This is a genomic window from Burkholderia sp. MSMB1826 (genome assembly GCF_001526325.1).
GTDB lineage: Bacteria > Pseudomonadota > Gammaproteobacteria > Burkholderiales > Burkholderiaceae > Burkholderia.
The window spans coordinates 1-56,933 of sequence record NZ_LOYN01000021.1 but is presented as its reverse complement, the minus strand read 5'-3'; the positions used below and the strand labels follow the sequence as shown (position 1 = coordinate 56,933).

Here is a 56,933-nt window from a genome sequence, read left to right as displayed (position 1 = left end):
TCGAGCAGGGCGCGGCGCTCGTGCTCGCCTACGGCACGTCGCTGCACGCATTGCAGCAGCGCGCGCGCCTGCAGGCGGGCGAGACGCTGCTCGTGCTGGGCGCGGCCGGCGGCGTCGGGATCGCCGCGATCGAAATCGCGAAAGCGCTCGGCGCACGCGTGATCGCGGCCGCGTCGAGCGCGGACAAACTCGCGCTGTGCCGCGAAGCGGGCGCCGACGAGACGATCGACTATGCGACCGAGGACCTGCGCCGCCGCGTCGACGAGCTGACCGGCGGGCGCGGCGCCGACGTCGTCTACGATCCGGTGGGCGGCGCGAGCAGCGAAGCGGCGCTGCGCGCGACCGCGTGGCGCGGCCGGTTCCTCGTGGTCGGCTTCGCGGCCGGCGAGATCCCGAAGATCGCGCTGAACCTCGCGCTGCTGAAGGAGCGCGACATTCTCGGCGTGTTCTGGGGTGATGCGGTGCGGCGCGATCCGGCGCAGCATGCCGCGAACATGCGGCTGCTCGCCGAATGGTTCGCGGCCGGCAAGGTGCGGCCCGCGATCACCGAGCGCGTGTCGCTGGCCGGCGCGGCCGACGCGATCGCGCGGATGGCGAACCGGCAGGTGAAGGGAAAGGTGGTGATTTTCCCGGACGCGTGATCCGGTTTCGCCGCGCGGCGATTCAACGCGGGCCGTGCGGCGGGTGTTTCACGAAAGCGGGCGCGGTGCGACCCGCGGTGAAGGCGTCGTGACCCGGCAGTCGGGCGCACGATGCCGCGCGGTGCCGAAACGAATGCCGCCCGTCCTTCGCCGGTGCCTTCAATCCTTCGGCAGGCGCAGCGTGTCGAGCGCATGCTGCGAAAACTCGACCCAGAACCGCTCGTTCGCGATGCCGGCCTGCAGCACCAGATGCTGCAGGCGCTTCGTGCGTGAAGCGCCGGCGGTCGAATCGCCCGCCGCCGGATCGCCGGCCGCCGAGAAATCACGCGCCTCGATCTGCAGATACACGTCCAGCTTTTCCTGATGAAGCGCGATGCGCCGCCGGATCTCATTCTCGAGGCCGGCCGGCCCGAGCACGGCTTCCGCGCGCAGGCGCACCATCAGCGCCTCGCGCAGCGGCGTCGGATCTTCCGGTTCGGCGATCCAGCGCCGCAATTCCTTCTTGCCGGCCGGCAGGATCCGGTACGCGCGCTTGCGGCCGCGGCCGGACTCGGCAGGCAGCGATTCGATCCAGCCCATTTCCTCGAGGCGCCCGAGTTCGCGATAGATCTGCTGGTGCGTCGCCTGCCAGAAATAGCCGATCGAGCGATCGAAACGGTCGGCGAGCTCGGACCCCGAACCGGGGCGTTCGGCGAGGGCGGTGAGAAGCGCGTGAGGCAGGGACATGTCGGATCGAAGGAGGCTGCGCAATGAACCGCATCTTGCCATATCGAGGCTGCAGCACAAACGGCAACGCACGTTTATGCAACATGTTGCATAAACGGAATCGACGGGCTACCATCCGTGCAACTTGTTGCATAAAAATGGAGACGCCCGATGACATCCCGTTACCCGCATTTGACGACCCCGCTCGAGCTCGGTTTCACGTCGCTCAGGAATCGTGTGTTGATGGGGTCGATGCATGTCGGTCTCGAGGAAGCGCCGAACGGCTTCGAGCGGATGGCCGCGTTCTATGCGGAGCGGGCGCGAGGCGAGGCCGGCCTGATCGTCACGGGCGGCTTCGCGCCGAACGAGCGCGGCCGTCCGGCGCCGGGCGGCGCGGTGCTGACGACCGAAGCGCAAGCCGAACGCCATCGCGTCGTGACGCGCGCGGTGCATGCGGAAGGCGGCAGGATCGCGTTGCAGATCCTGCATTTCGGCCGCTACGCGTATCACCCGGCGCTCGCGGCGCCGAGCGCGCTGAAGGCGCCGATCAACCCGTTCACGCCGCATGCGTTGAGCAGCGACGAGGTCGACGAGACGATCGCCGATTTCGTGCGCTGCGCGGCGCTCGCGCAGTACGCGGGCTACGACGGCGTCGAGATCATGGGATCCGAGGGCTACCTGATCAACGAATTCATCGCAGCACGCACGAACCATCGCGACGATGCGTGGGGCGGCGCGTACGACAACCGCATCCGCTTCGCGGTCGAGATCGTGCGGCGCGTACGCGAGCGCGTCGGCGCGAACTTCATCGTCATCTACCGGCTGTCGATGCTCGATCTCGTCGAAGGCGGCTCGACGCTCGACGAGGTGATCCGGCTCGCGCAGGCGATCGAGGCGGCCGGCGCGACGATCCTCAATACCGGCATCGGCTGGCACGAGGCGCGCATCCCGACCATCGCGGCCAAGGTGCCGCGCGCCGCCTACGCGTGGGTGACGCGGCAACTGATGGGCAAGGTCGGCATTCCGCTCGTCGCGACCAACCGGATCAATACGCCGGAAGTCGCCGAGCAACTGCTCGCCGACGGCTATTGCGACATGGTGTCGATGGCGCGACCGTTCCTCGCCGATGCCGAATTCGTCCGCAAGGCGCGGGAAGGGCGCGCGGACGAAATCAACACGTGCATCGGCTGCAACCAGGCGTGCCTCGACCATACGTTCAGCGGCAGGATCACGTCGTGCCTCGTGAATCCGCGTGCGTGCCATGAAACCGAGCTCGTGATCCGACCCGCGCCGCGGCCCAAGCGGATCGCGGTGGTCGGCGCCGGGCCGGCGGGCCTCGGCTTCGCGGTCACGGCGGCCGAACGCGGTCACGCGGTCACGCTGTACGAAGCCGGCGCCGAGATCGGCGGCCAGTTCAACCTCGCGAAGAAGGTGCCCGGCAAGGAGGAGTTCGACGAAACGCTGCGCTATTTCCGCCGGCAGATCGAATTGCGCGGCATCGCGCTGCACGTCGATACGCGTGCGACCGCCGAGATGCTGTTGCAGGGCGAATTCGACGAAGTGGTGATCGCGACGGGCATCGTGCCGCGCACGCCGCCGATCGACGGCGTCGAGCATCCGAAGACGCTCGGCTATCTCGACGTGCTGCGAGACGACAAGGCCGTCGGCCGCCGCGTCGCGATCGTCGGCGCGGGCGGCATCGGCTTCGACGTCGCCGAGTATCTCGTCCATCGCGACGGCGCCGAGCGGCCCGACGCAGACCGGTTCTTCGGCGAATGGGGCGTCGACAGGTCGTATGCGAATGCCGGCGGGCTTGCCCGCGCGCGGCCCGAGCCGGCGGCGCGGCATGTGCATCTGCTGCAACGCAAGGCGTCGAAGGTCGGCGACGGGCTCGGCAAGACCACCGGATGGATTCACCGCACGGCGCTGAAGGCGCGCGGCGTCGGGATGTCGTCGGCGGTCACGTACCGGCGCATCGACGACGACGGCTTGCACGTGACGATCGACGGCGTCGAGCAGACGCTGCCGGTGGACAACGTGGTGATCTGCGCGGGGCAGGAGCCGTCGCGCGAGCTGGCCGAGCAACTGCAGGCCGCCGGATGCCGCGTGCATCTGATCGGCGGCGCATGCGAGGCCGCCGAACTCGATGCGAAGCGTGCGATTCATCAGGGTACGACGCTGGCCGCGACCCTTTGATGCCGATTCGTTTTACGTTCCGTCCAACCTCGATGCTGGAGACTTCGATGACATCCTCCCCGCTGCATCTTCATCCCGCCGTCGCGAAATCGCTCGAAACATGGCATGCCATGGTCGAGCGCAAGGATTTCGGCGCGCTCGAATCGATCGTCCATCCGGACGCCGTGTTCCGTTCGCCGATGGCGTTCAAGCCGTACGGGCCGGCGCCTGCGCTGCTGATGGCGTTGCGCACGGTGATCACGATCCTCGAGAACTTCACGTATCACCGCCAGTTCGCGACCGACGACGGCACGAGCGTCGTGCTGGAGTTCGGTGCGACCGTCGGCGACAAGGCGTTGAGGGGAATCGACATGATTCGCTTCGACGACGACGGCCGGATCGTCGAGTTCGAGGTCATGATCCGGCCGTTCAATGCGCTGCAGGCGCTCGGCGCGGAAATGGGCGCGCGGCTCGGGCAGCAGTTGCCGGCGTTCAAGACCGGCGGTTGAGCGGCGCGGCGGTGGCCGCGCAGGCTTTCGAAGGCAGTCTTCACCGCGGTACGCGCTACGGTGCGTTCGTGATCGGTTGCGCCGGCAACTTTCTTCGTCACGCCGTGCCGGATCATGCGGCACCCTGCGCGCGATTCAGCACGAAGTCGTAGTCGAGCGTGTAGAACGGCGTGTCCATGTAACGAAGAACCGTTTCTGCAGCAGTTCGCGAACGATACGCAGGCCGAAGTGAAGCGCGGAGCACGCGGCTTTCGCGGGCAAACGGTCGCGATCGGTCCGCCGTTGCGCGACATAGGGGCCGGCGTCGAGCGCGGTCGTGTAGTACCCGCACGAGTACGCGATGCGCAACCGACCGCAGGGCGAGAACCCAAGCTGTCAAAATCCTGACGGATCAAGTTGATATATTGTATCATCTGATGTTTTCGTCGCCGGCCGGCCGGGTTGTCCGGGGCGGCCGCGTGCGACGACAGCTACGAAGATCGATACGACGTGACGAGAACCGGACACACCGCGGCGCACGTGGAGCGGCGCCATGCCGCGACGCGCCGGCACACGGGCGCCTCGCGCGCACGCGCGGCACGCAGTTGCACGACCTTGCTGGGCTGCGCGATGGCCGCCACCGGCGCGTTGGCCGCCGAAGCCGCCGCAGTGGCGCCGGACGACCGGCATGCGCTGCCGGCGATCAGCGTCACCGCGTCGTCCGCGCCGTCCGACCCGCTGACGCAACCGCTCGAAACGGGCTCGCGGCTCGGGCTTGCCAGCCTCGACACGCCCGCAAGCGTCGAAACCGTCACGGCCGATACGATCGCAGCACGCGGCGATCGCACGGTGCTCGACGCGCTCACGCGCACGGCCGGCTTTTCGAGCGCGATCGCGCCGGGCACCGGCGGCACCGCGTCGAGCGTGCGCGGCTTCAGCGGGCAGGAGTCGGTGATGATGCTGCTCGACGGCGTCCGGTTGATGCCGGCGGCCGGCACGATCACGTTTCCGTTCGACACGTGGTCGGTCGCGCGCATCGAGGTGCTGCGCGGCCCGGCATCGGTACTGTACGGCGAAGGGGCGATCGGCGGTGTCGTCAACGTGGTGCCGAAGCGGCCGCAGCGCACGCGCGAGACGACGCTGCAGGCGGGCGTCGGCCCCGACGGCGCGAAGCGCTTCGCGTTCGATACGACGGGCGCGCTCGGCCCGCGGCTGTCGTACCGCTTCTACGCGAGCGATGCGCGCGCGAACGGTCTCGCCGAGCGGGCCGATACGCATACGACGGCCGTCGGCGGCGCGCTGACGCTCGACGTGAGCCCGCAGCTTGCGCTGACGCTCGACTACGACTACGGAAGGCAGATGCCCGCGACGTACTATGGCGTGCCGGCGCCGAACGGCGTGCTCGATCCGTCGCTGCGCAAGCTGAACTACACGGTCGGCGACGCGACGATATCGTACTACGACCAGTGGACGCGCCTGTCGGCCCGCTACCGGCCGGCGGTCGGCGTGACGATCGACAACCAGCTTTACTATCTGACGTCCAACCGCCATTGGCGCAACGCCGAATCGTACGTGCTCGACCCGGCGTCCGGGCGCGTCACGCGTGGCGACTATCTCGACATCGGGCACCATCAGCGGCAGATCGGCGACCGGCTGAGCGCGCGCGTCGACGGGATGCTGTTCGGTCGCGCAAACCGCTTCGTCGTCGGCACGGAATTCAGCCAGATTACGTTCAGCGGTACCAACAATTCACCGTACGGTGGCGAAACGACCGTGCCGGCGCACGGCTTCGATCCCGGCGTCTTCACGAGTCCCGACCCGACCGTGCCGCAGTTCAGCACGCGCGCGCGGCAGGCGGCGGTATTCGCGGAGAACCGGCTCGAAGTGCTGCCGCGGCTCGCGTGGGTGAGCGGCCTGCGCTACGACCACATCGCGTTCAGCCGCGAACAGGCGGCAACCGGCGCGGGCTTCGACAAGCGGTTCGCGAACGTCGGCTGGCGTACCGGTTTCGTGTTCGACATCGCGCCGACGTTCAGCGCGTATGCGCAGTACACGACGGGTGCGGAGGGCGTCGGCTCGCTCGTGACGCTGTCCGCTTCGCAGATGCATTACCGGCTCGCGACCGGCGAGCAGTGGGAAGCCGGGCTCAAGCAGACGCTGCTCGACGGTCGCGCGTACTGGACGGTCGCGGTGTACGACATCACGAAGCGCAATCTGCTCAGCACCGATCCGTTCAATCCGGCGCTGCGCCAGCAGGTCGGCCGGCAGTCGTCGCGCGGCGTCGAGCTGACCGGCGGCGCGCGGCTGCCGCACGGCTGGACGATCGATGCGAACGTCGCGCTGCTGCATGCGCGCTACGACGCATTCAACCAGACCGTCGGCGGCGCGACGGTGTCGCGGGCCGGCAACGTGCCGTCCGGCGTGCCGCAGCAGACCGCGAACCTGTGGCTCGGCTGGGCGTTCGCCGAGCGCTGGCACGCGAATGCGGGCGTGCGTTACGTCGGTGCGACCTACGGCGACGACGCGAATCGCGTGCAGGTGCCGTCGTACACCGTGTTCGATGCGTCGCTGCGCTGGCAGCCGACGTCGCGCACCGAGCTCGCGCTGTATCTGCGCAATCTCGCGAACCGCACGTACGCGGTGACGACGTCGAATGGCGGCGAGCAATGGCTGCTCGGTCCGTCGCGCTCGGCGGAGCTCGTCGCGACGATGCGCTTCTGAAGCGGCACGACATGCGCCCCGTCACTCACATGCTCGACATCGAACGCGTGCGCTGGTCTCCCGGCGGCGCGGTCGACGTACTCGATTCGGTGACGCTGACGGTCGCCGAAGGCGAGTTCGTCGGGCTGGTCGGCCCGAACGGCAGCGGCAAGACGAGCCTGCTGCGCTGCGTGTTCCGCTACGCGCGGCCCGACGCGGGCCGCGTCGCGCTCGACGCGCAGGACGTGTGGCGCATGCGGCCGCGCGCGCTCGCGCAGCGCATCGCGGTGCTGCAGCAGGAAACGCCGGACGACTTCGGGCTGACGGTCGACGAACTGGTCGGCATGGGCCGCACGCCGCACAAGCGGCCGTTCGATGCGGAGTCGGCCGACGATCGGCGGATCGTCGAAGCGTCGCTGCACGATGTCGGTCTCGTCGAGCGCCGCGCACAGCGCTTCGCGTCGCTGTCGGGCGGCGAGAAGCAGCGCGCGCTGCTGGCCCGCGCGCTCGCGCAGCAGCCCGACCTGCTGTTGCTCGACGAGCCGACCAACCATCTCGACCTGCGTCACCAGCTCGAACTGCTCGCGCGCGTGCGCCGCCTCGGCATCGCGACGCTCGCGACGATTCACGACCTCAATCTCGCGGCCGCGTATTGCGACCGGCTCCATGTACTCGCGCACGGCCGCGTCGTCGCGTCCGGCGTGCCGGACGAGGTGTTGACCGCAGCGCTGCTGCGCGACGTGTTCGGCGTCGCCGCGCTCGTCGATCGCCATCCCGTCACGGGCCGCCCGCGCATCACGCCGCTTCACCCGGAATGACCGCCATGCCGTTTCCTGTTCCGTCCTTCGTCTCCCGCCGGTTCGTCGCCGCTGCCGTGCTCGGCTGCGCGGCCGTTCACGCGGCGGCCTATCCCGTCACCGTACGCAGTTGCGATCGCGACGTGACGTTCGAGCGCGCGCCGACGCGCGCGGTGAGCAACGACGTGAACCTCACCGAGATGATGCTCGTGCTCGGCCTGAAGGGCCGGCTCGTCGGCTATACGGGCATCGGCGGCTGGAAGACGGGCACCGCGCGCGTGCGCGACGCATTGCGCGGCGTGCCCGAACTGGCGAGCCAGTATCCGTCGCTGGAAGTGCTGGCCGCCGCGCGTACCGATTTCTATCTCGCGGGCTGGAACTACGGAATGCATGTCGGCGGGGCGGTGACGCCGGCGACGCTCGCGCCGTTCGGCATCCGCACGTACGAACTGACCGAATCGTGTTCGCACGTGATGAAGCAGTCGGCCGCATCGTTCGACGACGTGTTCCGCGACCTGAACAATCTCGGCCGGATCTTCGGCGTCGAGGCGCGTGCCGCGCAAGTCGTCGCCGCGATGCGCGCGCGGCTCGCGGCGGTGTCGCGCACGATCGGTCGCCCGGCGCCGCTGCGCGTGTTCGTCTACGACAGCGGCACCGACAAGCCGATGACGGCGGGCGGGCTCGCGATGCCGACCGCGTTGCTCGCGGCGGCGGGCGCGCGCAACGTGATGGCCGACGTGCCGCGCAGCTGGACGCAGGTGAGTTGGGAAAGCGTGGTCGCGCGCGACCCGCAGGTGATCGTGATCGTCGACTATTCGGCGATCACGGCCGCGCAGAAGCAGCAGTTCCTGACGAGCCAGCCGGCGCTCGCACGCGTGGCCGCGATTCGCGACCGGCGTTTCGTCGTGATTCCGTACGATGCCGCGACGCCGGGCCCCGAGAACGTCGCAGCCGTCGAGACGCTCGCCCGCGCGCTGTATCCGGCCGCATTTGCCGGAGCGGCACGGTGAGCGTGCGCGGGCAGGTGGCGCGGCCCGGCATGCGGGTGGTGCTGCCGGGGCTGGCCGTACTGCTGATCGTGTCGATCGTCGTGTCGGCCGCGTTCGGCCCCGCGCCGATCGCGATGCCGGCCGCGGTGCGGATCGTCGCCGCGCACGTCGCGTCGGCGTTCGGCGGCGCCGACGCGTTCGCGGCGGGCGCGGGCGACGACAGCATCGTCTGGCTGATCCGGATGCCGCGTGCGCTGCTGGCCGCGATCGTCGGCGCGACGCTGGCGGCGGTCGGCGTCGCGTTGCAGGCGGCGACCGCGAACCGCCTGGCCGATCCGCACCTGCTCGGCGTGAGCGCGGGCGCGATGCTCGGCGCGATCGCGGTCACGGTGGTGGCCGGCGCGGCGTTCGGCCCGTTCACGCTGTCGGCCGCCGCTTTCGCGGGCGCGCTCGGGGCCACCGCCTGCGTGGTCGCGCTCGCTTACCGGGGCGGCCGGCTCGAATCGGACCGGCTGCTGCTCGCGGGCGTATCGGTGTCGTTCATGATGGCCGCGTTCGGCAACCTGCTGCTGTACCTCGGCGATCAACGGGCCGCGTCGTCGGTGCTGTTCTGGATGCTCGGCGGGGTCGGGCTCGCGCGCTGGGACTTGCTGCCGGTGCCGGCCGTGTGCGCGGTGCTCGCCGGCGGCGCGCTCCATGCGCGTCGGCGCGAACTGAACGCGCTGATGTCGGGCGATGTCGCCGCCGCGTCGCTCGGCGTGCCGAGCGCGCGGATGCGGCGCGAAGTGTTCGTCGTCGCGTCGTTCGCGACGGGCGCGATGGTCGCGGTGAGCGGCGCGATCGGCTTCGTCGGGCTCGTGACACCGCATCTGTGCCGTCGCGTCGTCGGGGCCGAGCACGGCCGGCTGCTGCCGGTCGCCGCGCTGGCCGGCGCGATCCTGCTCGTGTGGGCCGATGTCGCCGCGCGCACGCTCGCGGCGCCCGAGGATCTGCCGATCGGCATCGTGACCGCGCTGTTCGGCAGCCTGTTCTTCGTCGCGCTGCTGCGGCGGCGCTGAACGCGGGCGCTGTCAGGCGAGGGCGGGCCGAGTTCCGTGGTTCGTCTTCATCGAAACGGGATGACCGTGCCCGTGCCGTGGCGGCCGCGCCTATCGGCGTGCGGGTTCGCAACGTCGAACAGGCTGTCCGGCAGCGCCCGCACGGGCAACGTGATCACGAAGCGTGCGCCGCCGAGCGGCGAATCCTCGAGCCGCACGTCGCCGCCGTGCACCTGCGCGACGCGTCGCACGATCGCAAGCCCGAGCCCGAAGCCGCCGGTCTGCCGGTCGCGGCTCGAGTCGAGCCGCTGGAACGGTTCGAACACGCGGGCGCGCTCGGCGGCCGGGATGCCCGGCCCGTCGTCGTCGACGCTCAGCACGAGCGCACCGGACCGATCTCGCGTGGCGGCCAGCACGACCTTGCGCGACGCATAGCGGGCGCCGTTGCGGATCAGGTTCAGCAGGGCACGGGCGACGAGCTTCGGATCGCAGACGTGGGTCGCGGGCGCGTCGAGCGTCGACACGTCGAGCGCGATGCCGCGATCGGCGATGTCGTCCGCGACGTTGCCGGCGACGCTGTCGAGCAGCGCGTCGACGACGACCTCCATCGGCGCGAGTTCGCTCGCGCCCTGTTCGAGCCGGCCGATCGTCAGCAATTCGGTGACGAGCTCGTCGAGTTCGCGCACGTCGCGCCGCAGCGCGTCGCGGCGCTCGCGCATCCGGCCGGTTTCGTCGGGATCGGCGAGCAGCGCGAGCCCGAATTCGAGCCGGGCGAGCGGCGTTTTCAGTTCATGCGAGATGCCGTGCATCATTTCGCGCTGTTGCTTGATCGACGCCTCGATGCGCGCGGCCATGTCGTTGAACTGCTGCGACAGCTCGTAGATGTTCGACTTGCCCGACAGCTTCACGCGCGTCGACAGCATCCCGGCGCCGAATGCGCGCGCGGCGTCCTGCAGCCGGCGAATGTCGCGCCAGTGATGGTGAATCCACAGCACCACCGCGAACAGCGTCGCGAGCGCGAGCAGCATGTACGCATAGATGCGGATGTCGAGATCCGCCGCCTCGATGGGCCGCGCATGCAGCACCGAGCCGTCCGCGAGCGGCATGTAGTAGTCCTTGCCGTCGTAGCTGATCGCGATCCTGCCGGCATCGAGATCGCGCAGCGGCGCGCCGCTCAGTCGCGCACGCGCGTCGGCCATCGACATGAACCCGAACCCTTCGCGGCCGTGCAGCGCCAATTCGCGCAACGCGAGCTCGCGCTGCGCGCCCGGATGGCGCTCGAGGTAATCGTTCAGCACGAACGCGTAGGTCGTCAGCGAGTCGCGCTGCGCCTGCGCGACGCGCTCGTAGAAGATCCGGTCGAACGACAGCTGGATGAAGACGATCGACGCGCCGACGCACAGGATCACGACGAGGTACAACCGGAGCAACGGGCGCAGCATTTACTCGTCCCACGCAGAAGGGCTGAACAGGTAGCCGCGGCCCCAGATCGTCTTGATCTTGTGCGGCTCCGATGATGCATCCTCGAAGCGGCGGCGCAGCTTCGAGATGCCGGAATCGACCGAGCGGTCGAGCCCGTCGAATTCGATGCCGCGCAACTGCTTGAGGATGTCGTCGCGGCTCAGCACGGTGCCGGCCGCGCGCGCGAGGATCAGCAGCAGGTTGAATTCGGCGGTCTTCAACTCGACCGGCTCGCCGCGCCACGTGACGGTGCGGTTCGGCGGCGAGATCGTCAGTTCGCCGAATACGAGCGCGTCGGGCGCGACGGCGCTCGCTTCCGCCGCGGCCGGCTGCGCGCGGCGCAACAGCGCACGGGCGCGCGCGACGAGCACGCGCGGCTCGATCGGTTTCGTCACGTAGTCGTCGGCGCCGGTCTCGAGCCCGGCGACCTGGTCGTACACGTCCGCGCGCGCGGTCAGGATCAGCACGGGGACGTTGGTGAACGCGCGGATGCGCCGGCAGACTTCCATGCCGTCGAGATTCGGCAGCATCAGGTCGAGTATCACGAGGGCCGGCTGGTGCTCGCGCACCGCAGCGACGGCGAGGTCGCCGCGCCGCACGACCGTCACCGCGAATTCATAGCCGTCGAGGTATTCGCGGACGAGCTGCGCGAGGCGATCGTCGTCCTCGATCAGCAGCACACGGTATTTGAGCGGAACTTCGTTCATGGTCTCCTCAGGATGCACGCGCCATCTCGTTCCCGGCAGACCGATGCGCGGCGGCACGCGAATTCTATCCGGCGGACCGGCTGCCGGGGCAGCGGGGCGACAATCTCGAACAATCGAACACAATTGCGCACAGATTCTCCGCACATTCAGGACAGTCTCGGCGCAGGGCGGCCCCTAGACTGCGGGCTTCGTCACTCGGATCTCGATATTGTGCGCCCATCCCTTCGCCGCTACCGCTATTGCATGCCGCTCGCCGGCCTGACCCTCGCCGCCGCCGCCCACGCGGAAAACCAGTATTCGTTGTCGCTCGGCGGCGGATTCGCACCGCGCTATCAGGGCAGCAACCAGTATCGCGGCGTCGTCGCGCCGTCGTTTTCCGCCACGTTCGGCAACGGCTTCTTCGTCGACGGCACGCAGGGCGCCGGCTACCGGCTGGACCTGCCGCACGGTGCGTTCGTGTCGGCGGCGGTGAGCTACGACGCGGGCCGCGCGGACGAGAACCGCTTCGACCTGCCGGGCTCCGACTACCTGAAGGGGATGGGCCGGATTCCCGGCTCGGTGCTCGTCGGCGTGCGCGCCGGCGTGTCGCTCTTCGATGCGGCGGAACTGAGCATCACGGTCGATACGCCCGTGACTCACACGTCGCGCGGCGTGTCGGGGCACGTCGATCTTGCGGTGCCGGTACTCAAGACGTCGCAGCACGAGATCGTCGTGACGGGCACCGTGCATGCGGGCTCGGGACGCTACCTGCAGACCTTCTACGGCGTGACCGACGCGCAGTCGATGACGAGCCGGTTCCGGCCGTATTCGGTGAGCGGCGGGATCGACAGCGCGGCGATGGCGGTGGCGTGGAACTGGACGCTGTCGCGGCACTGGTCGGTGCTCGCGACCGGCGGCGTGACGCGCCTGCTCGGCCGTGCCGGCGACAGCCCGATCGTGCAGTCGCGCAACAACTACTACGGCATCGCGGGCGTGACGTACAAGTTCTGAGCGCATTGCCGACGCGGGCCGGTGCACGCCGGCGCGCCCGGTGCGTCGGCGTCGCGCCGTCGTTGCGAGTCGCGTGCGGTAACATGCGGGCGGGTTCGGCGTCAGGCCGGCCCTGCGACGCCGGTGCGCCGAGGCGGCTCGGCCGGGTCGCGAAAGGCCGCCGTTCGCCGGCCGGCTCCATCGGGAAACGGCCGGCAGCGTGCGGAACCGATCACGCATGCGATGCCCGGTCGTGCGCGAATGCCGCACACGGACCGTCGGGCCGCGACAGGGAGAAACCGATGAAGAACACGATCGCGATGCTCGTTGCACTCGTTGCGAGCGCAACCGTTGCAGGATGTGCGGACATGGACACGAAGCACCCCAACGCCACCGCCGGCGGCGCGGCCAGACCCCCTCTGGAGCCGGGTGCCGCGCAGGTATGCAAGGCGAATGCCGCGCCGGACGATGCGCTGGTCGGCAAGACCGAGACCGATGCGACCGCGTTGCTCGACGGCTGCCTGTGGCGCGTGCTCGAGCGTGACGGGAAGTCGCTGCCGGGCACGATGGATTACCGGGAGGAGCGCCGCAATCTCGGCATTCGCGACGGGAAAGTGATCTGGGTGCGGCGCGGGTGAGGCATTCGGCGTCAGTGTGGCGTGCTCCCGTGCGTGCCGTGACCCGACACGCGTTGCCCGGCGTCGCCGTGCATGCCGGGCCGCCGATGAGGATGAGGGCGCGGGCGCTCGCATGGGTGCTGACGGTGCCGTGCGTGCTTGCCGGATGCGGGCCGCACGACGGCGATGCATCGGCCGACGCGCGTACGGTGTGCATTACCGGATACAACGAGTACACCCGCAAGCTTCACGAATTCTGGCTCGACAACGAGCATCGGTCGGGATGCTTCGGCAATCCGTCGGCACGGGACGCGGGCGAGGCATTCGGCGGCGGTGGCGGGTTCGCGTGCGGCTGCAAGGTCACGCCGGGGCGGAAGGTGAAGCTGTACTGGGCATTCGCGCAGCCGCTGGACGAGATCGAGCGCGGCGTCCCGGCGGAGCACCAGACGATCGACGTGACGATTCCACAGCCGGAATCGTCGACGTCGCGTTATCTGCGCGTGTATTTCCGGAAGAACGGCACGGCCGAACTGCAATGGGTGGACGACATGAACGCGCCCGAACTGCGGCCGACCGCGGATCGATGAGCGCGGCGACGGGCGTGCGATCGGACGCGCGTTACTTCGAGAGGTACCACAGCGCGTCCGCGCTGACGCGCGACGGCTGAGCGGCCGCGGCCGGGGCTTGAGCCGGCGCGGGCGGCGGCGTGTTCGACGTGATGGCCGTCGGCAGCGTGGCGGGAATATTCGCGGTCGAAGGCGAGGCCGCCGCCGTCCCCGACGTCGACGGCGTATTCACGTACCATAGCGCATCGGCCGAGGCGGTGCGTTTCGCCGTCGTATTGGGCGCCGCGTTCGCCGCCGTACTGGCCGACTTCTTCGATGCCGAGGCCGATGCGCCGGCGGTCGCCGTATTCGCCGTATTCGCCGTCCCGGCCTGCGCGGTCATGCCTGCGGCCGCCGCCCCCCGCTGCGCGCGCGCTTCGAACGGCCCGAGCTGGAAGATCAACGTTTGCGCGGGACGCGTCAGAACGGCATACGGGAATTGCAGCTCCCACGACATCAGCACGCGTCCCGACGACGTTTCGGTGAAGATCGCCGGCACGTGCTTCATGTCGCTGAACTGCACGTAGATCCGCGCGCCGTCGTCGAACACCTGGGTCGGCTTGGCCTGATCGGCGCCGGTGACCGTCCATCCGAAGTTGTACGTACCGGCCGGGCCGGCGGGGCCGCCCTGCGTCGGCGGAGGCGGCGCGGCCGGCGAGATCGTACGGGCACGCGTGACGGGCGGCGCCGACACGCTCAGGCTCGCGAACGGGTTGTACGTCTGCGCCTGTTGCGGCGGCGTGAAGGAGGGGGGAAGGATGGGCATGGGAGTATCCGGCGAATCCGGCATGGTCCGGATTGCATCATAGACCTTGCGCGCGTACGCGAGGCGCTTGTCGGGCGACGCGGAGTTGTACGCGCCGATCGCGTTCCAGTTGGGGCCGAGCTGGCGGATGTTCTGCGACAGGATCCACGCGCCGACGTACGCGTTCGTGCACGCATCGAACAGGCTTTCCCGCGTGATGCCTTCGCGCGCGAGCGTCGGCAGCCACGTGCTGTTGATCTGCATCAGCCCGATGTCGACCGTGCCGTTGGTATTCGTGTTCACCGCGTTCGGATTCATCCCCGATTCGACCTGCGCGATGCCGCGCATCAGGCTGACGCTCACGTGCTGGAACGCGGCCGCGTCGTCCAGGCAATCGGCGCGCGCGACGCCGCAGAGCGCGCACGAGAGCGCGATCGTCGAGGCGATTGTCAGCGTGTCGCGGCTGAGCGGGCGAGTGATATGACGCGGCATGGCAGGATGGGGCGGAATCCGGCCGCCCGGTGCAAGGAAATTACGCAGACGCGAAGTGTGCCATAGCAAGCGGGCAAATGGCTCGCGTCAAACTTTCCTTTGCATTTGCGCGCGCATGCGCCGCGCATTTTTATCGCGCCGGATCACGGGGCGAGCCGATGGCCGGTCGGTAAAAATGGCCGGCATTTGCGCGCATACAATTGCAACGGCAGCGATCATATCCTGACGTATTACGTCAGTTGCGCGATTAAACGGTGATGGCCTGAGCGAAAAGGGATAATCGCGTCGCCGCCGATGGCGGGCGAAAGCAAGCGACATGAAAACGGCGGCCGAAGCCGCCGTCTGCGCAATCCGAAGACGGGCGGCCACACCGCGTTGCGCGTTGCGCAACCACTGTAGCCGGCCGTCTCCGAGCATGCCGTCAGAAGCGGTGACGCAGGCCGAGGTTGACCATCGTCTGCGAGCTCGTGCCCGCATAACCGTACGATCCGATCGACGCCTGCGCGGCCATCGACCCGCCATTGCCGTCGCCGGTCTGGCCGCTCGCGTGCTGGTACGCGGCGGTCAGGTAGACGTCGGTGCGCTTCGACAGGCTGTAGTCGGCGCCGGCCGATACCTGGTGATAGGTCGCCGACGTGTCGCCGCCCGAGCGCGTGTAACTGTAGCCGACGCCGACGAGCAGCGCATTCGTCGCCTGGTAGTTCACGAAACCTTGCCCCGTGTTGTAGTGCTCGTTCGAGCCGAACACCGAACTTGCGTCGCGGCGGTACTGCGCGTTGCTGTAGCCGAGGCCGAACGTGAACGGGCCGGCGACGTACTGGCCCGCGATGCGGGCGATGCCGAGCGAGTGCGCGCTGGCATAGCCGCTGTTGATCGGGCCGTCGAACGTGCCGTCCGACGAACTGGTCCAGCCGTTGCGCAAGCCGTTCGACGCGGGGCTGTTGGTCGCGTGGAAGTAGCCGCCCGCGACGCTGAACGGCCCGTTGTTGTACGACACGGCGGCCGAGTACGACTGCGCGGCGCCGGTGCTGCCGGCGATGCCGCCGAACGAATACATCGCCGAGAACTGCAGGCCCGCATAGACGGCCGACGTGTACTTCACCGCGTTGTCGACGCGGAAGCTGTTGTCGTAGTTGTCGACGTCGCCCGGCGTCGCGAACACGCTGCCGAGGTAGTTGTCGGCGGTGATGCCCTGCACGAGATCGACGAGCGGATCGTACTGGCGGCCGAACGTGAGCGTGCCGTAGCGGTCGCTCGTCAGGCCGACGAACGCTTGCCGGCCGAAGAGGCGGCCGCCCTGGCCCTGCCGGCCGTTGCTCGGGTCGAAGCCGTTCTCCAACTGGAACAGCGCCTTCAGCCCGCCGCCGAGATCCTCGGTGCCTTTCACGCCCCAGCGGCTGCCGGCCAGGTTGCCCGCGCTGCTGTTGCCGAGCATCCATGCGTTGTCCTTGCCTTGCGCATGGTTCACATAGGTGATCGACGTGTCGATCACGCCATACAGCGTGACGCTCGACTGCGCATGCGCGACGGGCATCGCCGCGAACGACGCGAGCGAAATCAGCGAGAGGGTCGTGCGTTTCATTGTCATCTCCTTGCGCATCGGTGTGGGTTCGTGATCCGGAATGGCAGGAGACTACAGAGCCGTAATAAAACGGCAAAAATGAAATTCTCCGTTGTGGTCTGATGCCGACAGGCGCATTCCCGGAAATTCATTTTTGAGGGATTTGGATTATTGAACACTATGCATCAATGGATTGCCGTTTCGCGATTTTTCCATTGCGTTTTGCGCGGGGCGTGATAATACGGCGCGATATTCGGGTGAATTCCGGCAATCGCAATATTGTTATCGATCCGTCAAATCATTATTTAACGAATCGAATTGGCCGACGTGGAACGAATGTGATAACCGCGCGCGATTCGCATCCGACGGCGGTATCGACTTCGCCATCCGTCGCTGCGTCAGCGTCGCTCGCGTACCGAAACCGCGGTCACCATCTCGCTTTTGTATATAATAATCATTCTCATTTACAGAATGGTTGACGCCTGCGCACCCCGGAACCCGGCCATGTCCGCTGACAAGCTGTCCCTCCATCGAGAAATCGACGCCCTCTATGCCGGCCACCACGCGTGGCTGCGCGGCTGGCTGAGCCGGAAGCTCGGTTGCGCGCACCGCGCGGCCGATCTCGCGCACGACACGTTCGTGCGTCTGCTCGCACGCGACGAGCCGATCTGCGCCGCCGAGCCGCGCGCGTTCCTGACGACGGTCGCCCAGCGTGTGCTGAGCAACCACTGGCGGCGTGAGCAGATCGAGCGCGCGTATCTCGACGTGCTCGCGCAGCGCCCGGAAGCCGTTGCGCCGTCGCCGGAAGAACGGGCCGTCGTCGTCGAGACGCTGCTCGACATCGACCGGCTGCTCGACGGCTTGCCGCTCGCGGCGAAGCGCGCGTTCCTGCTCGCGCAGCTCGACGGGCTCACGCAGACCGACATCGCGCGCGAACTCGGCGTGTCGCTCGCGACGGTGAAGCGCTATCTCGTGAAGGCCGGCACGCAGTGCTTTTTCGCGATGGCGGCCTGACCGATGGCCGCCCCGGGAGCGCCGGCGGTGCCGCCGCACGTCGCACGTCGCGCGGTCGAATGGTGGGTCGACCGGCAGTCCGGCCGGACGGACGATGCGTTCGTCGCCGCGCTCGCGCGCTGGCGCGCGGAGGATCCGGCGCACGACGCGGCGTGGCGTCACATCGAAGCGATGCAGGGCCGGTTCGATCGGCTGGCGGGCGGGCTTGACGCGCAAGCCGCGCATGCGGCGTTGCTGCCGAAGCGGGCGGGCCGCCGCGCAGCCGTGAAGGCGCTGGCCGTGCTGCTGTTCGCGGGCGGCGCCGCATGGATGGCCGAGCCCGCACGGCGCGCGGCGATCTGGCCGGCCGACCTGCGCACGGCCGTCGGCGAGCGGCGCACGGTGACGCTCGCGGATCGCACGGTCGTCGTGCTCGATACCGGCACGGCGCTCGACGTGCGCTTCGACGACGCGGCGCGGCGCCTGCACTTGCTGCGCGGCACGATCATGGTCACCAGCGGTCACGACGGGCGTGTGCCTGCGCGGCCGCTCGTGGTCGCGACCGCACAGGGCGAGTTGCGGCCGCTCGGTACGCGCTTCGCGGTGCGGCAGCGCGACGGTGCGACGCGCTGCGAGGTGTTTGCCGGCGCCGTCCGGGTGCAACCGGTCGATGCGTCGGCCGGCACGCGCGTGATCGCGGCCGGAGAGGGCGCGGATTTCACGCGCGCCGCGATCGGGGCGGCGGCGCCGCTCGATCCGTACGCGTCCGCGTGGACGGGCGGCATGCTCGTCGCGTCGCGTATGCGGCTGGCCGATCTCGTCGCCGAACTCGACCGCTATCGGCGCGGCAGCCTGCGCTGCGATCCGGCCGTGGCCGATCTGCGCGTGTCGGGCACCTATCCGCTCGACGATCCCGCACGCGTGCTCGATACGCTGACGGCGACGCTGCCGATCGACGTCCACTACCTGACGCGTTACTGGGCGACCGTCGTGCCGGCCCGTTCGTGAGCGCGCCGAAAATTTTTTTTCGCCGACCTGAGCTGTTTCTCGATGTTCGCGTGACATGGGTCATGAACACAGCACTGGCCCATCGTCCACCGACTCCCCGATCATGGCTTCCATCCGTCTCACGTATCGGCGCCGTCCGGCGCCCGCCCGTCGTCTGCCGTGCGCGTCGCGCCCGGCCACGCCGGCCCCGTTTGCCCGCCGGCTGGCCGGCGCCGTCCTGCTGTCGGCACTGCTGCCGCTGCCGGCGCTGGCCGACACCGATGCCGATGCGGCGCCCGCCGCGCAGCGGGCGTCGCGTCGCGCGTTCGACATTCCGGCCGGCCCGCTCGAAGCGGTGCTGAACCGGTTCGGCCGCGACGCGGGCATCCTGCTCGCGTTCCCGGCCGACCTGACGGCCGGCCTGACGAGCGGCGGCGTGCACGGCCGGTTCGACGTCGACGGCGGGTTCGACCGCCTGCTCGCCGGCACGGGGCTCGTCGCGCTGCGCCAGCCGGGCGGCGGCTACACGCTGATGCGGGCGGACGGTTCGGCGGCCGCGCTCGTGGCGGCTGGCGCCGCGCCGGCCGCCGAGTTGCCGACGATCGACGTGCGGTCCAGCGCATTGCGCGCCGAAAGCTATCGTGCGCCGAAGGAAGCGGGCGTGCTGCGCACCGACGTGCCGCTGCTCGATACCGCGCAGGCCGTCAACATCGTGCCCGCGCAGGTGCTGCGCGACCAGCGGCCGCGCAATCTCGACGACGCGCTCGGCAACGTGAGCGGCATCACGCAGGGCAACACGCTCGCGGGCACGCAGGACACGATCATGAAGCGCGGCTTCGGCGGCAACCGCGACGGCTCGATCATGCAGAACGGCATGCCGCTCGTGCAGGGCCGGGCGTTCAACGCGGCGACCGACAGCGTCGAGGTGCTGAAGGGGCCGACGTCGCTGCTGTACGGGCTGATGGACCCGGGCGGCGTCGTCAACGTCGTCAGCAAGCAGCCGCAGCTCACGCGCTACAACGCGATCTCGCTCGGCGCGTCGACGTTCGGGCACGGCAAGAACGGCGGCAGCGCGACCTTCGACTCGACCGGGCCGGTCGGCGATTCGCGACTCGCGTACCGGCTGATCGTCGATCAGTCGAACGAGCAGTACTGGCGCAACTTCGGCGAGTACCGGCAGACCTTCGTCGCGCCGTCGCTCGCGTGGTACGGCCGCGATACGCAGGTCGTGGTGTCGTATCAGTACCGGAAGTTCCATTCGCCGTTCGATCGCGGCACCGCGCTCGATCCGCGCACCAATGCGCCGCTCGACATTCCCGCGCGGCGGCGCATCGACGAGCCGTTCAACGACATGGACGGCGAATCGCATCTCGCGCAACTGAGCGTCGATCATCAATTCAACGCGGACTGGAGCGCGCATGTCGGCTACAGCTACAACCGCGAAACTTACGACGCGAACCAGTTGCGCACGACCGGCGTCGATCCGGTGAAGGGCACGCTGACGCGCAGCAACGATGCGACGCACGGGTCGCTCAGCACCGACAGCTACGGGATCGGCTACGTGACCGGCAAGCTGACGCTCGCGGGGATGCGGCACGACGTGCAGGTCGGCTTCGATACCGAATACCGCCGCATCTATCGCAAGGACATGCTGCGCCAGGCCGTGAAGACGCCGTTCAGCTACGTCGATCCGGTGTACGGGCTGCTGCCGCCGTCGAGCACGGTGTCCGCGAGCGACAGCGACCAGACCGACACGCTGCACGATGCGTCCGCGTTCTTCCAGGATACGGTCCACCTGACCGACAAGTGGATCGTGTCGGGCGGCCTCCGCTACATTACCTACAACCAGGTCGCGGGACGCGGCCGGCCGTTCACCGCGAACACCGATCTCAGCGGCTCGAAGTGGTTGCCGCGCGCAGGTGTCGTCTACAAGTGGACCGATACGTTCTCGCTGTACGGCAGCTATTCGCAGTCGCTGAAGCCGTCGTCGTCGATCGCGCCGATGACGGGCTACGTGATCGACGGCGCGACGCCGCCCGAGGAAGCGACCGCGTGGGAAGTGGGCGGCAAGCTCGACCTGCCGGGCGGGATGACGGGCACGCTCGCGCTGTTCGACATCGACAAGAAGAACGTGCTCGTGTCGCAATACAACGACGCGACGAAGCTGACCGACTGGCGCACGTCGGGCAAGGCGCGCTCGCGCGGCATCGAGCTCGACGTGTCCGGCAAGATCGGCGAACGCGTGAACGTGATCGCGAGCTACGCGTACATCGACGCGAAGACGACCGAGGATCCGCTGTACACGGGCAACCAGCTGTGGAACGTCGCGCGTCACACCGCATCGCTCGCGGCCGTCTACGACTTCGGCACGGTGGCGGGCGGCGACGACCTGCGCATCGGCGCGGCCGCGCGCTACGTGGGCGCTCGGCCCGGCGATTCGGCGAACAGCTTCACGCTGCCGTCGTACGTGCTCGCCGATGCGTTCGCGACCTACGACACGCGGATCGGCAAGCAGAAACTGTCGTTCCAGTTCAACGTGAAGAATCTGTTCAATCGCACGTATTACCCGTCGAGCGCGAACCGCTACTTCGTCGCGATCGGCGACGCGCGGCAGGTGTCGCTGCTGACCACGCTGCAGTTCTGACCATGCAATCGCCGCGCGGCCGTTACGCCGGCGCGCGGCCTCGGAGAGGAATCCAGATGAATCTGAAGACGAAGACCGGTGCGCGCCGCCGCTTGTTGCGCACGATCGCGGGTGCGGTGCTCGCGCTGTCCGCGGGCGTCGGTGTCGGTGCCGGCGTGTCGGCACCCGCATTCGCCGCCGATGCACCGCAGCCCGTCACGCGCGTCGCGATGCTCGTGCAGTTGCACGGCCCGAACCTGAAGGTCGACGAACGCATCGGCCAGCATCTCGGCGAACGCGGCTACGCGGTGCGCCTGATCGACGAGGCGGCCGCGCCCGATGCGGCGCGCGACGCCGATCTGGTGGTGATCTCGTCGACGGTATCGTCGAAGAACGTGCGGCCCGGCTGGCGCACGCTCGACAAGCCGCTCGTGACGTGGGAAAACGACCTGCTCGACGATCTCGCGATGACGGGCAAGCGGCACGACGTCGACTTCGGCGAAACGGGCAAGGAGCGTTACCTGTGGCTCGTCAATGCGCCGCATCCGATGGCGGCCGGGCTGCCGGCCGGCGCGACGAACGCGTACGGCAAGCAGGCGCCGATGAGCTGGGGCAAGCCGGGGCTCGGCGCGATCACGATCGCGACCGTGTACGGGCAACCCGACAAGGCCGCGATCTTCGCATACGAGAAGGGCGCGACGATGGACTACGAAACGCTCGCGCCGGCGCGCCGCGTGATGTTCTTCCTCGACAACGACACGTTCACGAACCTGTCACCGGCCGGCGTCGCGCTGTTCGACGCGGCGGTGGATTGGGCGGCCGGGCGGCGCTGAGCCGCCACGCGTCGATCACGCGGCCCGCGGCGGCGGGCGCCGACGCGACGCGGCGTCGATCAGTCGCGCGAGCGTCTGCGCGGGTTCCGACATCGTGCGCCGGGCGCGATGCACGAGCCCGATGTCGCGGTGAAACGTGTGATGCCCGAGATCGATCGCGCGCACGCCGGCCGGCCAGCGGCGATACCCGGCGGTTTGCGGCACGATCGCGACGCCGACGCGGTTCTCGACCAGCTTGACGATCGCGTCGAGCTCGTCGAGTTCGCAGGTGTCGCGCACCGCGATGTGCATCTTGCGCAGAAAGCGGTCGACCTGGCGGCCGCCGAACGACCCGCGGTCGTAGCGCACGAACGGCTCGCGCGCGAGCAGCGCGGCCCAGTCCTTGCCCTTCACGCCGCGCGGCACGATCAGCCGGAACGGTTCCTGCGCGAGTGTCGTCCAGTGCAGGTCGCTCTGCAGCGCGAACGGCGGGCGGATGATCGCGGCCATGTCGATTTCGCCCGTGTCGACCCGGTTGACCAGCTCGATCGACAGCCCGGGTATCACGCGCGTCCGGCACGCGGGATGCAGGCGATGAAACTCGGCCAGCGCGGCCGGCAGCAGCGCGCTCTGCACCGAGGCGATCGCGCCGATCGTCACGCGCATCGCGGCCGGCGAGCCGGGCGCGGTCGAACTCAGGTTCTCGTACAGGCCGATCAGCGCCTGCGCCTGGTCGAGCACGTGATGGCCCCGCTCGTTGAGCCGCGCCGATCGCCCTTGCCGATCGAACAGCGCGAAGCCGAGTTCGGCTTCGAGACGCTGCATCTGCGCGCTCACGGCCGCTTGCGTGAGCCCGATACGATTGCCGGCCGCGGCAAAGGTGCCTTCGCGGGCGACGGCGACGAGGGTTTTCAGTTCGCGGATCATTCATCGATTCCGTTTATGAATCGCGAAATTATATATTGATTTAATTTTTGCTCGGCCTTGTCTACCATGGTGCCGTCCTCGCGCCACGCGAGCATTTCTTTCACGAGGCCATCATGAGTCTTTCCCCGTTTCACCTGGCGATTCCGGTCTACGACCTGCCGGCCGCGCGCGATTTCTACGGCCGCGTATTCGGGCTCGAGGAGGGCCGCTCGAGTGCACAGTGGGTCGACTTCGACTTTTACGGGCATCAGCTCGTGATCCACGAGCATCCGAAAACCGCCTCGCAGGAAGGCGCACATACGAATGCGGTCGACGGTCACGACGTGCCGGTGCCGCATTTCGGGATCGTGCTCGACTGGGCGAGCTGGGAAGCGCTGGCCGAACGCTTGCGCGCGTTCGGCGTGACTTTCGCGATCGAGCCGTACGTGCGGTTCCAGGGGCAGGTCGGCGAACAAGCGACGATGTTCCTGTTCGATCCGTGCGGCAATGCGCTCGAATTCAAGGCGTTCCGCGACATCGGCCAATTGTTCGCGAAGTAACCGGCAGCGGCGCGGCGCCGATTGAAATTGGGTGCGAGAATGCGGCCTGCGGCCCGGCCGCGCGCAGCTGCGACGGCCGGCGCCGCGCCGCACGGCATCCGTCCGTGCGCGTCGTTCTCCAAGGAACCCGTATGGACAATCACATCGCTCCGGTGGAGCTGAAGAAAGCCTACCGCCTCCTCAATCACGGCCCGACCGTGCTCGTGTCGGCCCGCCACGACGGCGTCGACAACGTGATGGCCGCCGCCTGGGCGTGCGCGCTGGATTTCCTGCCGCCGAAGCTGACCGTCGTGCTCGACAAATCCGCGAAGACGCGCGAGCTCGTCGAGCGCAGCGGCACGTTCGTGATCCAGGTGCCGACGGCCGCGCAACTGCAGCTCACGCATGCGGTCGGCAGCCACAGCCTCGCGGAGCGGCCCGACAAGCTGCGCGAAGCGGGCGTCACGCTGTTCGACGTCGCCGGTCACGACCTGCCGTTCGTCGCCGGCTGCTCGGGCTGGCTCGCGTGCCGGTTGATTCCGGAGCCGCACAATCAGCAGACCTACGATCTGTTCATCGGCGAGGTGATCGCCGCGTGGTCCGACACGCGCGTGTTCCGCGACGGCCACTGGTATTTCGAATCGGCCGACCCCGCGCTGCGCAGCCTGCACTACATCGCGGGCGGCAATTTCTATGCGATCGGCGAATCGCTGCACGTCGATCCGGACGCGCAGTAAGCGCCGGACGGACTGTCCCCGATCGGGCGCGCTTCATGCGCGCTTTTTCAGTTCGGCGAGCATGAGGTCGGCGAACGTCTGCGCGACGCGTGGCAGCGTGCGCCCGCGCTTCGCGACGAGCGCGATCGGCCGTACGAACGCGCGATCGTCGATCGGCTTCGCGACCAGGTCGGGCTCGGCGCGCACCTCGCGTGCGGTCGCGGGCAGGATCGTCACGCCGAGGCCGCCGCGCACCATCGCGACGGCCGTCATCATGTAGGTGGGCTCGCACGCGATGTCGGGCGTGCAGCCGGTCGCTTTCAACGCGGCATCGACGACGCTGCGCACGCTCGTGCCCTGCGCGGTGAGCACGAGCGGCACGCCGGCGACGTCGGCGGTGCTCACGCGGCGCTTGCGCGCGAGCGGATGATCCTTCGGGCATACGGCGACGAGCCGGTCGGCGCCCGCGTACAGCACCTCCAGCGACGCATCGAACATGTCGCCGCCGGTCAGTCCGAGATCGGCTTCCTCGTTGCGCACCAGCGCGGTGACGAGGCTCGCGACGCCGTCGCGGATCTCGAAGCCCGCGCGCGGCACGTCGCGCCGGAACGACTGGATCAGCTCCGGCAGCACGCTGGACGCGAAGGTCGGCAGGCACGCGAGCCGCACCGTGCCGCTCGTGCCTTCGCCGAGCGCGCGCGCATCGCGCAGCACGCGCTCCATGTCGTCGAGCGAACGCTGCAACAGCGGCAGTAACTCGCGCCCGGTCTGTGTGAGCGCGACGCTGCGGCTGTTACGGTCGAACAGGCGCGCGCCGACGATGTCCTCGAGCCGGCGGATCTGCACGGTCAGCGCCGGCTGTGACAGATGCAGCCGCGCGGCGGCGCGCGTGAAGTTGCCGGCGTGCGCGACGGTGACGAACGCGCGAATGTCGCGAAGATTCAGATCCATAACGCTTCGTGATTGCTGCGATCAAATCATTTCAATTGTGCTATCGCTGCGCCGACCTTACGCTCGTCTCCAACAAAAGACAAGGTAGGAGACACCGATGCTGCCGTTACTCGGGCTGGGCACGATCGTCGTGCTGCTGGCCGCGATTCTGTCGAAGCGGATGTCGCCGCTCGTCGCGCTGATCGTCGTGCCGATCGCCGCGTCGCTGCTCGGCGGCTTCGGGCTGCACACCAGCAAGTTCGTCATCGACGGGCTGAAGGGGCTCGCGCCCGTCGTCGGGATGTTCGTGTTCGCGATCCTGTATTTCGGGACGATCACCGACGCCGGCACGCTCGATCCGATCATCGACCGGATCCTCGGTGCGGTCGGCACGCGGCCGACGCGCATCGTGATGGGCACGACGCTGCTCGCGCTGCTGATCCACCTCGACGGCTCGGGCGCCGTCTGCTTTCTCGTGACGATTCCGGCCGTGCTGCCGCTATACGACCGATTGAAGATGGACCGGCGCGTGCTGGCCGCTGCCGTGTCGATGGCCGCGGGCATCAACTTCCTGCCGTGGACCGGGCCGATGATCCGCGCGTCCGCGTCGCTGCACCTGCCGGTGTCGGCGCTGTTCAATCCGCTGATCCCGGTGCAGGCGATCGGGCTCGTGTTCGTGTTCGGCGTCGCCTACTGGCTCGGGCGGCGCGAGGAGAAGCGGCTCGGCCTGTCGCGCGACGATGCGTCGATTCCATTGCCCCGACGCGAACTGACGGCCGACGAGCAGGCGCTGCGCCGGCCGCACCTGTTCTGGTTCAACCTCGTGCTGACGCTCGTCGTGCTCGGCACGATGGTCGTGATGGGCGAGAAGATTCCGCCCGCGATCATGTTCATGGTCGGGCTGTGTGTCGCGCTGATGGTGAATTACCCCGACGTCGACATGCAGCGAAAGCGCATCGACGCGCACGCGCGCGCCGCGCTGATGATGGCCGGCATCCTGCTCGCGGCCGGCGTGTTCACCGGGATCATGCAGGGCAGCGGGATGCTGAAGGCGATGGCGCAGGCGGCGGTCGGCTTCGTGCCGCCGTCGATGGCGGGCCATATCCCGGTGGCGCTCGGTCTCGCGTCGATGCCGCTCAGCATGTTGTTCGATCCCGATTCGTTCTACTTCGGCGTGCTGCCGGTGATCGCGGAGGTGGCCGGCCAGCTCGGCGTGCCGGCCGTGCAGGTCGGGCAGGCGGCGCTGCTCGGCCAGATGACGACGGGGTTCCCGGTCAGCCCGCTCACGCCCGCGACGTTCCTCGTCGTGGGCCTGTGCGGGATCGAGTTGGCCGAGCACCAGAAATTCACGTTTCCGCTGCTGTTCGGCGCGTCGATCGTGATGACGATCGCCAGCGTCGCGCTCGGCATCTTTTGATTCTTCCCGGCGACGCGTGTCGCCGGACGACGCTACGGACATGACAGCCATGCAAACTGAACGACGCGTGCGAATCGGCGCGGGCGCCGGCTACTCGGGCGACCGGATCGAGCCCGCGGTCGAACTGGCCGAACACGGGCAGCTCGACTATCTGGTGTTCGAATGCCTGGCCGAGCGCACGATCGCGATCGCGCAGCAGGCGCGCCGCAACGATCCGGCGCTCGGCTACGATCCGCTGCTCGACGCGCGGATGCAGGCGGTGCTGCCGGTCGCGGCGGCCAGGCGCGTGCGCATCGTATCGAACATGGGCGCGGCGAACCCGCGCGCGGCCGCACGACGTACCGCGCGGATCGCGCAGTCGCTCGGCATCGCGGGGCTGAAAGTCGCGGCGGTCGAAGGCGACGACGTGCTCGACGTCGTGCTGCGCGGCGCGTTCCGCTTCGAGGAATCGGGCGATGAAGTCGCCGCGTATCGCGAGCGCATCGTGTCCGCGAACGCGTATCTCGGCGCCGCGCCGATCGTCGATGCGCTCGCGGCCGGCGCGGACGTCGTGCTGACCGGCCGCGTCGCCGACCCGTCGCTGTTCGCCGCGCCGCTGATCCACGCGTTCGGCTGGCGGATGGACGACTGGGACACGCTCGGCCAGGCGACCGTCGTCGGCCATCTGCTCGAATGCGCGGGGCAGGTGACGGGCGGCTATTTCGCCGATCCCGGCTACAAGGACGTGCCGAATCTCGCGCGGCTCGGCTTTCCGATCGGCGAGGTCGCGGCCGACGGCTCGGTCGTGATCACGAAGGTGCCGCATGCGGGCGGCCGAGTGAGCGCGGCGACCTGCAAGGAACAACTGCTCTACGAGATTCACGACCCGGTGCGCTATCTGCAGCCCGACGTCGTGGCCGATTTCACGCGCGTCGCAGTCGCCGAGGAAGCGGTCGATCGCGTGCGCGTGACGGGCGGGCGCGGCGCCGCGCGGCCCGATACGCTGAAGGTGTCGGTCGCGTATGTCGACGGCTGGATCGGCGAAGGCCAGATCTCGTACGGCGGCCCGGGCGCGCTCGCGCGTGCGCGTCTTGCGCTCGACATCGTTCGCGAGCGGCTCGCGCTGACCGGCGTCGCGGCGAGCGAGCTGCGCTTCGACCTGATCGGCGTCGATGCGCTGTACGGCGACGCGACGCCGGCCGGACGCGGCAAGCCGGCCGAGGTGCGCGTGCGGGTGGCCGGCCGGGCGGCGACCGCCGCCGAAGCCGCGCGGATCGGCAACGAAGTCGAGACGCTCTATACGAACGGGCCGGCCGGCGGCGGCGGTGCGTTCAAGTCGACGCGCGAGGTGATCGCCGTGCAGTCGGTGCTGCTGCCGCGCGCGGCCGTGACGCCGTCGTTTTCATTCGTGGAGGCCTGATGCAACTGCGTGAACTCGCGCATGCGCGCACCGGCGACAAGGGCAATACGCTGAACGTGTCGGTCATCTGCCGCGATCCGCGTCATTACGACCATCTGCGCACGCATCTGGATGCGCAGACGGTCAAGGCATCACTGGCGGGCATCGTCCACGGCGACGTCGTGCGCTACGAGTTGCCGGCGCTCGGCGCGTTCAACTTCGTGCTGCGCGATGCGCTCGGCGGCGGGGTGACGCGCTCGCTCGCGCTCGATGCGCACGGCAAGTCGATCAGTTCGGCGCTGCTCGCGATCGAGGTGCCGGATCCGGCGTGACACAGGCGTAGTGCCGGGACGGGGCCGGGCGCTCACGGCATCGGGTACGCGCGGCGGCTAGGCCATCCACGTGCACTGGACGGTGAAGTTCGACGCCGCGCGCGGGCGTCAAGGCGTGCCGAAGGCGCTGCGCGGCGGATACTGAGTCGCCGTGCGCCGGAATGGGCGGCGTTACGCCGCCCACCCCTCACACGTACAGGTAGCGCACGAGGTGGAAGAACACCGGCGCGGCGAAGCAGATCGAATCGACGCGATCGAGCATGCCGCCGTGGCCGGCGATCATCGAGCCCCAGTCCTTCGTGCCGAGCGAGCGCTTGACGGCCGACAGCACGAGCCCGCCGACGAAGCCCGCGATGACGATCGCGAGCGAGATCCCGAACGCCGCGCCGAAGCTGAACGGCGTCACGCGATACAGCGAAGCGCCGCACAGCGTGGCCAGCAGGCCGCCGCCGACGAAACCCTCGATCGTCTTCGACGGCGACAACTGCGGCGCGATCTTGCGGCGTCCGAACAGTTTGCCGACCACGTACTGCAGCACGTCGCTGATCTGCACGACGAACAGGAAGAAGAACAGCAGCAGCGCGTTCTGCCCGGCGTAGCGCGGAATGTCGAGGATCAGCACGGCCGGCGCGTGGCTCAGCCCGTACACGCACACCATCAGCGCCCAGTTGATCTTCGCGTTGCGGCTCAGGAATTCGCGCGTGTCCTGCGTGAGCGCCGATACGAGCGACATCGCGAAGAACAGGTGCACGGGCACGAAGATCGAATACATCCCGTACCAGTTGATCCCGAGCAGCAGGTATTGCACGGGGATCGCGACGAAGAATGCGATGAAGAGCGTCGTATGGTCGCTCGCGGTGGTCGGCGTGAGCGTGATGAATTCGCGCAGCGTCAGGTACGACAGCAGCGCGAACACCAGGTACGTGACGTTGTTGCCGAGGCCGATCGCGACGGCCATGATCGCGATCATCGCCCACCATGCGCGGATGCGCTGGTTCAGGTTGACGATGGTCGCGCTCGTGCCGCCGCTGCGCGCGCCGAGGATCGCGCCGATCACGGTCGCGACGACGAGCACGCCCGTGACGCCCGCGACCAGTTCCCAGAAGAGGGTTCGCATGGTTGATGTCCGGAAAAGGGAGAAGGGGGCGCCGCGTTCAGCCGGCCGGCCGCTGCGGCGGCGCGAGCGCGATGACCGCGTCGCGCATGCGGGCGAGGAACGTCGGCTTGTCTTCCTGAGCGCCGAGCGCTTCGTTTGCGCCGAAATGCACCTTGCAGATCAGCGGCACGGGCCAGATCGCGCCCTTCGGCATGATGCGCTGCAGGTTCTCGAGATAGACGGGCGCGAGCGCGACGTCCGGGAACTCGGTCGCGAGATGGAACAGCCCGCTCTTGAACGGCTGCGGCAGCACGTCGGCGCCGCGCGTGCCTTCCGGGAAGATGATGATCGAGTGACCCTGGCGCAGCGCATCGCGCACCGGGTCGAGCGGGTCGCCACCCGATTCGCGATGACGGTCGATCAGCACGACGTTCAGCAGCTTCTGCGCGATGTGGCGCTTCAGGTTGCTGCTGTCCCAGTAGTCGCGCGCGGCGACCGGCCGCACGACCGCGCGCACGTCGCGCGGCAGCGCGGCGAGGATCGCGAGCGTGTCGATGTGGCTCGTATGGTTCGAGAAATAGATCTTCTGCGTCGGCGACGGCGGCGCCTGATGCCAGACGGGATACGCGCCGGCGACGAGCCGCACGATGGACAGCAGGAAGTCGCGCTGCCAGACGTTGAGGACGTTCATCGGTACACCGGCTCCTGCATGCATGCCCGGCCCGCTGCGCATGCGCGGCGGACGGAACCCCGGAATGCCGGCGCGGCAGGATGCGCGCCGGATCGCTCTCGTTTACATTTTTTCAAGTTCGTGGCTGCCTGTCGCAGGTCCGCGATGATCGGACGATTCGCCGTCGCACGCTGTTGCGTCGCGGCGAATGCGCCGGACGGCGGCGTGATAATCGGCTGTTGCACGCGTGCCCGTCTGCAGTTCGAATCGATCTCGCCGCGATCGGGCCAGCGGATTATCGCGAGTTTCGAAGAAAAACGCCAGATTGGCGCCGCACGTGCGGGCCGGCCCGCATGCTTGACGCAGCGAGGCCGCTCGGCGACGATGAGGGCCGTTCAATCCAGGCCGGCGACGGCCGTTTCGCCGCCCGGGGCATCGCGGCGGGAAACGTAGCCGGCCGCGCCGCGCGAATAATACGAATACGAAACGATGAGCCTCTACGCACTCAAACCCAAATTCCAGGACCGTCTGCGCCCGTTCGCCAATGCGCTCGCCGAACGCGGCGTCACCGCCAACCAGGTCACGCTGTTCGCGGCCGGCGGCTCGATCGTCGTCGGCGCGCTCGCGGGGCTCGGCGTGTTCGCCCGCGTGCTGTTCCTGCTGATTCCGTTGTGGCTGTTCGCGCGGATGGCGCTCAACGCGATCGACGGGATGCTCGCCCGCGAGCACGGGCAGAAGAGCACGCTCGGCGCGTACCTGAACGAGCTGGGCGACATCGTGTCCGACGTCGCGCTCGTGCTGCCGTTCCTCGCCATTCCCGCGTTCGCGCCGGCGGACGTGTGGCTGTTCGCGCTGACGGCGGTGATCGTCGAATGCGCGGGGCTGATCGGCCCGCTCGTCGGCGCGACGCGCCGCTACGACGGCCCGTTCGGCAAGAGCGACCGGGCGCTGGCTCTCGGCGCGTTCGCGCTGTGGATCGGCTTGGGCTTGCCGGTCGGCAGTGTCGCCGCATGGCTGTGGCGGCTGCTGATCGTGCTGTCGATCGTGACGGCGGTGCGGCGCGTCCAGGCGGGCATTGCCGAAGCGGGCGGCTGACGGGGCGGGCGCCGGAGGGCGGCGCTACATGATTCGAACAACGAAACGAGAGAGATCGCATGAGCACACGCACGGCCCGTGAGGCCGACTTCGTCACGCACGACGGTCAAACGCTGTTCTATCGACACTGGCCCGCGACGGGCGCACGCTGCCGCGGCGCCATCGTGCTGCTGCATCGCGGGCACGAACATTCGGCGCGGGTCGCGCACCTTGTCGACGAGCTCGACCTGCCGGATTTCGCTTTTTTCGCGTGGGACGCGCGCGGCCACGGCCGCTCGCCGGGCGCGCGCGGCTACAGTCCGAGCGCGGCTGCGTCGGTGCGCGACCTGCAGACCATCGTCGAGCATATCCGCGACACGCACGGCATCGCGATCGAGGAGATGGCCGTGGTCGGCCAGAGCGTCGGCGCGGTGCTCGCGGCGACCTGGGTGCATGACTATGCGCCGCCGATCCGCGCGCTCGTCGTCGCGTCGCCGGCGTTCCACATCAAACTCTACGTGCCGTTCGCGCGGCCGGGTCTGCGGCTGATGCACAAGCTGCGTGGGCTGTTCTACGTGAACAGCTACGTGAAGCCGAAATTCCTCACGCACGATCCGGAACGTATCGCGAGCTACGCGTCCGATCCGCTGATCACGCGGCCGATCGCGGTCAACATGCTGCTCGACCTGCACGACACCGCGCGGCGGATCGTCGCCGACGCGGCCGCGATCACCGTGCCGACGCAATTGCTGATCTCGGGCGCCGACTGGGTCGTGCATCGCGGCCCGCAGGACCGCTTCTTCGAACGGCTCGGCTCGGCGCGCAAGGAGCGCATCGTGCTGCCGGGCTTCTATCACGACACGCTCGGCGAGCGCGACCGTGCGCAGGCGCTCGCGCCGCTGCGTGCGTTCGTGCTGCGCGAGTTCGATGCGCCGAGCCCGCGCGTGTCGCTCGCGGATGCGGACCGGCGCGGCGTATTCCACGACGAATACGCGGCGCTCGGCCGGCCGCCGGCCAACGTGTTCGCCCGTGCGTACTGGGCACTCGCGCGCGCCGGCCTGAAAGCCGGCGGCGCGCTGTCGGACGGCATCGCGCTCGGGCTGCGGCTCGGCTTCGATTCGGGCTCGACGCTCGACTACGTGTACCGCAATCGCGCGCAGGGGAGATTCGGCGTCGGCGCGCTGATCGACCGCACGTATCTCGATTCGCCGGGCTGGGTCGGCATCCGCCAGCGCAAGGTGCATCTGCAGGAATTGATCGGCGCGGCGATCGGCCGCCTGCGCGGGCACGGCTCGCCGGTGCGGATCGTCGACATCGCGGCCGGCCACGGGCGCTACGTGCTCGACGCGATCGCGATGGCCGCCGAGCGCGACGGCGCGGCGCCCGACGACATCACGCTGCGCGACTACAGCCCGCCGAACGTCGAGGCCGGGCGCGTGCTGATCGCGCAGCGCGGTCTCGAGCCGATCGCGCGCTTCGAGCGCGGCGACGCATTCGACGAGGCGTCGCTCGTGACGCTCGAGCCGCGGCCGACGCTGGCGATCGTGTCGGGCCTGTACGAGCTGTTCGGCGAGAACGCGCTGATCGAGCGCTCGCTGCGCGGGCTCGCGCAGGCCGTGCCGCCGGGCGGCTATCTCGTCTATACGGGGCAGCCGTGGCATCCGCAGCTCGAATTCATCGCGCGCGTGCTGAACAATCACCGCGGCGAGTCGACCTGGGTGATGCGCCGCCGTTCGCAGGCCGAAATGGACGAGCTCGTCGCGCGGGCGGGCTTCCGCAAGCTCGACCAGCGGATCGACGAGATGGGCATCTTCACGGTCAGCCTCGCGCAGCGGGTCGACGCGTCATGAGCGCGCTCGGCGGCGGCGCGGGCGCGCGGGGCGGGCTGGCCGAGCCGGCGGCGGCCGGCGCGCGCGACGCGTCGTTCGCGCTGCGCGTCGGCTGGCTCGCGGCGATGGGCGCCGTGTTCTTCTCGACGTACGGCTTCGCGAACTGGCTCGCCGCACGCCGCGCCGCGGTGCCGACGTTCGCGTTCGGCTGGGAGCATGCGATCCCGTTCGTGCCGTGGACGATCGTGCCGTACTGGTCGATCGACCTGCTGTATGCGCTGTCGTTCTTCTTCTGGACGCGCCGCGACGATCTGCTCGATCACGTGAAGCGGCTGTTGACTGTGCAACTGGTGTCGGTCGCGTGCTTCATCGCGTGGCCGCTGCGCTTCGGCTTCGAACGGCCCGACGCGGGCGGCATGGCCGGTGCGTTGTTCACGCTGCTGATGGGTTTCGACAAGCCGTTCAACCAGGCGCCTTCGTTGCATATCGGCTTGCTCGTCGTGCTGTGGGCCGTCTATGCGAAGCACCTGCGCGGCACGTTCGTGCGGGCCGTGCTGCATCTGTGGTTCGCGGCGATCGGCGTGTCGGTGCTGACGACCTACCAGCATCACGCGATCGACGTGCCGACCGGTGCGGCCGTCGGTTGTCTCGCCCTGTTCCTGTTTCCGCTGCGCGATGCCGCGGGCCGATTGCCGGGCACCGATGCGTTGCCGTGCGCGGCCGGTCGCGCGCTCGCCCGCCGCTATGCGTTCGGCGCCGCGCTGGTCGCACTCGCGGCGCTGGCGTGCGTGCCGCGCGCGCCGGGCTGGGCGCTGGCGGCAGGGTGGGTCGCGCTGGCGCTCGCCTGCGTCGCCTGGGCTTACCGGCGCGGTGCGCCCGACGCGTTTCAGAAGGATGCGCACGGGCGGTTTCCGGTCTTCATCGGCTGGCTGCTCGCGCCGACGATCGCCGGCGCGTTCGTCAATTCGCGGTTGTGGACGCTCCGGCAGCCGGCGCCGGTGCGGATCGACGAACGCGTGTCGATCGGCCGTACGCCGACGACGCGCGACATCCGGCGCCACGGCTTCACCGCGCTGGTCGACCTGACCGCCGAGATGCCGCGCTGGGCCGCGGCCGATGCATCGTTCGCGTATGCGTGCGTGCCGCAGCTCGACCTCGTCGCACCGACGGCGGCGCAGCTCGCGCGGGCCGTCGCGGCGCTCGAACGCCTGCATGGCGAGGGGCGCGACGTGCTGGTCTGCTGCGCGCTCGGCTACGGGCGCAGCGTGCTGTGCGCGGCCGCCTGGCTCGCGGCGCGGCGCGGGCTGACGAATGCGCGCGATGCGCTGGCCGCGGTGCGCGCGGTCCGGCCGCACGCGGTGTGGTCGGAGGAGGGCGTGGCCGTGCTGCAGCAGTGGATCGATCGCCGTCGCGATGGGGAGCACGGGTGATGCGCGATCCGTCCGCCCCGTTCAGGATCGCCACCGCGCGCGGCGCGCTCGATGCGGGTGCGTGGGCGATCGCGGCCGCGCTGGTCGCGGCCGGCGCCGGCGGGTGGACCGCGGCCGGTTGGCCGGCGACGCTCGCCCGCGTGCTGCTGGCCGCCGTCAGCACGGGAGCGGGGATCGCAGCGCTGTGGTACGCGGTGCGCATCGAGATCGATCGGCGGCTGTTCGCCGCGTTGGTGCAGGCGGCGGGAGGTCATGCATCGGTCGACGATGGGCTCGCGGCGCTCGACCGCGCGCTCGTCGATCTGGGCTGGATCGACGCAGCGAAGGCCGGGCGCACGCTCGACGCGCGTGTGCGCGGCGCGGTCGGGCTGTGCCGGGCCGCCGTGCTCGTCGCGGTCGTGCAGTGGATCGTCGTCGGGATCGCGATCGCGGTGCGGCCGATCGGCTAGCGATGCATGCCAGGCGTCATGCGGGCGCGGAGCGCTGCGACCGCGTTCGCCTGGCTTCGTACATCGCCTGATCCGCCCGCTCGATCAGCGCATTCGTGTCGGCGCCGTCGTCCGGCGGCGTCGCGATCCCGATGCCGACACCGAGCCGCAGCGCATGTCCGTCGAATCCGAACGATTCGCCGGCCTGCCGTGCAAGCCATGTGCTTCGCACATGCGCGGAGGACCGGGCGGTGGGGTCGACGATTTGATCCAGGTCAGTTTTCCACGAAGAAAATCCGTCGCGCGGCGCGCGCTTGCGGTAGCATACGCGCCGCTTGCGGCAGCGTGTTCCGGGCGGTCTGCAAGGATCGCGGCCGGGGCACGGCGAGCCGTACGGCGCCGGCAATTCGCCGTTCCGGCCGTCCGGCGGGCAACGGCGAAATTCTTGCCATTCATGCTTTCCGTGCAGTATTTCCGACCGAATTGAGGGTTTTTTTGCTTCTCAGTCGCGAATCGCGGTGAGTTTCGTTCTATTTTTGAGATAGTGTGACGAATGGACGGGCGCCGGTGCCAGGCGCTTCGCCACGCGACGAACGGGTCATTGAAGAATCCGCCGCGTCCTTCCGATAAATCAATCAGGCCATATACGCGTTACGCGACGCGCAACATACATGAGGGGAAGCAGAGGGGATGTGCACTCACGGGCATAGCTGCTTTGCGCGCGTCGGTTCCGACGCGCAGGACGACCGGACGATCGTGACGCCGCGGAGCCGCGCATGAAGCCGGCCGTGTCGCTGTTCGTCCTGGCGGCCGCGATGACCGGCGCCTTTCACGCGGCCGTGCTGTCGGCCGCGCCGATGCCGACGGCCCCGGCCGCCGCTTCGACGGCCGCTGCCGGTCACGCGGCGGCGCCCGATGCCGCGCCGGCCGCGGTGCCCGCGACGGCGCCGACGTCGGCCAGCGCGCCGGCCGCCGGGCTGCCGGCGACGACCGTGCATGTGCCGTTCGCGTCGCTCGGCGCGTTCGATCCGCTGCGCCTGCGCGGCGCCGACGACGCACGCACGATCAACGCCGGCGTGCGGCTCGATCGCGTGATCACGGGCGCGCGGTTGCGCCTGACCTACGCGTATTCGCCGTCGCTGGTCTTTCCGCTGTCGCACCTGAAGGTATCGGTGAACGGCGAGGTGGTCGCGACCGTCCCGTTCGACGCCGCGCGCGCGGGCCGCACGGTGACGCAAGAGATCCCGATCGATCCGCGCTACTTTTCCGACTTCAACCAGATCGGCCTGCGCCTGATCGCGCACTACACGCTCGATCACTGCGAGGATCCGGCGAACTCGGCGCTGTGGGCCGACGTGAGCCCGACGAGCGAGCTGATCCTCGACGAATCGCCGGTGCGCTTGCCGAACGATCTCGCGCTGCTGCCCGCGCCGTTCTTCGACCGGCGCGACAACGGCCGCGTGCGGCTGCCGTTCGTGCTGCCGGCCGCGCCCGATTCGGCGACGCTGCGCAGCGCGGGCGTGCTCGCGTCATGGTTCGGTGCGCTCGCCGACTACCGGCATGCGCGCTTCCCGGTGTCGGCCGCGTTGCCGGCCGACGATCAGGCCGTCGTGGTCGGTACGGCCGCGACGCTGCCGGCCGGTTTCGCGCTGCCGCCGGTCGATGGCCCGCTGCTCGCGGTCGCCGACAACCCGGCCGCGCCGGGCCGTAAGCTGCTGGTCGTCACGGGCCGCACGGCGGCCGAAGTCGACGACGCGGTCGCGACGCTCGTGCTCGGCCGCGCGGCGCTGTCGGGACCGGCGGCGACGGTCGCGCACGTCGATCTCGGCGCGCCGCGCAAGCCGTACGACGCGCCGCGCTGGCTGCCGGTGAATCGGCCGATCGCGTTCCGCGAACTCGTGAACGACCCGCGCCAGCTGGAAGTGCGCGGCACAACGCCCGACGCGATCCGGCTGAACCTGCGCGTGCCGGCCGATCTGCATTCGTGGAACGGCGCGGGCGTGCCGATCACGCTGCGCTACCGCTATACGGCGCCGACCGTACAGGACAATTCGACGCTCGCGGTCGAGATCAACGATCAGCTCGTGAAGTCGTACCGGCTCGGGCCGGCTCATGCGGAGGACGCGCACGGTCGCATGCAGCTGCCGCTGCTGGCGGTGCCGGAAGGGCGCGTGACGAGCGACGTCGACATTCCCGCGTTCCGCGTCGGCAGCGGCAACCAGCTGCAGTTCCGCTTCACGCTCGATTCGCAGAAGACGGGCCTGTGTTCGAGCACGGCCACCGAGCCGCAGCGCGCGGCGATCGATCCCGATTCGACGATCGACTTCTCGCACTTCGTCCATTACGCGCAATTGCCGAACCTCGCGTTCTTCGCGAACAGCGGCTTCCCGTTCACGCGCTTCGCGGACCTGTCGCAGACGGCCGTCGTGATGCCCGACCGGCCGTCGCCGCAGGAACTGGAGGCCTACCTGACGATGCTCGGCCACATGGGCGAATGGACCGGCTTCCCGGCGCTGCGCGTGCAGGTCGCGCGGCCCGGCGACGTCGCCGCGCTGTCGGGGCACAAGGATCTGCTCGTGATCGACGGTTCGCCGGCGTCGCCGCTGCTCGCGCACTGGCGCGCGGCGCTGCCGCTCGCGATCGGCGAGCAGGGCGGCGCGGGCGCGACGCGCGTCGCGTTCACGGTGAAGGAGCGCTGGCGCAACGGCGTGGGCGTCGCCGACGGCGGCGCGCACATCGAACAGACCGGCCCGCTCGCGGCGCTCGCCGGGTTCGAGCTGCCGGGCAGCCGCGGCCGCAGCGTCGTCGCGCTGACGGCGACCGACCAGCGACGCCTCGGCGATCTGCTCGACGTGTTCGAGAACGCCGGACTCGTGTCGCAGTTGCAGGGCGACCTCGCGCTGGTGCGGCCGGGGCAGGTCGACAGCCTGCGGGTCGGCGAGCCGTACGTGGTCGGCTTCGTGCCGTGGTATGCGCGCGTGTGGACGCAGGCGGCGCGGCATCCGGTCGTGCTCGGCGCGGTCGGTGTCGTCGCGGGGCTGCTGCTCGCGCTCGGCGTGTTCAGCGTGCTGCAGCGGATTGCCGCGCGTCGACGGGGGATGTAACGGATGGCGCGGGCAATGACGAAGCGACGGGCAACGCGGCCGGCGCGGCGTGTCGGCGCGATGCTCGCGCTGGCGGTTGCGGTGACGTGCGCGGCGGCCGGCATGGCCACGCGCGCGCACGCCGCCGGGGCCGGCGCAGCCGACGCGGCGGCCGCGGGATGCGGCGCGGCGTGGCCGCGCTGGGAGGCGTTCAAGCGCGATTTCATCTCGGCGGACGGCCGCGTGATCGACGTCGGCTCGGCCGATTCGCGCACGGTATCGGAGGGGCAGGCGTATGGACTTTTCTTCGCGCTCGTCGCGGACGACCGGCGCATGTTCGACACGATCCTCGCATGGACCGAGAACAACCTCGCGCAGGGCGACCTGAGCGCGCATCTGCCGGCGTGGCTGTGGGGCCGCGCGCCCGACGGCGCGTGGCGCGTGCTCGACGCGAACGCGGCGTCGGACGCCGACCTGTGGATCGCGTATGCGCTCGTCGAGGCCGGCCGGCTGTGGCACGAGCGCAGCTATACGGCGCGCGGCGCGCTGCTCGCGAAGCGCGTGCTCGACGCCGAGACGGCGACCGTGCCGGGCCTCGGCCTCACGCTGCTGCCGGGGCCGACCGGGTTCAAGCTGGCCAACGGCCAATGGCGCGTGAATCCGAGCTATTCGCCGCCGCAGGTGATTCGCGCGCTCGGTGCGCGGCTGCCCGACGACCGTCGCTGGGCCGCGCTGGCATCCAGCACCGGGCGCGTGCTGCTCGACACCGCGCCGAAGGGCTTCTCGCCCGACTGGGCGTTGTATCGCGCGGGCAAGGGTTTCGGGCCCGATCCGGACACGCAAGCGCAGAGCGCGTACAACGCGATCCGCGTGTACTTGTGGGCCGGCATGCTGGACCGCGCCGATCCGCTCGCCGCGCCGCTGCTCGCGCGCTTCGCGCCGTTCGCCGACCATATCGCCGCGCACGGCGCGCCGCCGGAGCGGGTCGATACGACGACGGGCGTCGCGGGGCCGAACGACGGCAACGGCGGATTCTCCGCGGCGGCCGTGCCGTTTCTCGACGCACGCGGCCAGCACGCGCTCGCGGATGCGCAGGCGGCCCGCGTCGACACGCTCGCGCGCCAGTCGGCGCCCGGCTATTACACCAGCGTGCTGACGCTGTTCGGCCTCGGTTGGCGCGACGGCCGCTACCGGTTCGGTGCGGACGGCACGCTCGACACCCGCTGGGGAGGCGGCTCGTGCGCCGCCCGCTGAAGTGCGCCGTGCCTCACGTCGCGGGATTCGCGTGGCTCGCGTCGTCGGTGTGCGCGGCGGCGCCGGGCGCCGCGTCGGGCGCGGCGATGGCGAAACCCGCGGCACCGGCGGCCTCGGCTGCGGCCGACGCGCGGCGCGAGCTCGACACCGCGCGGATGTGGGGCATCAAGCATCGCGACGATCTCGCCCGCGATGCGCTGCGCAAGGGGCTGCTGATCGCGCCGGGCGATCCCGATCTGCTGGCCGAACAGGTGCGCGTGCTGCTGCGGCTCGGCGACGCGAAAGGCGCGCAGGCCTCGCTGGCGCGGCTGCAGGCGCAGTCGCCGAATGCGCCCGCCACGCGGCGGGTGGCCGACGAATACCGCGTAGCGACGAGCGGGCGCGGCGAGATGGCGCAGATCCGGCTGCTCGCGCGCAGCGGCCGCGCCGACGAGGCGGCCCGGCGGATCGTCGCGTTGTTTCCGAACGGCGCGCCGGCGGGGGCGCTCGGCGCCGAGTATTACCAGATCGTGTCGAATGCGCCGGGCGGGCGCGAGCCGGCGATCGTCGCGCTGCGGCGCGCGGTCGCCGCCGATCCGCGCGACACGAGCGCATCGATGGCGCTCGCGCGGCTGTTGAACCAGCGCGACGGCACGCGCGCGGAAGCGAACCGGATCGCAGCGTCGCTCGCGAAACGCGCCGACGCGGACCATACGGAAGCGATGGCGCTGTGGCGGCGCGTGCTGCAGTCGGCCGGCAGCGATCCCGCGTATCTCGATGCGCTGCAGGCCTATCTCGCGCTCGCGCCGGACGACACCGAATTCCGCGATCGCGTCGCCGGCCTCGAGCGGCAGCGCGATGCGCAGCGCCGGCTCGAACGCGATCCCGACTACATCGCGCAGCAGCGCGGGTTGCAGGCGCTCGCGCGCGGCGACCTGGCCGCCGCCGATCCGCTGCTCGCGCGCGCCGCGCGGGCGCGCGCGGACGACGCCGATGCGCTGGGCGGGCTCGGCCTGCTGCGTCTGCGCGAAGGGCGGCACGACGAAGCGCGCGCGCTGTTCGCGCGGGCCGCGACGCGTGCGACCGACCAACGCGGCAAATGGCTGGGCCTCGCGCGTACCGCGCAGTTCTGGGGGCTGCTCGCCCAGGGCCGCGAAGCGGCCGGTGCGGGACGCGCGCGGGATGCCGAACGCGCCGCGCGTGCGGCGCTCGCGATGCAGCCGGACAACCCGGACGCGAAGCTGCAGCTCGCCGATGCGCTGCTCGCGCAGCGCGACTGGGCGCAGGCGGAGCCGCTGCTGCGCGGCTTGCTGGCCGCCCGCTCGCCGAGCCTGTCGGCCGTGCGCGACACGGCCACGCTGTATGAAAACACCGGCCGTGCGGACCGGATCGGCCCGTTGCTCGACGCGCTGCAAGGGCGCGTGACGGGCGCCGACGATCGCCGCGCGCTCGACGGCCTGCGCGGCGACCTGCTCGCGAAGGAGGCGCGCGCGCTGGCCGACAAGGGCGCACGCGGGCCGGCCGCGCAACGCTACGAGGCGGCCGTGCGCGCGGCGCCCGACGCGCCTTGGACGCGCTTCGCGCTCGCGCGCCTCTATCGCGACATGGGGCTGCCGCAACTCGGCCGCACGGTGATGGACGACGGGCTCGCCCGCAGCGACACGCCCGAGATGCGCTACGCGAGCGCGCTGTACCGCAACTCGCTCGACGATGTCGCGGGCGCGCAGGCCGCGCTGGCGCCGGTCGACGATGCGCACCGTTCGGACGGCATGCGCGCGCTGGCGCGCAAGCTCGATGCCGAAAGCGCGCTGGCCGACGCGCGCGGCGCGCACGCCCGCGGCGACCGCGCGGCATTCGCCGCCACGCTCGCGCACGCGCAGGCGAGCGCGCCGGACGATCCCGACATGCTCGCCGCGATCGGCGCGCAGTGGATCGACGCGGGCGAACCCGAGCGCGGCCTCGCGCCGCTGCACGACTGGATCGCCGCGCATCCGCGCGAAGCCGACGCGGACGTGCGACTGCGCTACGGCGACCTGCTCGCCAGCGCCGGTCGCGGCGATGCGCTCGCCGCGTGGCTCGACACGCTGAGCCGCGACCCGGCGCTGACGCCCGCGCAGACGGCGCGGCTCGAGGATCAGTCGCTGCGGCTCGTGTTGCGGCAGACCGACGATGCGATCGCGCGACAGGACTATGCACGGGCGCGCACGCTGCTCGATCGCGCGAGCCCGGCCGGCCGGGCGGACAAACGTTACGCGCTCGAACTCGCCGATCTCGAACGCGCGCAGGGTCATTACGACGCCGCGCGCGATGCGCTCGCGCCGGTCGTGGCGCGCACGCCGGACGACGCCGATACGCAGCTCGCGCTCGCGCGGATCGACGAGGACAGCGGCAACCGCGCCGCCGCCCGCACGCGCGTGCTCGCGGTGCTGGCGCGCACGCCGGACGACGACGTCGACACGCAACTGTCGGCCGTGCGCCGCCTGAACGCGCTGCGCAGCCCGGACGCCGCCGTGCAGGTGACCGACCGGCTGCAGGCCGCGTATCCGGCACGCGCCGACGTGACGGTGGCGGCCGGGCGCGTGGCCGAGGCGCAGGGCCGCTATGACGACGCGGCGTCGCTGTACCGGCTGTCGCTGTCGCAGGAACGCACGGCGGGCGTGAGTCCGGGCCGCGACGGGCTGACGCCCGCGCAGGCCGCGTTCGCGGAACTCGAACAGCGGCGCAATCCCGAGATCGAGACCGGCTGGATGCCCGCGTACAAGTCGGGCGACGAAGGCATTTCGTCGTATCGCGCGCAGCAGGTGCCGATCTACCTGCAGATGCCGATCCGCTACGACGGACACGCGTTCGCGCAGATCGACACCGTGCACCTCGACCCGGGCACGCTCGACATGAGCGATCCGGACGCGTATTCGCTGAAGACGTTCGGCACCTATGCGGCGCTCAGGGCACGGACGAATCCGCCGGCCCCCGCGCTGCTCGCGAATCCGCCGGGCTCGCTGCACCAGTCGACGACGGGCGTCGCGCTCGGCGCCGGCTACCTGTCGGACGCGTGGCGCGTCGATCTCGGCACGTCGCCGCTCGGCTTCCCGGTGCATTACCTCGTCGGCGGCGTGCGCTATCGCTTCGACGCAGGCCCCGCGAGCTTCTCCGTGAATGCATCGCGGCGGCCGGAAACGAGCAGCGTGCTGTCGTACGCGGGGATGCGCGACCCGTGGACGGGCGCGGTGTGGGGCGGCGTGCGCCGCGACGGCGTGAACCTGCGCGCGTCGGTCGACGTCGGCCGCACGAACCTGTTCGCGGAACTCGGCGCGGGCGTGCTGTCCGGCCGCAACGTCGAGCGCAATGCGGAAGTCACGCTGCGCACCGGCTTCACGGTGCCCGTGTACGAGCGCGCGACGATGAAGGTCAGCACCGGGCTCGTCGGCAATGCGTGGCACTACGCGCAGAACCTGCGCTACTACACGTACGGGCAGGGCGGTTACTACAGCCCGCAGCGCTATCTGTCGCTCGGCGTGCCGATCGAATGGGCGGGGCGGCACGATGCGCTGTCTTGGGATCTGACCGTCACGGGCGGGATCTCGAACAGCTACGAGAAGGATTCGCTGTATTACCCGACGTTCTCCGACCAGCGCGCCGCACAGGTGGCCGCCGGGTTCGTGTACGCGGGCAGTTCGACGCGCGGCGTGTCGTTCTCGTACGGCGTGAACGGCATCGTCGAGTATCGCGTGAACCCGCACCTGAGCGTCGGCGCGCAGTTGCACATCGACCGATCGCACGACTATGCGCCGAGCTCGGCGCTCGTCTACCTACGCTATGCGTTCGATGCGCGCGCGCCGCGCAACTGGCTCGTGACGCCGACGCCCGTGCGGCTTTATTCGGATTACTAGGGACGAGGGGAACGCCGTGATGACGGAATTCGATGCCAACCGCCTCGCGCCCGGCGCCACCGGCCTGGTCGACCGCCTGCGCACGCTGCTGCGCGTGGGGTCGGCGGGCGGCCGCGCCGGCGCGTTGAGCCGGCTCGCGATCGACGGTTTGCCCGATACCTGGACGCAACTGGAAGCCGGCGGCCTTTATGCGATCTACGCGGCCGGCGGCACGCCGGCATGCGATGCGCTCGTGTGGGAAAGCGCACGCCAGGCGCGCACGCGCGACGTCACGATCGTGTTGGCGCGCGATCCGGTGCGCGTCGCTGCGCAGATGGCGTCGCTCGGTTTCGCGGGCGGTGCGCAGCCGGCCGGCTGGCCGCGCAACCTGAACGTGCTGGCGATGCCGGCGGCGGCCCAGCCGGCCGACGCCGGTGCCGACGCCGGCGTGGCCGGCCACGCGTCGCGCCGCGCGGCGCCGGGTGCGTTCGCGCGGCTGACCGGCGGCTTGCGCGCGATGAAGCGCTACGGGCTGCCTGCGCGTTCGCTGTATTTCGTCGAAGGCGCGCAGCGCTGGTTCAGCTGGGACGATCCGGTCGCGCTCGCCGATGAAGCGCACGCGCTGGCCGACTGGTGCCGCACGCGCCGGATCGCGCTCGTGCTGCTGCTCGACCCCGAAACGACCCGTGCGGGCGGCGACGCCCGCGCCGACGACGCGCCGCTCGTCCGCGATGCGGATCGCACGCCGCGCAGCGGCTTCCACGGTATCTGCTCGGGCGTCGCGCAATTGCAGCGCACGCACGGCGAGTTGCTGTGGGTCGTCGATTTCTGGCGCGCGGGCGACACGCTCGCGGCCGGCGAGGTACGGCCGCTGCGCTTTGCGCCGGGCGGCCGGCTGTCGGCGAACGTCGATGGCGGTGCGACCGAACCGGCGCGGCGGATGAAGCTCGCGCGCGACGAGGATCGCGTGGTGGTCAGCCGCGCGGTGCTCGACGGGGCGAGCCGCGTGCCGGACGGCTGGGAAATCGTCGACGACAACGCGGCCGTCGTCGCCGCGTGCGCGCACGCGCAGGCCGCGACCGCGGTGCTCGTGTTCCGTTCGCATGCGCAGCTCGAAGCGCTGTGCGCGGACGTGCACGCGCTGCGCCGGCAATGCGGCGGCGCGCTGAAGATCGCGGTCGTCGAGCGCGGCGAGGTGCTGCGCCAGCAGTTCGAGGTGCTCGTGCTGAGCGTCGGCGCGAACCGGGTCGTCGCGCGCGATCTGCCGGTCTCGCGGATGCAGGCCGCCGTGCACGCGCTGCACGGCCAGCTTTACGCGCGGCCCGTCGCGGCCGACTATCGCGCGACGCTCGCGGCCGCGCTCGGCGATTCGGTTCTCGGTTATCTGCCGGTCGGCGCGTTCTGCCAGCGGATTCGCGCGGTGCTCGACCGCGGCGCGGTGCTCGCGCTGCCGCATACGCTCGCGAAGCTCACGCTGTTGCCGCGCGTGTCGCACGTCGACGCGCTGCGGCACTGCCGGCCGCGCCGCACGGGCGACATCGTGACGGCCGATGCCGGACACCTGTTCGTGTTCCTGTTCGCGTGCGAGCCGGTCGACGCCGACGACGCGCTCGCGCGGATCTTCGACGTGCCGGTCGATACGCTGTCCGACCGCGTCGTGTGCCTCGGGCAGGGCAGCATCGACACCGAGCTCGACGCACTGGCGGCCGAGAACCGGCGCGCGCCGATCGCCGACTACAGCGACCTGTTCGCGGCGACGCAGCCGGCGGGCGGCGCGTACACCGACCCCGGCGCGGCGTTGCCCGACGCGAGCGAGGTGAGCGACGCGATCGATGCGATCGATACCGTCGTCGCGCTCGAGGCGATCGGCGTGCCGCAGGCGTCCGCGCCCGCTGCCGTCGCCCCGTCGGCGCCGGACCCCGTCGTTCCCGCTGCGCGTGCGCGCGGCGCCGTCCGCAGCGCGATGCCGCTGCGCAAGCAGGAGGACGCATGATCGCCGAACTCGTCATCGGCTTCGTCGTCGGTATCGCGATCGCGGTGCCGGTGTGGATCGTCGCGCAGCACCTTGGCATCGGCCGCGGCTTCCACGCGCCGAGGGGCATCGACCGGCGCGACGCGGTGCCGTGCGAACTCGTGCCGGTCGTGCTGCGCGGCCGCCTGCTGCCGGGCGTCGGCGGCGACGAAGGTGACAAGTGCGGCAAACGCGGCGAGCACGACAGCGAGGCGGCACGATGAAGACGATCGCCGTGACTTCGACGACGGGCGGCGCGGGCCGCACGACGCTCGCCGCCGCGCTCGCGGTGCTGCTTGCGCGCCGCGGCCGCCCGGTCGTCGCGGTCGAATTCGATGCACAGAACCTGATGGGCGCGACGCTCGGCCTCGACACGCTGGCCGAGCACGGCCTCGCGCACGGCCTGCTGGGCGGCGCCGAACCGTGGCACGCGCACACGTGGCGCAACGCCGACGGCGTGCTGTTCGTACCGTACGGGCAGGTCGATGCGGCCGGCGCCGCCGCGTGCGATGCGCGGCTCGCGGCCGATCCGGCCTGGCTGTCGCGCGCGCTCGACGAGATCGCGCTGCCGGCCGACGGCGTCGTGCTGGTCGACACCGCCCGCTATCCGTCGCCGCAGGCCGGACAGGCGATCCGGTGCGCGGACCTGACGCTCGTCGTCGTGCCGCCGGAGCCGGCCGCCTGCGCGACGACGGCCGCGCGGCTCGGTGCGTTGCGGGCCGGCCGCGGCGACCTGCAGATCGTCGTGAACCGGCTGAACCCGGCGCGCGACATGCAGCGCGACGCGCTGGCGATGCTGCGCGCGGTCGCGGGGCCGGCATCGATGCTCGAGCAGCGCATCCACGTCGACGCCGCGGTGCCCGAAGCGCTCGCGCGCGGCAGCTGGATCTTCGACGACGCGCCATATTCGCAGGCGTCGCACGACCTGAACGGCGTCGCGAACTGGGTCGATGCATGGCTCACGGCGGCCGTCGAGGGCCGTGCCGGAGCGGCGCGATGAAGGCCGCGTTCGCGTCGCGACTGCGCGCGTTCGGCCGCCGGGCGGCCGACTGGTGCGCGCGCGGCATCGGGCTGCCGGCGCAACGCACGCGGGTCGACTGGCTCGTGCGGCTGTTCTTCCACGCGCCGCCGCCCGGCCGGCCCGATCTCGTGCGCCGCTGGGTGCGCGTCGCGTTCCTGCGGCTCGCACAAGACTGGGGCGTGCTGCAACCGCTCAGCGCGCGCGAATGGCTGTGGCGCGCGTTCGTGCGCGCACCGCGTGCGGCCGACGGTCGTCCCGCGCACGATCCGCTCGCATGGTTCGACACGCTCGTGGTGCCCGTCTACATGGCCGGGCGCGCGCTCGGCCGGCGCATCGACGCGATGCTCGCGCGTCTGCCGTGGGCGCGCTGGGGCGGTTGGCTCGATGCGCGCGCGAACGGCGTCGGCCGGCGCCGCTGGCTCGCGCCGCTGCTGCTCGTGGCCGGCGCGGTGCTGTGGGCCGCGGCCGGGATGTCGCCGCTGATGCCCGGCGCGCAGTTCGCGTTCTTCGCGATCGTCGCGGTGCTCGCGCTCGCGCTGCGCCGGCTGCCCGGCCACCTGCCGACCCTCGCGCTCGCGTCGCTCGCGCTGCTCGCGGCCGTGCGCTACGTGTGGTGGCGCACGACCCAGACGCTCGACTTCCGCAGCCCGGTCGAAGCCGTCGCCGGCTACCTGCTGTACGGCGCCGAAGCCTATACGTGGATGATCCTGCTGCTCGGCTTCGTGCAGACCGCGTGGCCGCTCGACCGGCCGATCGTGCCGCTGCCCGACGATCCGGACACCTGGCCGACCGTCGACGTCTATATCCCGACCTACAACGAGCCACTGTCGGTCGTGAAGCCGACGGTGTTCGCCGCGCAGAGCACCGACTGGCCGAGCGCGAAGCTGCGCGTGTACCTGCTCGACGACGGCCGGCGTCCGGAGTTCGCGGCATTCGCGGCCGAGGCCGGCATCGACTATCTGACGCGCGACGACAACCGTCATGCGAAGGCCGGCAACATCAACCGTGCGCTGCCGAAAACGCACGGCGAGTACATCGCGATCTTCGACTGCGATCACGTGCCGACGCGCTCGTTCCTGCAGACGACGATGGGCGTGTTCCTGCGCGATCCGAAGTGCGCGCTCGTGCAGACGCCGCACCATTTCTTCTCGCCCGATCCGTTCGAGCGCAACCTCGGCACGTTCCGCGAGGTGCCGAACGAGGGCAACCTGTTCTACGGCCTCGTGCAGTCGGGCAACGACCTGTGGAACGCGACGTTCTTCTGCGGATCGTGCGCGGTGCTCAAGCGCAGCGCGCTGGAAGAGGTCGGCGGCGTCGCAGTCGAGACCGTGACCGAGGATGCGCATACGGCGCTCAAGCTGCATCGGCGCGGCTATACGTCGGCATATCTGCCGACCGTGCAGGCGGCCGGCCTCGCGACCGAAAGCCTGGCCGGCCACGTGAAGCAGCGCACGCGCTGGGCGCGCGGGATGGCGCAGATCTTCCGCATCGACAACCCGTTCCTCGGTCGCGGGCTCGGCCTGATCCAGCGGATCTGCTACGGCAACGCGATGCTGCATTTCTTCTACGGGATTCCGCGGCTGGTGTTCCTGACGATCCCGCTCGCGTACCTGTTCTTCCACCTGTACTTCATCAACGCGTCGTCGCTCGCGCTCGCGAGCTACGTGATCCCGTATCTCGTGCTCGCGAACATCGCGAATTCGCGGATGCAGGGGCGCTACCGGCATTCGTTCTGGGCCGAGGTCTACGAATCGGTGCTCGCGTGGTACATCGCGCTGCCGACCACCGTCGCGTTCTTCAGCCCGAAGCACGGCAAGTTCAACGTGACCGACAAGGGCGGCAAGATCGACGAAGGCTACGTCGACTGGTCGACGTCGAAGCCGTATCTCGTGCTGTTCGCGCTGAACGTGCTCGCGATCGTCGCCGGCCTGTGGCGGCTCGTGGCCGACCAGGGCGACGAGGCGTCGACGATCCTGATCACGCTCGGCTGGACCGTGTACAACCTCGCGATGCTCGGCGCGGCGCTGGCCGTCGCGCGCGAGACGAAGCAGGTGCGCGTCACGCACCGGATCGCGATGCGCGTGCCGGCGATGCTGCTGCTCGCCGACGGCTCGACCGCCGCATGCTTCACGAGCGACTACTCGACCGGCGGCCTCGGCCTCGAAGCGGTGCCGGGGCTGCCGCTCGCCGTCGGCGACACGCTGACGGTGTGCGTGACGCGCGGCGACCGCGCGTTTCCGTTCCCGGTGCGCGTGACCCGCGCGACGCCGACCCACGTCGGCGTGAGCTTCGAGGAACTGACGCTCGAGCAGGAGCGCCAGCTCGTGCAATGCACGTTCGGCCGCGCGGATGCGTGGCTCGACTGGCACGAAGGCGCGCGGCCCGACACGCCGCTCGGCGGGCTCAAGGAAGTGCTGCGGATCGGGCTGGACGGTTACGTACGGATGTGGAAGGGGGCGACGCGCGGCCTGCAGGCCATGCTCGCGCCGAAACTCGATCGCGCGCGCGACTGACGCGGCGCGCATCATGGAGTGGGTTAGATGACGTTCTGGAATCTGTATTTCATCCTGAAGTTCGCGCTGTTCGCGACCGGGCACCTGCAGCCGTTCTGGCTCGCGAACCTCGCGTTCGCGGTGGCGCTGGCGGCGAGCGCGCCGCTGCGGTCGCGCGCGTGGCGCATCGTCCGGCAGGTCGCGGCGATCGCGATCGCGGTGCCGCTGCTCGCGCGCGAGCTGCATGCGCCGCCGCTCGCCCGTCTCGCGGAGGCCGCGCGCGAGGTCAGCACCTTCCGCATCGATTACTGGATGGAGCTGTTGCCGCGCCTGTTGCCGCCCGTGCTGGCGCTGACGATCGTCGGCGCGCTGATCGTCTATTTCGTCGTCAACCGCTGGCTGCGCGTCGCGACGTTCGTGGTGGTCGCGCTGATCGCGATGCCGCTCTGGCAGGCCGGCAGCGGGTTGATGGCTCGCGTCGCCGCGCCGGCCCAGCCGCAGGCGAGCGCGGCGGGCGCCACCCGCATCGACCAGCCCGAGGATCACAACGCGGCGCTCGCGACGTTCCGCACGCAGGAGTCGCAGCGGCAGGTCGCGTTCGGCCATCTCGGCAGCGATCCGGCCGCGCAGTTCGACGTGATCGTGCTACACATCTGCTCGCTGTCGTGGGACGACCTCGATGCGGCGAAGGTGCGCAACCATCCGATGCTGAGCCACTTCGACTACCTGTTCACGAACTTCAGCACGGCCGCGAGCTACAGCGGCCCGGCGGCGATCCGCGTGCTGCGCGCGAGCTGCGGGCAGGAAGCGCATGCGGACCTGTACAAGCCCGCGCCACAGCAGTGCCACCTGTTCTCGCAACTGGCGGGCGCCGGCTACACGGTGCAGTCGCTGCTGAACCACGACGGCCATTTCGACAACTTCCTGCAGGTGATCCACGACAACATCGGCGTGGCCGATGCGCCGATGATCTCGAACGCGGCCGCGCCGGTCGCGATGCACGCGTTCGACGGGTCGGCGATCAAGGACGACTACGCGACGCTCGCGAACTGGTACGCGCAGCGCGCGGCGGTGCCGGGGCCGGTCGCGCTGTACTACAACACGATCAGCCTGCACGACGGCAACCGCGTGGTCGGTAGCGCGCTGACGAGCATCGACTCGTATCCGCAGCGCGCGACGAAGCTGATGACCGACTTCGACCGTCTTGCCGACCTGATCGCGCAATCGGGCCGCCGCGCGGTGATCGTGTTCGTGCCCGAGCACGGCGCCGCGTTGCGCGGCGACAAGAACCAGGTCGCGGGGCTGCGCGAGATTCCGACGCCGCGCATCGTGCATGGGCCGGTCGGCGTGCGGCTCGTCGGTTTCGCCGGCAATCACGGTGCGACGACCGTGATCGAGCAGCCGACCAGCTTCCTCGCGCTCGCGCAATTGCTGTCGAACCTCGTGTCGAACAGCCCGTTCAAGCCGGGCGCGACGCTCGCGCAATACGCGGCCGATTTGCCACGCACGCGGATGATCGGCGAGAACGAGGGCACGGTGACGATGCAGACGGCCGCGGGTTACGCGGTCAAGACTCCGGACGGCGTATGGATCGACGAACAGTAACGATGACCGGCGAAGGCGACGAAGATCGCCTGTCGCAACCGAACGACGTGATCGGCCTCGCGCGGCATCTGCCCGCGCTCGATCCCGGGCGCTACGTCGACGAACAGGCGCGCCGCGCGTTCGACGCGTCGCTCGAACGCTGGCCGACCCTCGCGAAGCTGATGGGATTGAAGCGGTAAACGCACGACGGCCGGCATGACTGCCGGCCGTCGTCGGTGCGTCGCGCCAGGCCGCTCATTACGGCTTGCGTTCCGGCTGGCGCGTCCATTCGCTTTCTTCGCCCGGCACCTTGCCGAACGTCTGATCGGCCCACGCAGCCCGCGCGGCGTCGATCTTCGCGCGTTGGCTCGACACGAAATTCCATTCGATGAACCGCTCGCCCGGCAGGTGCGCGCCGCCGAGCAGCATCGCGCGGGCGCCGTGCGTGCTCGCGAGCGCGACGGTCGCGCCCGGTTCGAGCACGGCCATCGTCGCCGGGGCGAGCGGCGTGCCGTCGATGGCGAGATCGCCGTCGACGAGATACACGCCGCGTTCGTCGTGCTCCGCATCGAGCGCGAGTTGCCCGCCCGACGCGAAATCGGCGACCGCATAGAGCGTCGGCGAGAACACGGCGACCGGCGACGCGAGCCCGAACGCGGTACCCGCGATCACGCGCACGGTCACGCCGTCGCGCGTGAACGACGGCAGCGTGTCGGCCGCGTGGTGAACGAACGCGGGCGCGGCGTCTTCATGCTCGACCGGCAGCGCGACCCAGGTCTGGATCCCGTGCACCGGCTGCTCGCGCGGGCGATCCTCGTCGGGCGAGCGCTCCGAATGCACGATGCCGCGGCCGGCGGTCATCCAGTTCACGTCGCCCGGCACGATCTTCTGCTGGAAGCCGAGGCTGTCGCGATGCATCAGCGAGCCGTCGAACAGGTAGGTGACGGTCGCGAGCCCGATGTGCGGATGCGGCAGCACGTCGATGCCGCGGCCGGCCGGCAACACGGCCGGCCCCATCTCGTCGAAGAAGATGAACGGGCCGACGAGGCGCGCCGCGCGCGCGGGCAGCACGCGCCGCACGACGAGGTTGCCGATATCGCTTTCGCGCGGCGTGAGCAGGGTCTTGATCGAGGCGGACATGGTGGGCTGGGTCGTGGTCAGGGGGAACGCGTCAGGCGATCGCCGTATCGATCGCGATCGGATGCGTGAGGATCTTGTGCACCGGGCAGGCATTCGCGATCTGCAGCAGCCGTTCGCGCTGCTCGCCGGTCAGGTCGCCGTCGAGCGTGATGCGGCGCACGATCGTGCTGCCCGCGCTGCCCGCTTCGTGCGCGAGCTTCACGTGCACTTCGTCGAGCGGCCAGCCTTTTCGTTGCGCATACATCTTCAGCGTGATCGCGGTGCACGCGCCAAGACTCGACAGCAGCAGCGCGATTGGCGTCGGCGCCGCATCGCCACCGCCGAGCGACGCGGGTTCGTCGGCGCGCCACTGATGGACGCCATCGCTGAAGTGGACGAGGTAATCGACCGGGCCGATGCTCGCTTCGACGGACAGTTCGCTCATTGCAGTTCCGGGTGAGGAAAGGGGACGGGCCGGCCGGGCAGGCCGGGCATCACGGTTCGAGCAGGCGCTGCAGCCGCAGCTCCTCGAAATCGAGCTCCGATTCTATGCGGTGCAGCACCGCGTCGTCGACCTTGCCGTCGCGATGCAGGTCGAGCAGCGCGTCGCGCGACACGCCGACCAACTCGAGCTCGACGTGCAGCATCCGCGCGCGCACGTCCGCGGGCGCCGCGCCGTCGCGGTGCGCGCGTTCGTTGAACGCGACGCGGTTGCGGTATTCGGTCAGCAACCGGTCGAGCGATGCCCGTTCGAGGCCGGCGCCGCGCTCCCCGCGCGCGTCGAGTTCGGCGAGCGCCGCGCCGAACGCGTGCGCACGCACCGCGTGCTCGGACATCGTGCGGCGCACGGCCGGGCGCAGCTTCAGCACGCGGATCAGCGGCGCGAGCGTGCCACCCTGGACGACGAGCGTCGCGATGATCAGCAGGAACGTGCTGAACAGGATCAGGTCGCGGCCGGGGAAGTTGGCGGGCAGCGCGATCGCGGCCGCGAGGCTCACGACGCCGCGCATGCCCGACCAGCCGAGTACGACGGCCTCGCGCCACGACCACGGCGCGTGGCCCGCGCGTCGCGCGCGCAGGCGCCCCGGCAGCCACATCGCGGCGAACACCCACACCACGCGCGCGCCGATCGCGGCGGCCGTCGCCGGCAGCGCGACCCGCAGGCCGGCCATCAGCACCGCGCCTTCATGGTTCACGCGCGCGAGGATCGCGTGCAGCGCGAGGCCGATCAGGATGAACACGAGCGCGTCGAGCACGAACACGATCGCTTCCCACGTCGCCTTCGCCTTGATCCGCATGTCGGCGTCGAACACGCGATGCTGGCGCACGCCGAGCACGAGGCCGCAGGTGACGACCGACAGCACGCCCGAGCCGTCGACGGCTTCCGCGATTCCGTAGCTGCCCCATGCCATCGCGAAGGTCACGACGATGCCGAGCATCGGCTCGCGCAGGCGTTGCAGCATCCAGCACATCGCATGGCCGCATGCGAGGCCGACCGCGATGCCGATCAGCGTGAGCGAGAAGAACAGGCCGGTGGCGCTCGCCGTCGTGATCGACGCGGCGAGCGCGGCCGACACGGCCATCTGGTACAGCAGCAGGCCCGACGCATCGTTGACGAGGCTTTCGCCTTCGAGCACCGCGACGAGCCGCGCGGGCAGCGGGTGGCGCTGCAGGATCGCTTTCGCGGCGACCGCGTCGGGCGGCGACACGATCGCGCCGAGCGTGAAGCACGCGGCCCACGGCAGCGCGGGATTCGCCGCGTGCACGGCGAGCGCGACCGCGACGGTCGTGAACGCCACGGCCCCGAGCGCGAGCGACGCGATCGATGCGAGCGCCTGCCGGAATTCCTTCCACGCGGTATAGAAGCCGCTCGACATCAGCAGCGGCGGCAGCACCGCCGCGAGCAGCAGCGCAGGGTCCATGTCGGGCACGCGCTTGCCGGCGACGGCGACCACGCAGCCGCCGAGCAGCAATACGACGGCCGGCGGAATCGAGATTCGCTCGGCGAGCCACGTGAGGGCGCCCGCGCCGCAGATCAACAGCAGCAGGTAATGGAACAGCTCGACGTTGGTCATGCGTGGCCGGCGGCGATGGGGTGGATCACGAAGGCTTGCGGTCGTTCGCGGCGCCGCCCGGCAGCGCGCCGAACATGTGCTGGCTGCACTTGGCATCGCGCCATGCGGTGTTCAGCCGATGGCCGGACAGCATGCGCCGCGCGACCGGCAGGATCTGTTCGCCGGCCAGCATGCCGAGCAGGCCGACGAGCGCGATGACCGGCGGCGCGGGCGAATTCACGCCGATCGCGCCGTAGATGACGCCGGCGAGGATGCCGGCGAGCAGCGAGAGGACATACGGTTTCATGGTGACGCGCCTCGTGGTGGCCGAGCGGCGCCGGAAGGGCACCGTCAAAGTCTTCAAAGCGTATCGGGTTTGCGTGAAGAAAAAAAGGGCGGGCGGCCCCGAACGGGCATCCATTCGGGAATCGGATCGATTCCGTTTCTTGGGTGTTCGCGCCGCGCGTTTGCAGCTTAAATATTGCGGCGCGGATGACGATCCGGCGCCGACGCATTCCGGGCTCCTCCCGCTGTCGCGGTCGAGGCAGGCTCCCCTTTTTCGTTCACAGGACTCCATTCGCCATGAGCAACCCGAAGCTTGAAGTACTGACGCCGCAGAACAGCCAATTGATCTTCATCGACCAGCAGCCGCAGATGGCGTTCGGCGTGCAGTCGATCGATCGCCAGACGCTGAAGAACAACGTCGTCGGGCTCGCGAAGGCCGCGAAGGTCTTCAACATCCCGACCACGATCACGACGGTCGAAAGCGACAGCTTCTCGGGCCACACCTATCCCGAGCTGCTCGACGTGTTCCCGAACCAGAAGACGCTCGAACGCACGTCGATGAACTCGTGGGACGACCAGAAGGTGCGCGACGCGCTCGCCGCGAACGGCCGCAAGAAGGTGGTCGTGTCGGGCCTGTGGACCGAAGTCTGCAATACGACGTTCGCGCTGTGCGCGATGCTCGAAGGCGACTACGAGATCTACATGGTCGCCGACGCATCGGGCGGCACGTCGCAGGCCGCGCACGACTTCGCGATGCAGCGCATGGTGCAGGCCGGCGTGGTGCCGGTCACGTGGCAGCAGGTGCTGCTCGAATGGCAGCGCGACTGGGCGCGCCGCGACTCGTACGACGCGGTGATGGCGATCGCGAAGGAGCATTCGGGCGCGTACGGGATGGGCGTCGACTACGCGTACACGATGGTCCACAAGGCGCCGCAGCGTACCGCGACGCCGCACGAGTCGATCCCGGCCGTACCGGCGAAGTAACGGGCCGTCGGCCGCGATCGCCTCAACGGCTGCCGCGGCGAGCGCGTGCCGTCGGCGGTCGCGCGTTCAGGCGGCGGGCAGCGCCCACGGCGCGCGCGAGAAATGTTCGGCGAGGAAAGCGAGCAGCACCGTCACGCGTGCGGCGCGCAGCATGCCGGGCGGCGTGACGAGGTTCACGTTGATGTCCGCGATCTTCCAGTCGCTCATCACTTCCTCGAGCGCGCCGCGCTGCAGTTCGTCCCACACCAGGAATTCGGGCTGAAGCGCGAGGCCGTGACCGGCGACGAGCGCGGGGACGATCACGTCGGCGTTGTTGGAGCGTATGCGTCCGTGCACGTTCACGCCGAAGTCGTCGCCCGATGCCGCGTGACGAAAGCGCCAGTACTCGGGCGTCGGCAGGTTCGTGTAGGTGAGGCACACGTGCTGTTCGATGTCGCGCGGATGAGCGGGGCGGCCGTGCCGGTCGAGGTACGCGGGCGATGCGACGAGCGGCCGGCGCACCGCGCAGAGGCGGCGCGAGCGCAGCGTCGAATCGCTCAGCTCGGCGATGCGGATCGCGACGTCGAAGCCGCCGGACACGATGTCGACGATGTGGTCGGTCAGCACGAGATCGATGTCGACGCGCGGATAGCGCTCGAGGAACGCGGGCAGCACCGGCGACAGATGGTGCAGCCCGAACGACATCGGCGCATTCACGCGCACGAGGCCGTGCGGCTCGAGCGCCTGCGCGGACGCTTCGTTTTCGATCAGCTCCGCATCGGCGAGCAGGCGGATCGCGCGGTCGCGCAGCAGTTCGCCGGTCGGCGTGAGCGACAGCTTGCGCGACGTGCGGTACAGCAGCATCGCGCCGAGGCGCTTTTCGAGGCGCGCGATCGCTTTCGACACGGTGGGTTGCGATACGCCGAGCAGGTCGGCGGCTTTCGCGAACGAGCCCGTCTCGGCGACGCGCGCAAAGATGGCCCAGGCTTCGAGATCAGGAAGGTGTTGCATGGTCGGAAGGGGTGGCAGGCAAGCGAAACGGATGCGATGCACCGCGCGCGCGGCCTCGCGATGCGGGTGATTCTAATCCGGCCGGGAGAAAAGACGTTATGGAATCGTATTTACTTTCATTGGGCGCCGGCATGCTGATCGGCGTCGTGTACAGCGTGATCGGGGTACGTTCGCCGGCGCCGCCGCTGGTCGCGCTGGTGGGCCTCGCCGGCATGCTGGTCGGCGTGCCGGCCATCGCGCCGGTTCGTCACTGGCTCGGCTTCTGACCGCATCGAGGACATTTCATGAGCGCAACCGATACCCAACCCGATCTCATCCTGCACAACGGGCGCATCACGACGCTCGATCGTGCAAACCCGGTCGCGACCGCCGTCGCGATCAAGGACGGCCGCTTCGTCGCGGTGGGCAGCGACGCGGACGTCATGCCGCTCGCGGGCCGCGCGACGAAGACGATCGATCTCGGCGGCCGCGGCGTGCTGCCGGGCCTGATCGACAACCACTGCCACGTGATTCGCGGCGGCCTGAACTACAACATGGAACTGCGCTGGGACGGCGTGCCGTCGCTCGCGGTCGCGATGGAGATGCTCCAGCGTCAGGTCGCCGTGACGCCCGCGCCGCAGTGGGTGCGCGTGGTCGGCGGCTTCACCGAACATCAGTTCGTGGAGAAGCGGCTGCCGACGATCGACGAACTCAATGCAGTCGCGCCGGACACACCCGTATTCATCCTGCACCTGTACGACCGCGCGCTGCTGAACGCGGCGGCGCTGCGGGTGGTCGGCTACACGAAGGACACGCCGGAGCCGCCGGGCGGCACCATCCTGCGCGATGCCGCCGGCAACCCGACCGGCCTGCTGCTCGCGAACCCGAACGCGACGATCCTCTACGCGACGCTCGCGAAGGGGCCGAAGCTGCCGTTCGAGTATCAGTACAACTCGACGCGCCACTTCATGCGCGAGCTGAACCGGCTGGGCGTGACGGGCGTGATCGACGCGGGCGGCGGGTCGCAGAATTATCCGGACGATTACGAAGTGATCCGCAAGCTGCACGACGCGGGCGAGATGACGATCCGCATCGCGTACAACCTGTTCACGCAGAAGCCGAACGCGGAGAAGGAAGACTTCGTGAACTGGACGAAGAGCGTCAAGTACCACGACGGCACCGACTACTTCCGCAATAACGGCGCGGGCGAGATGCTGGCGTTTTCCGCAGCCGATTTCGAAGACTTCCGCGTTGCGCGTCCGGACCTGCCCGAGCAGATGGAGGACGATCTCGAAGGCGTCGTGCGCGTGCTCGCGGAAAACCGCTGGCCGTGGCGCATGCACGCGACCTACGACGAAACCATCAGCCGCGCGCTCGACG

General features: G+C 69.9%; 50 protein-coding genes (1 of these 50 running past the window's edge). 35 read left to right on the top strand and 15 right to left on the bottom strand.

Translation table 11 applies throughout. The features are described 5' to 3' along the window. Positions 1-641, top strand: the 3' portion of a protein-coding gene (locus WS95_RS12200; RefSeq protein WP_059824042.1) for an NADPH:quinone oxidoreductase family protein. Its footprint begins 340 nt before the window's first position; only the last 641 of its 981 coding nucleotides appear in the window; its start codon lies off the left edge, out of view; its stop codon occupies positions 639-641. Between the two features lie 159 nt (positions 642-800). Here WS95_RS12200 and WS95_RS12195 read toward each other — a convergent pair whose 3' ends face one another. Beyond that, a complete protein-coding gene (locus WS95_RS12195; RefSeq protein WP_179950192.1) occupies positions 801-1,367 on the bottom strand; it encodes a PadR family transcriptional regulator in 567 nt (188 codons plus the stop codon). A gap of 150 nt (positions 1,368-1,517) precedes the next feature. On the opposite strand from WS95_RS12195, the gene WS95_RS12190 reads away from it, so the two are divergent. From WS95_RS12190 to WS95_RS12165, 6 genes are all read left to right on the top strand, one after another. Next, positions 1,518-3,542: an oxidoreductase gene (locus WS95_RS12190; protein WP_059824039.1), complete on the top strand. Its 2,025-nt coding sequence runs from the start codon at positions 1,518-1,520 to the stop codon at positions 3,540-3,542. Between the two features lie 47 nt (positions 3,543-3,589). Then, the gene (locus WS95_RS12185) at positions 3,590-4,030 is read left to right on the top strand and encodes a nuclear transport factor 2 family protein (protein ID WP_034206997.1); all 441 of its coding nucleotides are present in this window, start codon (positions 3,590-3,592) and stop codon (positions 4,028-4,030) included. Positions 4,031-4,639: 609 nt separating this feature from the next. Next, the gene (locus WS95_RS12180) at positions 4,640-6,730 is read left to right on the top strand and encodes a TonB-dependent receptor (protein WP_059824066.1); all 2,091 of its coding nucleotides are present in this window, start codon (positions 4,640-4,642) and stop codon (positions 6,728-6,730) included. An 11-nt stretch (positions 6,731-6,741) separates the two neighbouring features. Further along, the gene (locus WS95_RS12175; protein WP_059824064.1) at positions 6,742-7,527 is read left to right on the top strand and encodes an ABC transporter ATP-binding protein; all 786 of its coding nucleotides are present in this window, start codon (positions 6,742-6,744) and stop codon (positions 7,525-7,527) included. Beyond that, a complete protein-coding gene (locus WS95_RS12170) occupies positions 7,524-8,516 on the top strand; it encodes an ABC transporter substrate-binding protein (protein WP_059824038.1) in 993 nt (330 codons plus the stop codon). The genes WS95_RS12175 and WS95_RS12170 overlap by 4 nt, the downstream gene beginning before the upstream one ends. A 29-nt stretch (positions 8,517-8,545) precedes the next feature. Continuing rightward, positions 8,546-9,553, top strand: coding sequence for a FecCD family ABC transporter permease (locus WS95_RS12165; RefSeq protein ID WP_155294465.1), 1,008 nt, complete (start codon positions 8,546-8,548; stop codon positions 9,551-9,553). Positions 9,554-9,600: 47 nt separating this feature from the next. Here WS95_RS12165 and WS95_RS12160 read toward each other — a convergent pair whose 3' ends face one another. Together WS95_RS12160 and WS95_RS12155 are read right to left on the bottom strand one after the other, a co-directional pair. Next, positions 9,601-10,974: an ATP-binding protein gene (locus WS95_RS12160; RefSeq protein ID WP_059782697.1), complete on the bottom strand. Its 1,374-nt coding sequence runs from the start codon at positions 10,972-10,974 to the stop codon at positions 9,601-9,603. Beyond that, positions 10,975-11,700: a response regulator gene (locus WS95_RS12155; protein ID WP_034207003.1), complete on the bottom strand. Its 726-nt coding sequence runs from the start codon at positions 11,698-11,700 to the stop codon at positions 10,975-10,977. Positions 11,701-11,943: 243 nt separating this feature from the next. Between WS95_RS12155 and WS95_RS12150 the strand changes: the two genes are divergently transcribed. The 3 genes from WS95_RS12150 (at position 11,944) to WS95_RS12140 (ending at position 13,873) form a co-directional block, all read left to right on the top strand. Next, the gene (locus WS95_RS12150; protein WP_059824034.1) at positions 11,944-12,690 is read left to right on the top strand and encodes a MipA/OmpV family protein; all 747 of its coding nucleotides are present in this window, start codon (positions 11,944-11,946) and stop codon (positions 12,688-12,690) included. 281 nt (positions 12,691-12,971) lie between these two features. After that, positions 12,972-13,307, top strand: a complete 336-nt coding sequence (locus tag WS95_RS12145) for a hypothetical protein (protein ID WP_059782777.1) — start codon at positions 12,972-12,974, stop codon at positions 13,305-13,307. A 29-nt stretch (positions 13,308-13,336) separates the two neighbouring features. Then, positions 13,337-13,873: a hypothetical protein gene (locus WS95_RS12140; protein WP_236872809.1), complete on the top strand. Its 537-nt coding sequence runs from the start codon at positions 13,337-13,339 to the stop codon at positions 13,871-13,873. Positions 13,874-13,904: 31 nt separating this feature from the next. Here WS95_RS12140 and WS95_RS12135 read toward each other — a convergent pair whose 3' ends face one another. Beyond that, the gene (locus tag WS95_RS12135) at positions 13,905-15,128 is read right to left on the bottom strand and encodes a transglycosylase SLT domain-containing protein (protein WP_034207005.1); all 1,224 of its coding nucleotides are present in this window, start codon (positions 15,126-15,128) and stop codon (positions 13,905-13,907) included. Between the two features lie 421 nt (positions 15,129-15,549). Next, entirely contained in the window at positions 15,550-16,710 is a 1,161-nt protein-coding gene (locus tag WS95_RS12130) for a porin (protein ID WP_034207881.1), read from the bottom strand. Between the two features lie 483 nt (positions 16,711-17,193). Here WS95_RS12130 and WS95_RS12125 point away from each other — a divergent pair, with 483 nt between their 5' ends. Genes WS95_RS12125 through WS95_RS12110 form a run of 4 tightly spaced genes read left to right on the top strand, consistent with a single transcriptional unit; the run spans position 17,194 to position 22,125 of the window. Then, on the top strand, positions 17,194-17,703 hold the full coding sequence (locus WS95_RS12125; RefSeq protein ID WP_034207006.1) for a sigma-70 family RNA polymerase sigma factor: 510 nt from the start codon (positions 17,194-17,196) through the stop codon (positions 17,701-17,703). A 3-nt stretch (positions 17,704-17,706) separates the two neighbouring features. Further along, a complete protein-coding gene (locus WS95_RS12120; RefSeq protein WP_059824033.1) occupies positions 17,707-18,690 on the top strand; it encodes a FecR domain-containing protein in 984 nt (327 codons plus the stop codon). A gap of 55 nt (positions 18,691-18,745) precedes the next feature. Next, positions 18,746-21,313 carry a TonB-dependent siderophore receptor gene (locus WS95_RS12115; RefSeq protein WP_059782703.1) on the top strand — a complete coding sequence of 856 codons (2,568 nt, stop codon included), beginning with the start codon at positions 18,746-18,748 and terminating at the stop codon, positions 21,311-21,313. A 56-nt stretch (positions 21,314-21,369) separates the two neighbouring features. Continuing rightward, on the top strand, positions 21,370-22,125 hold the full coding sequence (locus WS95_RS12110; RefSeq protein ID WP_059824031.1) for a hypothetical protein: 756 nt from the start codon (positions 21,370-21,372) through the stop codon (positions 22,123-22,125). 15 nt (positions 22,126-22,140) lie between these two features. Here WS95_RS12110 and WS95_RS12105 read toward each other — a convergent pair whose 3' ends face one another. Continuing rightward, positions 22,141-23,031 carry a LysR family transcriptional regulator gene (locus tag WS95_RS12105; protein ID WP_059824029.1) on the bottom strand — a complete coding sequence of 297 codons (891 nt, stop codon included), beginning with the start codon at positions 23,029-23,031 and terminating at the stop codon, positions 22,141-22,143. Positions 23,032-23,144: 113 nt separating this feature from the next. Here WS95_RS12105 and WS95_RS12100 point away from each other — a divergent pair, with 113 nt between their 5' ends. Together WS95_RS12100 and WS95_RS12095 are read left to right on the top strand one after the other, a co-directional pair. Then, positions 23,145-23,570 carry a VOC family protein gene (locus WS95_RS12100; RefSeq protein ID WP_059824063.1) on the top strand — a complete coding sequence of 142 codons (426 nt, stop codon included), beginning with the start codon at positions 23,145-23,147 and terminating at the stop codon, positions 23,568-23,570. A gap of 131 nt (positions 23,571-23,701) precedes the next feature. Further along, positions 23,702-24,286 carry a flavin reductase family protein gene (locus tag WS95_RS12095; RefSeq protein ID WP_034207012.1) on the top strand — a complete coding sequence of 195 codons (585 nt, stop codon included), beginning with the start codon at positions 23,702-23,704 and terminating at the stop codon, positions 24,284-24,286. 33 nt (positions 24,287-24,319) lie between these two features. Here WS95_RS12095 and WS95_RS12090 read toward each other — a convergent pair whose 3' ends face one another. Further along, on the bottom strand, positions 24,320-25,216 hold the full coding sequence (locus tag WS95_RS12090) for a LysR family transcriptional regulator (protein WP_034207013.1): 897 nt from the start codon (positions 25,214-25,216) through the stop codon (positions 24,320-24,322). 97 nt (positions 25,217-25,313) lie between these two features. On the opposite strand from WS95_RS12090, the gene WS95_RS12085 reads away from it, so the two are divergent. The 3 genes from WS95_RS12085 to WS95_RS12075 are packed head-to-tail and all read left to right on the top strand — an operon-like array spanning position 25,314 to position 28,322. Then, complete coding sequence (locus tag WS95_RS12085) at positions 25,314-26,612, top strand: CitMHS family transporter (RefSeq protein ID WP_059782711.1); 1,299 nt, start codon at positions 25,314-25,316, stop codon at positions 26,610-26,612. Positions 26,613-26,652: 40 nt separating this feature from the next. Next, a complete protein-coding gene (locus WS95_RS12080; RefSeq protein ID WP_059824061.1) occupies positions 26,653-28,011 on the top strand; it encodes an acyclic terpene utilization AtuA family protein in 1,359 nt (452 codons plus the stop codon). Beyond that, a complete protein-coding gene (locus WS95_RS12075; RefSeq protein WP_034207016.1) occupies positions 28,011-28,322 on the top strand; it encodes an AtuA-related protein in 312 nt (103 codons plus the stop codon). The genes WS95_RS12080 and WS95_RS12075 overlap by 1 nt, the downstream gene beginning before the upstream one ends. A 187-nt stretch (positions 28,323-28,509) precedes the next feature. Here the strand turns inward: WS95_RS12075 and WS95_RS12070 are convergent, their stop codons facing one another. Together WS95_RS12070 and WS95_RS12065 are read right to left on the bottom strand one after the other, a co-directional pair. After that, entirely contained in the window at positions 28,510-29,439 is a 930-nt protein-coding gene (locus tag WS95_RS12070; RefSeq protein ID WP_006481850.1) for a phosphatidate cytidylyltransferase, read from the bottom strand. A gap of 37 nt (positions 29,440-29,476) precedes the next feature. Continuing rightward, positions 29,477-30,109 (bottom strand): lysophospholipid acyltransferase family protein, encoded by a 633-nt coding sequence (locus tag WS95_RS12065; protein WP_059782716.1) that lies wholly within the window; start codon positions 30,107-30,109, stop codon positions 29,477-29,479. 468 nt (positions 30,110-30,577) lie between these two features. Here WS95_RS12065 and WS95_RS12060 point away from each other — a divergent pair, with 468 nt between their 5' ends. From WS95_RS12060 to WS95_RS12045, 4 genes are read left to right on the top strand one after another with little or no spacing between them, the layout of a single operon-like run. Then, positions 30,578-31,183, top strand: coding sequence for a CDP-alcohol phosphatidyltransferase family protein (locus WS95_RS12060; RefSeq protein WP_034207018.1), 606 nt, complete (start codon positions 30,578-30,580; stop codon positions 31,181-31,183). A 59-nt stretch (positions 31,184-31,242) separates the two neighbouring features. Then, entirely contained in the window at positions 31,243-33,012 is a 1,770-nt protein-coding gene (locus WS95_RS12055) for a bifunctional alpha/beta hydrolase/class I SAM-dependent methyltransferase (RefSeq protein ID WP_059824028.1), read from the top strand. Further along, positions 33,009-34,421 (top strand): phosphatase PAP2/dual specificity phosphatase family protein, encoded by a 1,413-nt coding sequence (locus WS95_RS12050; protein WP_059824026.1) that lies wholly within the window; start codon positions 33,009-33,011, stop codon positions 34,419-34,421. The genes WS95_RS12055 and WS95_RS12050 overlap by 4 nt, the downstream gene beginning before the upstream one ends. Next, entirely contained in the window at positions 34,421-34,870 is a 450-nt protein-coding gene (locus tag WS95_RS12045; RefSeq protein ID WP_059824025.1) for a hypothetical protein, read from the top strand. The genes WS95_RS12050 and WS95_RS12045 overlap by 1 nt, the downstream gene beginning before the upstream one ends. Before the next feature lie 16 nt (positions 34,871-34,886). Here the strand turns inward: WS95_RS12045 and WS95_RS35735 are convergent, their stop codons facing one another. Next, positions 34,887-35,255, bottom strand: coding sequence for a diguanylate cyclase domain-containing protein (locus WS95_RS35735; RefSeq protein ID WP_257139735.1), 369 nt, complete (start codon positions 35,253-35,255; stop codon positions 34,887-34,889). A gap of 370 nt (positions 35,256-35,625) precedes the next feature. On the opposite strand from WS95_RS35735, the gene bcsB reads away from it, so the two are divergent. Genes bcsB through WS95_RS11995 form a run of 9 tightly spaced genes read left to right on the top strand, consistent with a single transcriptional unit; the run spans position 35,626 to position 50,342 of the window. After that, the gene (bcsB, locus tag WS95_RS12035; protein WP_059824022.1) at positions 35,626-37,953 is read left to right on the top strand and encodes a cellulose biosynthesis cyclic di-GMP-binding regulatory protein BcsB; all 2,328 of its coding nucleotides are present in this window, start codon (positions 35,626-35,628) and stop codon (positions 37,951-37,953) included. 3 nt (positions 37,954-37,956) lie between these two features. Further along, positions 37,957-39,186 carry a cellulose synthase complex periplasmic endoglucanase BcsZ gene (gene bcsZ, locus WS95_RS35730; RefSeq protein WP_059824020.1) on the top strand — a complete coding sequence of 410 codons (1,230 nt, stop codon included), beginning with the start codon at positions 37,957-37,959 and terminating at the stop codon, positions 39,184-39,186. Beyond that, positions 39,171-43,055 carry a cellulose synthase subunit BcsC-related outer membrane protein gene (locus WS95_RS12025; RefSeq protein ID WP_059824018.1) on the top strand — a complete coding sequence of 1,295 codons (3,885 nt, stop codon included), beginning with the start codon at positions 39,171-39,173 and terminating at the stop codon, positions 43,053-43,055. The genes bcsZ and WS95_RS12025 overlap by 16 nt, the downstream gene beginning before the upstream one ends. 16 nt (positions 43,056-43,071) lie before the next feature. Then, entirely contained in the window at positions 43,072-45,027 is a 1,956-nt protein-coding gene (bcsE, locus tag WS95_RS12020) for a cellulose biosynthesis protein BcsE (RefSeq protein ID WP_059824017.1), read from the top strand. Beyond that, positions 45,024-45,269 carry a hypothetical protein gene (locus WS95_RS12015; RefSeq protein ID WP_059824015.1) on the top strand — a complete coding sequence of 82 codons (246 nt, stop codon included), beginning with the start codon at positions 45,024-45,026 and terminating at the stop codon, positions 45,267-45,269. Before bcsE ends, WS95_RS12015 begins: the two co-directional genes overlap by 4 nt. Next, positions 45,266-46,045, top strand: a complete 780-nt coding sequence (bcsQ, locus tag WS95_RS12010) for a cellulose biosynthesis protein BcsQ (RefSeq protein ID WP_059824013.1) — start codon at positions 45,266-45,268, stop codon at positions 46,043-46,045. The genes WS95_RS12015 and bcsQ overlap by 4 nt, the downstream gene beginning before the upstream one ends. Next, positions 46,042-48,579, top strand: coding sequence for a UDP-forming cellulose synthase catalytic subunit (gene bcsA / locus WS95_RS12005; protein ID WP_059824011.1), 2,538 nt, complete (start codon positions 46,042-46,044; stop codon positions 48,577-48,579). Before bcsQ ends, bcsA begins: the two co-directional genes overlap by 4 nt. Before the next feature lie 27 nt (positions 48,580-48,606). Then, positions 48,607-50,163 carry a cellulose biosynthesis protein BcsG gene (gene bcsG / locus WS95_RS12000; protein WP_059824009.1) on the top strand — a complete coding sequence of 519 codons (1,557 nt, stop codon included), beginning with the start codon at positions 48,607-48,609 and terminating at the stop codon, positions 50,161-50,163. Further along, positions 50,145-50,342, top strand: a complete 198-nt coding sequence (locus WS95_RS11995; RefSeq protein WP_034207030.1) for a hypothetical protein — start codon at positions 50,145-50,147, stop codon at positions 50,340-50,342. Before bcsG ends, WS95_RS11995 begins: the two co-directional genes overlap by 19 nt. A 58-nt stretch (positions 50,343-50,400) precedes the next feature. Here WS95_RS11995 and WS95_RS11990 read toward each other — a convergent pair whose 3' ends face one another. From WS95_RS11990 to WS95_RS11975, 4 genes are read right to left on the bottom strand one after another with little or no spacing between them, the layout of a single operon-like run. Beyond that, entirely contained in the window at positions 50,401-51,282 is an 882-nt protein-coding gene (locus WS95_RS11990; RefSeq protein WP_059824007.1) for a pirin family protein, read from the bottom strand. A gap of 31 nt (positions 51,283-51,313) precedes the next feature. Then, positions 51,314-51,706, bottom strand: coding sequence for an OsmC family protein (locus tag WS95_RS11985; RefSeq protein WP_059782746.1), 393 nt, complete (start codon positions 51,704-51,706; stop codon positions 51,314-51,316). Positions 51,707-51,755: 49 nt separating this feature from the next. Beyond that, the gene (locus WS95_RS11980) at positions 51,756-53,336 is read right to left on the bottom strand and encodes a cation:proton antiporter (protein ID WP_059824005.1); all 1,581 of its coding nucleotides are present in this window, start codon (positions 53,334-53,336) and stop codon (positions 51,756-51,758) included. Between the two features lie 25 nt (positions 53,337-53,361). Further along, a complete protein-coding gene (locus WS95_RS11975) occupies positions 53,362-53,622 on the bottom strand; it encodes a XapX domain-containing protein (RefSeq protein ID WP_050018056.1) in 261 nt (86 codons plus the stop codon). A gap of 275 nt (positions 53,623-53,897) precedes the next feature. Between WS95_RS11975 and WS95_RS11970 the strand changes: the two genes are divergently transcribed. Beyond that, positions 53,898-54,584 carry a hydrolase gene (locus WS95_RS11970; protein ID WP_034207035.1) on the top strand — a complete coding sequence of 229 codons (687 nt, stop codon included), beginning with the start codon at positions 53,898-53,900 and terminating at the stop codon, positions 54,582-54,584. A gap of 66 nt (positions 54,585-54,650) precedes the next feature. Here WS95_RS11970 and WS95_RS11965 read toward each other — a convergent pair whose 3' ends face one another. Further along, positions 54,651-55,574, bottom strand: a complete 924-nt coding sequence (locus WS95_RS11965) for a LysR family transcriptional regulator (protein WP_059782750.1) — start codon at positions 55,572-55,574, stop codon at positions 54,651-54,653. 98 nt (positions 55,575-55,672) lie between these two features. Between WS95_RS11965 and WS95_RS11960 the strand changes: the two genes are divergently transcribed. Both WS95_RS11960 and WS95_RS11955 read left to right on the top strand, forming a co-directional pair. Further along, the gene (locus tag WS95_RS11960; protein WP_059824004.1) at positions 55,673-55,840 is read left to right on the top strand and encodes a DUF1427 family protein; all 168 of its coding nucleotides are present in this window, start codon (positions 55,673-55,675) and stop codon (positions 55,838-55,840) included. An 18-nt stretch (positions 55,841-55,858) separates the two neighbouring features. Beyond that, positions 55,859-56,933: amidohydrolase (locus WS95_RS11955; protein ID WP_156444475.1), on the top strand; the 1,075-nt coding region annotated here is incomplete at its 3' end.

What these genes read in the sequence shown, in the direction of transcription:
- WS95_RS11985 (WP_059782746.1), bottom strand. Translation starts at nt 51,706, where the DNA reads ATGAGCGAACTGTCCGTCGAAGCGAGCATCGGCCCGGTCGATTACCTC.
- WS95_RS12120 (WP_059824033.1), top strand. Translation starts at nt 17,707, where the DNA reads ATGGCCGCCCCGGGAGCGCCGGCGGTGCCGCCGCACGTCGCACGTCGC.
- WS95_RS12070 (WP_006481850.1), bottom strand. Translation starts at nt 29,439, where the DNA reads ATGCGAACCCTCTTCTGGGAACTGGTCGCGGGCGTCACGGGCGTGCTC.
- WS95_RS12060 (WP_034207018.1), top strand. Translation starts at nt 30,578, where the DNA reads ATGAGCCTCTACGCACTCAAACCCAAATTCCAGGACCGTCTGCGCCCG.
- WS95_RS12015 (WP_059824015.1), top strand. Translation starts at nt 45,024, where the DNA reads ATGATCGCCGAACTCGTCATCGGCTTCGTCGTCGGTATCGCGATCGCG.
- WS95_RS12075 (WP_034207016.1), top strand. Translation starts at nt 28,011, where the DNA reads ATGCAACTGCGTGAACTCGCGCATGCGCGCACCGGCGACAAGGGCAAT.
- WS95_RS12080 (WP_059824061.1), top strand. Translation starts at nt 26,653, where the DNA reads ATGACAGCCATGCAAACTGAACGACGCGTGCGAATCGGCGCGGGCGCC.
- WS95_RS12100 (WP_059824063.1), top strand. Translation starts at nt 23,145, where the DNA reads ATGAGTCTTTCCCCGTTTCACCTGGCGATTCCGGTCTACGACCTGCCG.
- WS95_RS12165 (WP_155294465.1), top strand. Translation starts at nt 8,546, where the DNA reads ATGCGGGTGGTGCTGCCGGGGCTGGCCGTACTGCTGATCGTGTCGATC.
- WS95_RS11980 (WP_059824005.1), bottom strand. Translation starts at nt 53,336, where the DNA reads ATGACCAACGTCGAGCTGTTCCATTACCTGCTGCTGTTGATCTGCGGC.
- bcsA (WP_059824011.1), top strand. Translation starts at nt 46,042, where the DNA reads ATGAAGGCCGCGTTCGCGTCGCGACTGCGCGCGTTCGGCCGCCGGGCG.
- WS95_RS12175 (WP_059824064.1), top strand. Translation starts at nt 6,742, where the DNA reads ATGCGCCCCGTCACTCACATGCTCGACATCGAACGCGTGCGCTGGTCT.
- bcsG (WP_059824009.1), top strand. Translation starts at nt 48,607, where the DNA reads ATGACGTTCTGGAATCTGTATTTCATCCTGAAGTTCGCGCTGTTCGCG.
- WS95_RS11990 (WP_059824007.1), bottom strand. Translation starts at nt 51,282, where the DNA reads ATGTCCGCCTCGATCAAGACCCTGCTCACGCCGCGCGAAAGCGATATC.
- WS95_RS12125 (WP_034207006.1), top strand. Translation starts at nt 17,194, where the DNA reads ATGTCCGCTGACAAGCTGTCCCTCCATCGAGAAATCGACGCCCTCTAT.
- WS95_RS11970 (WP_034207035.1), top strand. Translation starts at nt 53,898, where the DNA reads ATGAGCAACCCGAAGCTTGAAGTACTGACGCCGCAGAACAGCCAATTG.
- bcsB (WP_059824022.1), top strand. Translation starts at nt 35,626, where the DNA reads ATGAAGCCGGCCGTGTCGCTGTTCGTCCTGGCGGCCGCGATGACCGGC.
- WS95_RS12130 (WP_034207881.1), bottom strand. Translation starts at nt 16,710, where the DNA reads ATGAAACGCACGACCCTCTCGCTGATTTCGCTCGCGTCGTTCGCGGCG.
- WS95_RS12115 (WP_059782703.1), top strand. Translation starts at nt 18,746, where the DNA reads ATGGGTCATGAACACAGCACTGGCCCATCGTCCACCGACTCCCCGATC.
- WS95_RS12185 (WP_034206997.1), top strand. Translation starts at nt 3,590, where the DNA reads ATGACATCCTCCCCGCTGCATCTTCATCCCGCCGTCGCGAAATCGCTC.
- WS95_RS12050 (WP_059824026.1), top strand. Translation starts at nt 33,009, where the DNA reads ATGAGCGCGCTCGGCGGCGGCGCGGGCGCGCGGGGCGGGCTGGCCGAG.
- WS95_RS12190 (WP_059824039.1), top strand. Translation starts at nt 1,518, where the DNA reads ATGACATCCCGTTACCCGCATTTGACGACCCCGCTCGAGCTCGGTTTC.
- WS95_RS12135 (WP_034207005.1), bottom strand. Translation starts at nt 15,128, where the DNA reads ATGCCGCGTCATATCACTCGCCCGCTCAGCCGCGACACGCTGACAATC.
- WS95_RS12150 (WP_059824034.1), top strand. Translation starts at nt 11,944, where the DNA reads ATGCCGCTCGCCGGCCTGACCCTCGCCGCCGCCGCCCACGCGGAAAAC.
- WS95_RS12145 (WP_059782777.1), top strand. Translation starts at nt 12,972, where the DNA reads ATGAAGAACACGATCGCGATGCTCGTTGCACTCGTTGCGAGCGCAACC.
- WS95_RS11975 (WP_050018056.1), bottom strand. Translation starts at nt 53,622, where the DNA reads ATGAAACCGTATGTCCTCTCGCTGCTCGCCGGCATCCTCGCCGGCGTC.
- WS95_RS12085 (WP_059782711.1), top strand. Translation starts at nt 25,314, where the DNA reads ATGCTGCCGTTACTCGGGCTGGGCACGATCGTCGTGCTGCTGGCCGCG.
- WS95_RS12160 (WP_059782697.1), bottom strand. Translation starts at nt 10,974, where the DNA reads ATGCTGCGCCCGTTGCTCCGGTTGTACCTCGTCGTGATCCTGTGCGTC.
- WS95_RS12095 (WP_034207012.1), top strand. Translation starts at nt 23,702, where the DNA reads ATGGACAATCACATCGCTCCGGTGGAGCTGAAGAAAGCCTACCGCCTC.
- bcsQ (WP_059824013.1), top strand. Translation starts at nt 45,266, where the DNA reads ATGAAGACGATCGCCGTGACTTCGACGACGGGCGGCGCGGGCCGCACG.
- WS95_RS11965 (WP_059782750.1), bottom strand. Translation starts at nt 55,574, where the DNA reads ATGCAACACCTTCCTGATCTCGAAGCCTGGGCCATCTTTGCGCGCGTC.
- WS95_RS12170 (WP_059824038.1), top strand. Translation starts at nt 7,524, where the DNA reads ATGACCGCCATGCCGTTTCCTGTTCCGTCCTTCGTCTCCCGCCGGTTC.
- WS95_RS12055 (WP_059824028.1), top strand. Translation starts at nt 31,243, where the DNA reads ATGAGCACACGCACGGCCCGTGAGGCCGACTTCGTCACGCACGACGGT.
- WS95_RS12065 (WP_059782716.1), bottom strand. Translation starts at nt 30,109, where the DNA reads ATGAACGTCCTCAACGTCTGGCAGCGCGACTTCCTGCTGTCCATCGTG.
- WS95_RS12110 (WP_059824031.1), top strand. Translation starts at nt 21,370, where the DNA reads ATGAATCTGAAGACGAAGACCGGTGCGCGCCGCCGCTTGTTGCGCACG.
- WS95_RS11960 (WP_059824004.1), top strand. Translation starts at nt 55,673, where the DNA reads ATGGAATCGTATTTACTTTCATTGGGCGCCGGCATGCTGATCGGCGTC.
- WS95_RS12105 (WP_059824029.1), bottom strand. Translation starts at nt 23,031, where the DNA reads ATGATCCGCGAACTGAAAACCCTCGTCGCCGTCGCCCGCGAAGGCACC.
- bcsZ (WP_059824020.1), top strand. Translation starts at nt 37,957, where the DNA reads ATGGCGCGGGCAATGACGAAGCGACGGGCAACGCGGCCGGCGCGGCGT.
- WS95_RS12180 (WP_059824066.1), top strand. Translation starts at nt 4,640, where the DNA reads ATGGCCGCCACCGGCGCGTTGGCCGCCGAAGCCGCCGCAGTGGCGCCG.
- WS95_RS12195 (WP_179950192.1), bottom strand. Translation starts at nt 1,367, where the DNA reads ATGTCCCTGCCTCACGCGCTTCTCACCGCCCTCGCCGAACGCCCCGGT.
- WS95_RS12045 (WP_059824025.1), top strand. Translation starts at nt 34,421, where the DNA reads ATGCGCGATCCGTCCGCCCCGTTCAGGATCGCCACCGCGCGCGGCGCG.
- WS95_RS12155 (WP_034207003.1), bottom strand. Translation starts at nt 11,700, where the DNA reads ATGAACGAAGTTCCGCTCAAATACCGTGTGCTGCTGATCGAGGACGAC.
- WS95_RS12090 (WP_034207013.1), bottom strand. Translation starts at nt 25,216, where the DNA reads ATGGATCTGAATCTTCGCGACATTCGCGCGTTCGTCACCGTCGCGCAC.
- WS95_RS11995 (WP_034207030.1), top strand. Translation starts at nt 50,145, where the DNA reads ATGGATCGACGAACAGTAACGATGACCGGCGAAGGCGACGAAGATCGC.